Here is a 56,273-nt window from a genome sequence, read left to right as displayed (position 1 = left end):
CACCAGCACCACCGCCACCACCGGAACCGCCATTCGCACCGCCACTGCCGGCACCGGTGTGGCCGCTGCCCGTTCCCTTGCCAATGCGGCTGGCATGCTGGCCGGCGATCTGCCGGGGGGAGGCGAATCGGATCTGCTTGGCCATCTGAATGCGCAGTTGCATCATCTCACGATAGGTATAACGGTTCCGCAAGGCTGTCTCCACGGTTTCGGCGACCTCTGCGGATGGAATTCCCAGTTGCGCCATGGTCCTGACCGTCTGCATCGTCTGAAGGGCCATATCCGTGGACTGATTGCGTGTCTGCTGGCGGGTATGCTCCCGCAACTGGGCCATGACGGCGTTCATGTCCGCGGTCTGCATGCCTGCGGCCAAACTGTCCGCCACCTCCTGGGTAACACTTTTAAGGCGGGCTCTGTCCACAGGCAACGCGGCTGCCATACGATGAGCGGCGGCGTACCGGGTGCGCACCATCTCCATTGCCTGGAGGACCCGGGCTTCACCAACCTGTTTGGCCATCCCCTCCATGGCTTTGCTCATCACCGGCTCCGTGGGCAACCCTGCCTTGGCGGCTTCCATGACCATCTGCTGGGCACGGACCTGGTTCCGCTGCTGAAATCGATTCTGCGCCATGCGAGTCAGCATTTCACGGGCCGGTACCTCGGGGATACCCAAGGCGGCCATCTCACGGGTCTGCTGAGCAATGTGCGCCGCGGCCTGCGGGGTCAGGTCCTGCGGCTCGTCAGCCAGGCTCAGCGTAGCAAAACATACCAGCATCAATGTCACCAAAATAATTCTTTTCATCTCTTCCTCCCTTTCGATCCTCGACGCTCTTTTTCCATGCACGTGCTTCTGCAATTAAAACGGACAAGCAGGGATAAAGGTTACAAGAAGTGAAATAAATTTTTAAAGGAAAAAGACTTCCATCGGATGATGCGCGAAAACATCGTGCAGCGTCAGGCTGGGGGGTTGAGAATCGCCTTCGGTTTGCGTCTTGCCCGGTGGACCCGGACCTTGCCATTGGTCTTGCTCCGGATTGGCACCCGGATAGGTTGTTGGCCTGCCGCAGCCCGGTAGAACTGCGGCAGGCGGTTAGGATGAATGGATTGGGTGGTGGCTATTCAATCGATGGGCACACCAGGTCGAATCCGTCACAATCCTGATCGATACCGTCACCACACGTTTCTATGGATCCAACGTAAATGTTAGCATCCGAATCGTTGCAATCGCCCTGGGACTCGGACAATCCGTCACCATCATTGTCCGTCAGGTTTTCAGGTGTATTGTTGGCCTCAAAAGAACTGGGCATGATCCGCCGAAACATGATGTCGCTGCCTTCGGCGCCCTCTTCCAGCCAGACGCCGTAGAAACGCTCGGCATTGGGCGTCATGCGGATCTGCACCTCGCCCTGCTCCGGATCACCCTTGGCGAGACGGTACCAACCGGTGACCGTTTCACCGGCATGGTTGCCCTCACTGTCGGGGTTCACCACCCAGGTTTCCTCGGCCAGATTGTTGCCGCGGTCGAGGGAGTAGCTGAGGAAGAGATCCTCGGGAAGCTTCTCCACATCGGGCAGGTTGGTGGAGGTGCCGTAGGCCAGGTAGAAGCAGTTGGGGTTCTGTTTGTCTTCGTCGTACGCAGGCAACCCAGTGGTTGGATCTTTTATGGTGCCGGGAACGGCCACGATGCGCGGCTCGATGACGCTGACTTTGTTGTTCTTGATCAGGGACACGTTGCGGGCCGCTCGTAGACGCCAGGCTTATAGGTCGTTTCAACGGTGTAGTGCTTGGTCGGTTCGGTGACATCGTTGCCCTCTTCGTCCAGCTCCGCACCGGATATACCCTCGGGATCGAAGAAGTAGTCGATGTGGGTGATCTCACCGTCGTAATCCGGATCGGTAGTCCAGCTGCGCCCCCGTCGAAGGAGCGCCGGATGTAGAAGTCATACTTGTCGTGGGCCTTGCGTGATGCGGCCCAGTTGGGACAGTAAGAATAGCCCAGGATGACGAAGTCGCCGCGAATGGCGCCGCGATGGGCGCGGGCGTCCTCGTAAGGGTTGACCCCCGACTTCCAGGTCAGACACTCTTCCGGTTGGGTCCAGTCGCAGACCTTGGTTCCGTCTCCTTTGGCATCCTCGGAACGGTCCGGGTTGATCCAGGTCGTTCCTGGCATCACCGTGCTCACATTCTGGGCACCAGGCAGGAAATTATCCGGATGCCAGGGATTCCCCTTCTGATCAGAACCCACCACGCAGCGGCGCATCATGATGTCCGACGGCCGGCCGGCACCTTCCTCGCCTTCTTTGTATAAGACGATCAATACGGTGCCTGAATTGTTGGGCTGTTTGAAGGCTGTCGTTCCGTCTGACAGCGTCTTTGTACCGCCGAAGGCCGACGCCTTGGACTGAATTATAAATCTGGGCCGGCGGGCATTCTCGTAGGCCAGTTGTTTATCCCCCTTCCAATCAAGAATGGCATTGTCGCCGTCTACTACGTAATCCGGATTATTAATCGGGTCATAACCAATGATGTTACCGTCATCATCGTAGACTGGATCGGAACCTAAATATTGCGGTTCCTCGACATAGACTGAATTTCCGTTGTCATCCGTTTCCGGTAGGTTGAGAATGGTGCCACCGCTGACCAGATCCGGTTGGGTAAAATCGAAGCTGTGGTAGATGGCGTTCTTGCCTTCATCGGGTACCGTTTCATAAGGATCATACCCGCTGCCGTCCTGGGGCTGCTCTCCGGTTCCGGTCGTTTCGGAAGGCCCTGATCCCATGCCCTTGGTCTCTTCGTAGGCCATGATCGCCCAGGCACTCTTGGTACCGTCTGACTTGGTATAGGTCTGCATGAAGAGGTTGGGACGGGTAGCCGCAGTGTTGCCGTCCAGCAGGCGGCCGTCGGTAGTAACCGCCACCGTGCGTTCCTGGCCCTGGTAATTGGTCTTGGTGTAGAGCCCGATCCTATCCGGGGAGAACGCGTTCTCATAGGTCCACAAACCCGGAACCTCGGTGATATAGCGGTGGGAGCCGTCCCGGGTATCGTCCGGATCGGGCGCGATGTAGGGATAAGGGGCGTAGGGGTAATAAGCCTCGATGATCTCGCCGCCTTCCTGGGTACCGTCCTTCCAGATGCCGCCCTTGGCCTCGCATTCGTCGCACTTGCCTTCATCAGTCAGCCCCGGCGTCACGGCGATGACCCGGTCCCGCGGAACCACATGACCATAATGGCAACTCACGCAATCGCTGTTGGTAAAGCCGCCCAGGTAGGAATCCGTCTCCGCGTCGAGGACCACCAGCGGGATCGGCGCACCCTGGGTGGGCGCATCGTTCACCGACGTCATGCCGAAAGGCACATGACATTGAGTACAGTTCATCGTCGCCTGATGGGTCGATGGCACGGCGCGCAGCACCGCATAATCGGCGGTTGAGGCAGCGGGATCGTCCGGGGTAACGATGGTCGCGCCGCCTACAAATTTTACGCAACGTGTGAGGTTTGCGGCGTTGTAGACGATGGCGCCCGCGCTCACTGCCGCGATCGGATTGCCGTCAGCATCCAGCAGGGTGGTATTGTTGGTGTTCACCGAATCGTTGTCCGAAATCCTCACCGGCAGGGACATGGGAACCAGGGCCTTGGGTCGATTGGTCCAGGCGATTTCCTCACCGGTCTCTTCATCGTACTGTACCGGATGTTCCGGATCGCCGCCAGCCACGAAGTTCTCGTCGACAGTGGCATGATCTTTCCAGGTAATATAGCTGTACCAGATATCGGTTTTGTGGTTGGCCGTGGCACCGCCCCAGCCGGGACCGGGCCCCTTGGCCTCGCCCGGCCGCAGGCCCTTGGGATCCTCCTGCCAGGTGATGGCGAACCCGGCACCGTCGGCCGCCCCCATGAACACCTGGTTGGCGTCACGGCGACCGCTGGTCATCCGCTCGGGTTTGTACCACACGATATCGCCAACCTGCCTGTCGGCCCACCAGCCCCCCTTGTTGATCTCGGCCTGGGTAACGATCACACCGCGGCAGGTCCAGATGGCGCTGTAAGGCACCTCGCCCACTTCGGGATAGCCCTGTTCTGTGTAGTCCACCGACCGCTGTGGGCCGGAAACGCCCCAGATGTCGTCCACCTCGTAGGGATCGTCGTAAGGGTAGTCGGGTCCGCATTTCTCGTTCTCACCCGACCCGGTACAGGTCTCGCATTCATCGGCGACGCCGTCGCCGTCTTCGTCAGGGCAGGACCGGATCGCATAGCGCGGCTTGCCACCCTTGGCGAACTTGCTGGTCCAGGCGATGAGGATCTTGTTGCCCTTGACCTGGAACACGGGTTTCTTGCAATGGCCGTAATAGGCCTCGCCGTTGGCCAGGGTGAAGGATGACCGGTCGGCCATGCGCGAGATGTTCTTGCGTTTCCAGGTGTGGCCGTCGTCCCGGGAAACGGCCGCGAACACATCGGCGGCACCGTAGCCGTCGATCTCGTCGGTATATACCGCAACGACGGGCTTGGCCTCGGTGGCGGTGCGAATCAAATCCCCGTTTTCATCATAATACGGGATGCCGGTAACAGTGTTACCATCGCTATCCAGGTAGGCAGCCGGCTCCCCATTGGCCTTGAGCGCCGGAAACCAGACCCCCATGACATTCAGCTTGGCCTTGGCGCTGGCCATTAGCGGGGTCTTGGACACGTTCTTGCGGAACATGGTGCTGCCGATACTCTTGCCCAGATGGCCTTGGGCTTCCTCCCGGCTGACCTTGACCAGGTTCAGGTCCGCATAGCCGGACCCTTCAGCAACCGTCGCCTCGATCACCGATTCCACTTCGCTATCGTTGCTGAAATCGACATCGGCCAGTTCCTTATCGTTTATCACCGTCTCAAAAGCCTTGACCACCGATTCGGTAATGCTGATGCCGCCGCTGGGATCGCCGTCGGCATCCAGGCTCTGGAGCAGCCAGGCCAGGTTGATCACCCGGTTGTCATCCATGTCTCCGCCTTCGAAGACGTCCGCGGGCGAAATTTTATGATCCACCAGGGCGTTGCCCAGGTAGACATCGCCGATAAAGAGTTCCGCTCGTTCACCGGGGAAGTAGTCGAATCCCCCGGAGTCATCGGTCTGGCCTTCGTAGGTGGGTGTCTTGACGGTCAGACCGGCCACCGGAGAATCGATGAAGTGGGCCCGTCGGGGATGGGCCATCGCATACACCGTACTGCCCGCATGGGACAAAAGGGCCTGGTTGAGCACGCCGCGCATGATGCGCACACGGTTGCGCACCGCCTGCCCCTTTTTCACTTGGTGGGATTTTTTAAGACGGCCCTGACCGATCTCAATCAAGTCGTGTTCCCATTCGTCGGCCGCCATCGCCACCTCGAACTCGGGGTCGAACGTATACACATCCTTCTTCTCCATCAGTTGCCCGGTCTGGAAATCCAGCTTCACCAACACCGCATGCACACAGATGTTCTGGCGGCGCAAATCCTCATACGGTGCACCCCAGCGAAAGCCCAGGTCAGCCTCCAGATCCAGTACGAGGCTGTAGATATCAGACGGATCCCCGTAAGTGACAACATAAGGGAATTGTTCCACCAGGGGCGTGCCGACCGCATCCACCGGAACAGGATCGGCACCCACATAAGCATGGACCGTCTTGACTTTCCACAGTTCCATTTCGTCATCTTCGGTGAGCCCCTGGTTGGGCACCACGCGGATCTGCAGTTTCGTCCGCGTGTTCCAGACATTCACCGTTCCGGTACAGACATAATCCACATACAGCGCCGTCTCATTGACAGTCTCCTCGAATTCACCGCGGTATAGCTTGATTTCGGCCAGCCCTCCGGGCCCCTTGAATGCAAAGCCACCGCATGGCCAGACCAGTAAGATCCCCACCAACAAACAGAATAGGCCTCTTCTCATTCCCCCTCCTTTTCTCGTTTTAACTGAGTCCACACTCGGGTCAGGACGATCCGGTTTCATGGGGGATGCAAAATTGTTACCGTTTTTAACAAATGCCCATAACCAGTATTATTAAGCGGTTACCGGTGCCTTTAGATTATAACGGCCAGGATAACACATTGTTTTCCCATAATTTTGCGAAATCTATTTCACACATATACCCAAAAGTGATGATTTTCCGACCAAACAGAGGATGTATTTTTTACATAACGACTGTTTCCGGCCTGATTCAGAATTTCCAAACCAGCGTTTATGCCTCCGGCAGATTCGCCTCTCTGAGACAGAAAAGAAACATCGTTTAAACGCGCATGCAGGTTGATGAAAGCGCTGCCGGGCCGCGCTGTGGATTGCACGGGCCCGGCAGCTGAGGATATAGGCAATTTCTATTTGGACGCCCAGCGATTACGCTTCTGACTGAGTTTCAACTTGTTGAATTCCGTTTTCCAAAGACTGTAGTCCTTACCGGTAATGCGGTGGTCAGCCAGGAAATCTCCCCGCCACAGAAAATCCGCATCGTAGGCCGTCGATCCGATATGGCTCAGGATCTCTCGCCCATCGAGTGAATCCACCTCACCGTCCTGATTGACGTCCAAGTCAGCCTCAGGTTCCTCGTAGAACACCTTGCGGAACCAGACATCGGAGCCCTGAAAATGCTTCTGGCCGTCCTCGTCGGTAATGGGCAGTTCTTGCTCCCAGATGGTGTACAGGCGGCTGCCGAAGGGGTTACAGGTCATCTGAATGTCCCCTTGATTGGCGTCGCCCTTGGCCAGCCAGTTGAACTCGTCAACCAGTTCGGGATAGGCCGGGTTGGTTTCGTTGGGCACGCAGGTGCCGTCGGACAGCACTTCGGCACACGCCTCGTCAGTCGGCGTGCCGTCGATCTCGAGGAACGGCAAGGCACCCTCCTCGTACTTGGGGTTCTCCTTGGCGTAGGTTTCGAACTCGATCCCCCCGTTCGCGATTTTCGCCTGAGAATAAAATGTATCCAGGAAGACCTCGCTCTCCTCCAATTCGGTTTCGTTGGGGCTGGGCTGGGGAATGTTCTCTTTGGTGCCCACACCCACAAAGAAAGTGTTGCGTACGTTGAAGTCGCCCGTGGATGCCACCGCGGGAGCGCCGGTCATGGAGAAGGGAATCCGTCGACCATAAGGAGGACTATAAATACCCCATTCGTCCAGGGTCGGCGGGGTCAGGATCACCCGGCAGTCGGCCACCGACGCCTCGTGGTTCTTGAGCTGGGAGACGTTGACCGGCAGGGTCCAGTCTTCACCGGCATTCTCGGACACCCGAATGTAGAAGTCGTAGTGGTCCTTGGCCTTCTTGCCCGCCGACCAGTTGACGCAGTAAGCGTAGCCGGCCAGAACCAAGTCGCCGTGGATGGCCAGGCGGGTGGAGAAAACGTTCTCGAAGGGGTTGCCGCTGATGTCCGGCGTATAGTTGTCATCGCCGAACAGGTTGTCACCGGTCTCCGACTTGTACCAGTAGCCGGTGGGATCGTGCAGGTTGGCATCGGTCCAGTAGAAGTGTTCGATCTTGGGCGTGTTACGGTTGGGCAGGAGATCGCCGGTGCCGTCACCTGCCGCGTTGTCGCCGGTGCCGTCCTCGTTGCCGGCATCATCCGGATTCTGGAACAGGTAGGGCGTGGAGGAACTCAGATTCAACGGATCGCCCATGTTCGCGATGTCAAACCCGCCCTTGAACAATCGGAGGATGGCATCGGCCGGAGCGCCCTGGCCGTCTTTGCCTTCCTTGTAAAGCAGGCCCAGGGTGATCGCCTCAGTATTCGACGCGTCCAGTTCCTCATTTGGCACCACCCGCACACGCCGGGCGTTTTCATAGGGTCGTAGGTGTCAGGCGCCGTCCAGAGAATGTCGTTGCCCGCATCGTCCTGACCGAGCACATCCCGGCTAAAGCCGTTGATCTGGTCGCCGTGGCCGATGGCGGCCGTGTCCGGCGCGTTGAAAGCGAAGTGATGGTAGTAGATGTTCTTGCCGTGCCGGAAACGGTCCGGCTCGTCCTTGTTATTGTCCGGATCATCTGGATTCTGCGTGGCAGCGCAGCCGTATGTTGGGCTCGACGCATCCAAGTCCACGGTGGTGTCGCCAAGGGGCGTCCCTGGGCACATGTCGGCACGATCCTTGACCGTGTCACCGTCGGAATCCTTGGTGTTGTATGGCACGTGGCAGCCGGTACAGTTCAGCGCCTCCTGGTGCCAGCCGGGCATGTGGTCGGGCAGGTTGTAGTAATTGTTGCCCTCGTAAATCTGGGCGTAATCGCGGGGGTACATGCCCCAGCCACCCTGGAACTTGACACAATTGACCGCGTTGCCGGTGTCATAAGAGACGCCGGCGGCGGCCAGTTGCTCGCTCGTCACCGATCCATCTGTGATGTAGGGATACCCCGTGTAGGGATAGTAGGCCTCGAGAGTATCCTTCCATACCCCGCCTTTCACCTCTTCGCAGATCGTTTTGTCACTGACCGGAATCACGCGATCCCGGGGCACGACGTTCTCATAATGGCAACTGCGGCAGTCGCTGTTGGTGAAGCCGGCTTCCCAGGTGCCGTCAGCCATTTTCACCAGGGGGATGGGTGCCGCCTGTTCCATGGCGGCCGCTTCCTTGTCGCTGCCGGCGCCGACGCCCTTGGTCTCCTCGTAGGCCATCAGGGCCAGGGTCTCGCCATTCCAGTTCACCAGGGAAAGGTTGGCCCGCGAGGCCCCGGTGTTACCGTCCAGCGGTTCGTAGACGGTGTTTCCGGCCGCATCCACCCGCTCTTGGGTGTAGTAGGCCACGGTATAGCCTTCGTCATCCGGCAAGACCTCGTTGCCGTCGCCATCCACCCGCGGGTTTTCGGAGAACCACTCGCAGTAAGGCGCGCCTTCGTTGCGATATTTGATGAGGGTAGCCTCTGCTTCGAAGGTATCTTTTTTTCCGCCACACTTGGGACAGACCCAGTCGTCGGGCAGATCACTCCAGGCCAGCGGCTGGTTGGTGGTACCGCCCTCGTAGTAGTAGTCGCAGCCGGTGGTGGCGATATGTTCGGCGGTGTGGACATGCCCCTTAATCTCGGTGGGGTTGCGCTCACGGCACACCGCGTTGTCGGTCACCCGCACCGGCGGATGAAAGTGCACCAGGCGTGGGGCTTGGCATCCTTTTCGAAGTCCGCTTTGGCGGCACCGCACACCGGGCAGACCCATGTGTCGGGCAGAGCTTCGAAAGCCGTACCCGGGGCGATGCCGTGCTCCGTGTCGCCGACCTCCGGGTCGTACACGTAAGGGCAGGCGGTACAGAAGTACTCGGACATGGGATCGCCGTCACCGTCCTGGATGGCATCGCCGTCGCTGTTGGAAACGAAGTTTCATCGATGGCGGCAAAATCGCTCCAACCGATGTAGCTGTACCAGATATCGGTCTTGTGGTTGACACAGGCACCGGACATGCCGGCACCGGGGCCACGCCCCTTGCCGGTTTTAAGCCCCTTGGGGTCCTCCTGCCAGGAAACGGCGAAGCCGCCCGTACCCTCGACCGGCTGATGGACGGTGGGATCGAGGACCGGTTCGATACCTGCATTGAAATTACGTTTGGCGTCGCGCCGACCGGTGGAGAGCTGCTCGGCCTTGTACCAGACAATAGTGCCGTAATTGGGATTGGGCTCGCCGTCGACGGTTTCCGGTGCCATGTCCAGGACGCCACGGGCCCCCCATAGGCAGGAGAAGGGCCGCACACCCAGGTCCGGCCGGGGATCCTCGTCGCCGGTCACATCCAGATAGTCCACCGACTTCTGGGAACCGGTCACCTGATAGATATCCTCGATGCTCTGGGCTTCCATATCCCAGGGATCCCCGCTACGGCAGTATTTGTCAACCCAGGTGACGAAGGCATAAGGCCCCACGACGGTAAGGTCGGCATCTTCAGAATCGCCCGGATAGGCCACACCGTTGGAAAGGGTAAAGGAAGACTTGAGCGAAGTACGTGAAATGTTGCGCCGCTTCCAGGTCAATCCGTCGTCCAGGGAAACGGCAGCATAGACGTCGTGGGCGTATCGGTTGCCCTCCTCTTTAACGCCATCCCCATTGGGATCGTAGTCAGGCACGCTGTTGAAAGGCACCGCCTCCTCTTCCTGAATGTAGGTGACGACCAGGGGCTTGACCTTGGCGTAAGGGTGCTCTGCTTTTTCATCATTGCTGCAGATAATGGTTTCACAATTTCCATCGTCATCGCAGGTCTCGCCGCACAACACCAGTTCGCCCGTCTCCCCCTGCGTATACTTCTGCCCGCTGGTATTCTGGGCGGTTACGTAGATAGGCATCACCGAGATGCCGCCCTCTCCGCTGTATAACTCCGGAGTTTTGGAAATCTTCTTGCGAAAAATCTGATTGTCGATGGAAGCGTCATTGACTTCCACCACCGTAGAAAAAAGCAAGTTGCAATCAAAGACCGCTTCAAACGCGATGCTGATCGTAACGAACTCGCCGGACAAAAGGGAGCCTTCCGTTTTGCCGACAATCGGGAAATAGAACGTGGGATTAGAGCCATCTTCGCCGACGGTCAGCGCGTTAATCGGATTGGGGGTTCCATCCGCGGGAATATACAGCAAACGCAATTCCCCCGTTATTTCTTCCTCTGTAATGTTCGTGACTTGCACCCTGACAAGGTTGGTGCCATCGCATGTCTGTTCAACCAAAAAATTATCCGACACGTCCACCCAGTCCGCCAGTGCCGTCGGGCAGGGCCCTACGATCGCCAGTAGCGCAAGCAAGGCTATCATCCATCGCCAAGTTTTCATGCCTTTCTCCTTTCGCCCCCCTGACGACTCCGGCCAGCGGGAAAAATGGGGTTATTAGAATTTCAGTAAACCTTGCAACCGTCGTTATTGTGCATGGGTTGCCCCCACGACTGAACCAATCAGCACCATTTCAGTGTACGACCTTCATCAATAATTCGAATCAGCGGGAAGCGGGGGCAATCAACACGTTACAATTGACATGCCAATCGGCCGGCAGACTTGAGAACCGTGGGTTTCTGCTATAACCGCCTGCCACGCCAGAAGATATTCAGTTCTTCAATCGCACCGGGTGAAAATCAGCGGTGCCCCACCATCCATCGGATGACACACAATTGGGTCACCTTAGTGTGTCATCCGAAGAAATTCCGCCGAAAAACCGAATGGCGCAGCTCCCGGGAGCCATGAGGGAAAGCAATTAGAAAGGAATCCGTGAGTCGCCGCACGAGGGTCCGCCACGCGGCGGACCCTCGTGCGGCTGAACAATCTATGGGGGGGAAAGGATAGGTACTTCTCAGGAAAAAATTTCAAAATGAGATATTGTACTTGTCCATCTTGCGGTAGATGGTCTTACGACTCATGCTGAGCAGGCGGGCGGCCTTGGCCTTGTTACCGCCGGCTTTTTCAAGTGCCTGTTCGATCGCCTCGGCCTCGCTCATTTTTCCGTGGCCGTTGAGAACGGTGATGCTGCCCGTTTGGGATTGCATTTCGATCGGCAGGTGGTCGGTGGTGATCACATGTTGGTTGCAGAGGATAAAGGCATGCTCGAGGGTATTGACCAGTTCGCGGACGTTCCCGGACCACACATGGCGGCGGAACAGTTTTTCGACATCCGACGATACCGTCTTGATCGCTTTGTCGAACTTGCGGTTGAATTTTTCTATCATGTGACAGACCAGCAAGGGAATGTCCTCCCGTCGCTCTCTCAGCGGCGGCAGATGAACAGTCATGACCTTCAGACGGAAGTAGAGATCCTCGCGGAATTCACCTGCGGCCACTTTCTCGGCCAGATCCCGGTTGGTCGCTGTTACCACGCGCACATCCACCCGATGCGGCTTGGCACTACCCAAGCGCTCGAAGGTCATGGTCTCGATGACCCGCAACAATTGTAGCTGCATCTTGGGGGATATATCACCGATCTCATCCAGGAAAATGGTGCCTCCATCGGCCAGTTCAAAGCGCCCGACCTTGTCGCTGACCGCACCGGTGAATGCCCCTTTCACGTGGCCGAACAGTTCACTTTCCAGAATGCTGTCACTCAAGGCACCGCAATTCACCTTGACCAAGGGTTTGTCCGAACGCTCCCCGGCGCGGTGCAGGGCATCGGCAATCAGTTCCTTGCCCGTACCGCTTTCACCGGTTATCAGGACGGTGGTTTGCACATCCGCCAGGACCTTGACCAGCCCCTTGATACGCTGCATGGCCGAACTGGTGCCAATGATTTTGTCGAAGGCACGACTCCCCGCCGCGTTTTGCTCCAGCTGGTGAAGGCGGGTCTCGTCCCGAAGAACCATCACGCATCCGTTGATATGATTCGTCTGATCGATCAGTGGGGAGGCACTTACGCTGACGATCTGTTTCTGCGAATCGCGACGATGGCATTCGACATGACGCAGGGCGAGCGCCTTGCGGGTGGCCAGGGCTTCCTTGAGCACCTCCACGCAGCCGCCGCCGCACCCATGGGTCACCGTCCGAATAAAAGCACCAGGGGATTGATCTTGCGTAAACCCGCAAAGTTCGACGGCGGCCCGGTTCACATCGACCACGCGCATTTTTTCGTCAACGGTCACGATGCCGTCCTTTACGCTTTTGAAAATTGCTTCTTTATTGGATTGGCACCGGTCGTTTTCATCGGAAAGGCGTTTATGCCGCAGGGCGATATCGGTCATTTTCAACAAATCCTGCTGGCGAACGGGCTTGAGAATATAGTCGAAGGCACCCAGGCGAACCGCCTCCGCGGCAGTTTCAACACTGGGCGCACCGGTGATGAGAATCACCTGGGCATTGGAATCGTTTCGCTTCACTTCGCGCAACAACTCCATCCCGGTCTTGCCTTCCATGATGATATCGAAAAAAAGCAAATCAAAATCGTCATCCGCCAGGCAGCCCATCGCCTGTTCATAATCGGATGCCGTCGTAACCTGATAGCCGGCCTCGCTCAAAAAAGCCTCAAAAGTGAAACGGATGCTCTCTTCGTCATCAACAATCAGAATCTTTTGGGTCATAAGCGTGTACCATTTTGTTGGTGCATTGTACGGGAAGCTCCACAATCACCGTCGTATACTTTCCCAAGTCACTTTGGATCCGCAGTTTACCGCCATGGTTCTCGATAATTTGGTGGCTGATACTCAACCCCAACCCGGTTCCCTTTCCTTTGGGTTTGGTGGAGTAAAATGGGCGCATGACCTGATCCATCGATTCCGGCGAGATCCCCGCCCCCCAATCGGTAAAAGAAGCCTGAATAGCCGATCGGCCACTGTCGGCAACCGTTGCGGCTTTGATGAGCAATCGCTTGGATTCATGCGTTTGTTTGTATTTCTCATTCAAAGCGTAGCGGCTGTTGCCGATAATATTGACAAACACCTGTTGGAGCTCCTGGGCCTTGGCTGGAAACGGGACCAGGTTATCATCCAGCTCCAGGACGAGTTCGATCCCGTCTTTACGCAATTGAGCACGGGTAAGGGTCAGCGAATCGTCGATGACCTCCTTCATGTGGACCAGTTTTTTTCCCTCATTGTCTTGCCTGGCAAAAGAGAGAAGGCTCTTCACGATGGCGGCAATGCGGTCGCCTTCTTTGATGATCCGGTGGGAGATATTGTTCAGCGGGTCGCCTTCGTTGGTTTTATTGACGATCAGTTGACCGTAATTGATGATGCCAGTGATAGGGTTGTTGATTTCATGGGCCACGCCGGCAGCCAGTTCCCCGATGGCCGCTAAATGTTCCGAACGGAGAGCCGCCGCTATGGAAGCCTTGCGCTGGGTGATATCCCGCTGGGAAACGACCGCTTTCTTACCTCCATCCTGGCCCAGGAATGGCGTGTATGTGTGCTCAAAACTTTTTCCGTCACGGGTGTCAAACTCAAAACGCTGAATCGTTCCGGTAACCAACGCCTTGCGCATCAAGCAATCGGCACAGGGAGCGTCCATATTCCTGAACACCCGGTAGCAATAGCAGGTCTGCAATCCATCCGTTTGTCGTTTAAGCAGGTCATTCTGATACTCAAGTTCAAAATCGACATTAATAATGCCAACACTTTCAAACTGGTGGAAAAGAATACGGTGAAGTCTGTCTCTCTCGGACTCCAGCACCTGCTGGACGCTCTTCAATTCGGTAACATCCTTAAAAGACTCGACAATCCCGGCAACATGACCGTTGGACTCTTCGTAACGCGTGGCTGTCAGAATACACTCCAGAGGTGACCCGTCGGCTCTTTTTTTGCTAACCGCATATTCCGCAAGGGTGTCCCCGCCCAGAATTTTTCGCAGTGGGCAATCGCTCGTATGGCACATATCGCCTGCGAACACGTTGTAACATTTCTGGCCGACAATATCCCCAGCATCAATTCCGGTGAGTTCCGAAAATGCCCGGTTGACTTTAAGAATGTTGCATTCCCGGTCGATGACCCGCATACCCACCGAAGCCGTCTGGAAAATCTGATTCATTTCAATGTGGGCCTGCTTGACCGCCTGCTGCATCCTGCGTTGCTCGGTAATGTCCAAAAACGCTTCCAGAAGATGTTCCCGCCCTTGATACTGCACCCGGGTCACGCTTTTAAGTACCGGTATGGTGTCACCGGAGCAATTGAGCAGGGGACGTTCGGAGATATCGATGGACTGGCCCAGGTCCAGCACCGGGCATTTGCCTTTTTCCGATGGGCATAAAAATTTATGACAGGAATTTCCTATGATCCCTTTAACGGGCAGCCCGACCATTTTCTGGGCGTTCGTGTTGACGTAGGCGATTTCACGGCTCTCGGTATCGATCAAGACGATGGCGACCGGATTGTTTTCAAGGATCAGTGAAGACTCCTTTTCGCGTTCAATCACGGCCATCTCGGCACGTCTGCGCTGATTGATGAGACTTTGCCCATAGAAGCCAAATAGGACCAGCAAAATCGCCACGAGCGCCCGCATCCAGGTTTCATGGACATCCGGACGAAACGCATGCTCCCAGAAAGGCCCTTCATCGAAACAGTAATAATGAACGCTGGCTTCGACGAACCAGTAGATGACACCCAAAAAAATGCCGGTGAGTAGAAGACGATCTCGGAATCCTTGGAACGTATGCTCCCGGTGAAAAAACATGGGAAAATCTTCTCTGCTACAGTTTCAATCCGCTATCGGATATGGCTGGATCCGAATTCCACGTCTGAGCGATATGAGCGTCGGGCCGTCCGTGTTTTTCACGATTTCCATCATCTTGCAGCATTCATGGCGACGGTACAGGCCGGAACAATCCTGACCATCGTCCCCAGAGGTTACCCCATGGTCTGATATGGGATATTTCTTTGGCGCTTTCGGACAGGTCAACGCAAAAATGAACCGGAAGCAGATCAGCGGAGAAAGCACGTTCACAGAACTCAGCAAGATCCATGCTAATTTCCATAAAATATTATTCGCTTTTTTTTCCTGTAGTTAATAACGATGCTGAAAATGCCTTGTTACAACCAAGCTACAATTATTATGTAATAAATTACCACTTTTCACGGATGGAAACGGTACTACGCGTTTTCTGGATCGCTGAGAAGGTCGATACTGTTTTCCTCCCAAATGCCGTCGTCTTCACCATTTTAATTGAGCGTAGATAGAGCCGGAACAGAAAGAGAGAAAAACCCGGTACAGAAACCAATAGAAAAATCTTGCCGGCACGGCCATACAAATCTGATACCAGATCCGTCGACTTTGTTTTCATATTTATCCAGGATGGTTATGCATTACAGCAATCGTCTTGAAAGTGAAAATCGGAACTTAATTACATATTTTCTATGGAATAGCTGCCACAATTTCACCACAATCATGCCGTGGATGTGCACAACCATTTTTTAAGCAAGCGCCTAAAAATACCGCATTTACTAGATTTTCTTGACAAATGAGCCAACACCTGACATCAAGTTATCTATCGAGGTTGAAAATTATTATTTACAATTTAGATGGTTAGCTTAAATCGAAGACAATCTGCCGGCTGCCAAGGGATACCCGATGCCAAAGGGTTCGGCCAATATCGGATGGAGTGGCAGATCTGTGGGGAAAGGACCCAAATGAGTCTGACAAAAGCGCAAATTGTTGAGAATATCCAGGAGCAAACCGGACTCACCAAAATCAAGGCGACCGAGACCGTTGAGACCCTGCTCGAAATCATCAAGGCATCTCTGGCAGTCGGTGAGAATGTGCTGGTCAGCGGTTTCGGGAAATTCTGTGTCAAAGAAAAGAAACAGCGCAAGGGCCGCAATCCGGCGACGGGAGATGAAATGATGCTGGACGAACGTCGGGTGGTGACATTCAAGTGTTCGGGTAAATTACGGGACAAAATCAACTGATGGCTGAGAACAAGACCAAACCCGTGACCCGCCTGCGAGAAATGCGATGAAAGGAATTATCGTCAGGTGGTTTTTCTTGACCGTTGCCATCCTCGTAGCGGCGTACATGGTCGACGGCATCCATGTCGCCGGCCTGCCCGCGGCTATTTTGGCAGCCGGTGTACTGGGTTTCCTTAACGCCTTTTTCCGCCCCATCCTGCTGATCCTGACATTACCCCTGAACATCCTGACCCTCGGTCTGTTTACCTTTGCCATCAACGCGATCCTGTTGATGATGGCATCCGGTGTGATCCACGGGTTCGTGGTCAACGGTTTCGGTTCCGCGCTGTTGGGGTCGCTGCTCATCAGTGTTGTCAGCTGGCTGCTGACTTCGTTCATCAATGAACGGGGAACCGTCCAGTACATCGATCTGACCCGCAGGAACGGACGCAACTAAAAGCAGGATTTTCGCCTTCCCCTTTCGAGAATCATCCCATGCAACCGCCGGCCCCGGGCAAGCGACCTATTCCGAGATCTCAGTGGCGCCGCTACGCAGCATCAGGATATGTTCCTTGATCTCGTTCAAAACGAAATAGCGTTTCAGGGCATCGGCAAGTTCCGCTGGCGTCGGTTCGGTACCGGTAACCTGGCCGACGAAATCCGCGGCATCGGCCAAGGCGCTGGCCAAAAGGGGATCAATGGTCGTTTGGGATGTCATCGCCGCCTCTCCCGGGATAGGGTTTTCCACATTCGCTGCAACGCCCGTCCGGCCCAACCACACCGATGCAACTTTCGTCAATGCAAAGGATCCGATCCTCCCAATCGTCTTCCGCAGTGGACGGTTCCGAGGCGGAAGTGGCGTCATCGGCCTGATGGATCTCAGCCTCTGCCGCCGGCAACTCGGTGGATGGGGCGACGTCATCGTCATCAGCATTGTCGGAATCGAATGTTGGCAGGGGCAGATCGCCCGCGTAGGGGGCGCCGCATTCCTTACAACGGCCATCGGCGCCAATGACGCCAATGCAATTGCCATCGCTGCACAAAACACGTTGGTCCCATTCCTGATCCGATAGGGTCATCTCTGTTCTCCATGCTAAAAAGGGAGCGGTATTACGGTCAATGCATGACAGCGGCGTCACGCATCCGATATCGGCGATTGGCTACATACCACAAGCCTTTCCCGTTCTCAAACAACAAACGGACCAAACGCCCCGGGTCGCCAAGACATTGTCCCCACGCATAAAAATCGCGAGGTATTTAAAATTCATGTGAATACTTGTCCCCGATGGATTTTATCATTATCGTTTGACAGTCTCGGATGGTTTCGGTTACATATGCGAAAGTCGTTCCATCCAATTGCAGTAAAGGAAACATCGCGTGAAAGACAAAACCGATATCGGCAAAATTAGCCGGAATGCTCTCTGTCCTTGCGGCAGCGGAAAAAAATACAAAAAATGCTGCCTGGGGAAGCCAATATCAAGCCAGGCGACCGACCTTCAGTATGCCAAGCGCCATCGCATCCAACTTAAAACACCCGATCAAATTGAAGGTATCCGCAAAGCCGGTCAATTGGTAATCGAAACCCTGGATTTGGTGGAATCGGAAATCAAGCCGGGAATTAAGACCGATGCCATCAATACCCTGGTGCATGAATTTACCATTCAGCACGGTGCACGGCCGGCGCCGTTGAATTACCGGGGCTTTCCGAAAAGCGTGTGCGTGAGCATCAATGAGGTAATCTGCCATGGCATCCCCGGCGATCGGATCATCCGGGACGGCGATATCGTCAATGTGGATGTCACCTCGATTTTAGACGGCTATTACGCAGACGCCAATAAAACCTTTTTGGTCGGAAGCCCTAGCGCGGAAGCCCGCAAGCTGGTCAACGTGACCCGCCAATGCCTGGCCGAGGGCATGGCCATGGTCAAACCCGGCCATACGGTGGGTGACATCGGTCATGCCATCCAAATCTACGCAGAAGCGCAAGGCTGTTCGGTAGTTCGCGAGTTCGTGGGGCACGGTGTGGGGATCGATTTTCATGAAGCGCCGCAAATTCCCCACTATGGCGCACCAGGCACAGGAATCCGGCTGATTCCCGGCATGACCTTCACTATCGAGCCGATGATCAACCTGGGTCGCAAGGAATTGGTCATTCTTGATGACGGGTGGACGGCAGTCACCCGGGACGGCTCCCTCTCGGCCCAGTTTGAACAGACCCTGGTGGTCACCGAAACCGGAATGGAAAGCCTGACCCCCTACGCGCTTTGATTCACCCTTGACGTTCGATCAGCCGGTCATTCCCCGAAACCAGGCCAACAGCAGCAGGGCGGCGGCCAAAAAACCGCTGGCCGCCTGCCCGCGTGGTCCCAGCCGGCGAACCGAGCTCCGCCATAGACGAGCCCGGCGAAGCCCCCGGCCAGCAAACCAAACAAATGGGCACTCAGATCGCTCTGTGCACCGCTGCCCAGAAAAGCAAGCAGGCCGGCTCCGACACCCAGGAAGATACCCACCGATTTCCAGCCCCGTCCGGTACGTACGGCATCGACGGCACGAATGGCGCATAAAAAGCCTACCGCGCTGAAAACCGCTGTGGACGCGCCCACCGACAGGTGCCCTGCACTGGCAACCATGGCATTGACAGCGTTACCGATCATGCCGCAAACCAAAATCAGCAGCCACGCGACCCCGCTACCGATCATCGCGGACACGGCCCCGCCGAAAAGGGCCATGCCGGCCATATTCCCGGCCAAATGGGCGGCATCGGCGTGCAGGAGCAGTGCCGTGGCACAGCGATACCACTGACCTTCGGTGATCAGCCCGGCCTGGGCACCAAAGGCGGCCACATAATCCCGGGGAGCGGCACTGGTTGCCACGGCCGCATGGACGGCCAATAGCATCAGTGCCACCCCAACACCGGAAACATCGATCGCATCGGCAACAGAGCCGACGGTCTTGGGAGCTTCTTGCATCCGGCCCGCATTCTCGGCGAGGTATTGTTCGACGGTATCCCGTGCCTGGGCAACCTGCGCGTCGGGCACATCGATGCAAAAAGTCGCTTCGGTACGGATAACGCGGCAACCGATGCCGGTCGCGCTAAGAACCAGATGGTAGGCCTCGGCCGTCTGCTGATCAAGGTCTTCAAACAGGGTTGTCATGGTTGCCTGAAAACGGGTGTCGGGTAATCGCGGCGGCGGGCCATCGGCTCACAACTTGCGCGGGCGCGATTGCCGGAAAAGCGGATGGGGTGGGCCGACGGGACCCATGCTTGCGTGGCGCCGTCAACCCGGCAGGGAGCACACGGATGAAAGGCTTTGGATTCGCCCCCTGCCGTGACCGGTGTTCTCAATAATCCTTCATGTCATCGTCGGCACCAGCATCGACGTCAGTATCTTCAAAGTCATCATCATCATCATCATCGTCGTCTTCCCTGGCTTCACCGCCTTCGGACGCTGCCTGCCGCGCTTCCGCGGCGCGGATCAGCGCCTCCTCCCGGGCCTTTTTCTTGCGCTGGGCAACCTCCAGTGCCAGCGTCTGCTTGGCCGCTTCAACCGCCTGGCGGGCCAGACGCTCTCCGCCCAGCTGCAGGTAGGACACGATGGTCCTGACCAGTTCCTCGTCCTTCTTCAGGTCCACCGGAATCCGCCGGGCAATGCGCTTGAAAGAACCCGACAGTTCGCTGGGAACGTTGAATTTATCGATCATCAATCTCTCCTTGTTCAAATATGGTGGCCGCATTATAAAGCGGTTGATAAAAATGTAAAGTGTCTGCCCATCGGGTTTCATTTTCGGCATTGGTTGTCCAAGACCTAAACCGTTGACAATCCCTGTCGGCTCGCCTAATTGTCCCTCTATACGCGCACAATCATCTTCGCTTCAACGGGCGAAGCCATCCGCCAAGGAAAATTGCCATGCCACTGAACATGCATGCGCTCGGACGGCCCATCGGGCCCTTCAAGCGTGACTACACCTGGAAAGACGCGGTCCTTTACGCGTTGGGCGTGGGGGCCGGGTTCTCCGAACTGGACTATTGCTACGAAAAAAACCTGAAAATCATTCCCAGTTTCGCCATGGCCATGATTTTTGACGTCCTCTCCCAGGCAACCATCAACGCGGGTGTCGATCTGGCAGGGGTGCTGCATGGCGAACAGGAATTGATTTTTCACAATTCCATCCCTTCCGAAGGCACCCTGATCACCACCGGCAAAGTCGTGGACTATTACGACAAGGGCAAGGCAAAAGGCGCCCTGGTGGTCATCGAAAGTGAAACCCACCATGGCAACGGGCAGAAGTTGTTCACCAGCATCGCCACCGTTTTCAGCCGCTTGGACGGCGGATTCGGTGGCAAGGACCGCAAATCCGTACCCGTCGAATTTCCTTCACGCATACCGGATTTCGTCGTCGATGCCACGCCTTCGCCGGACCAGCCCCTGATTTACCGGCTTTCCGGCGACGTTTTTCACCTGCATGTGGATCCACAATTTGCGGCCATGGCCGGATTTGAACGGCCGATCATGCACGGCCTGTGCACGCATGGATTTGCCTGTCGTGCACTGCTTTCCGCATTGACGCCCGGGCACCCCGAAAAGGTTCGCCGGCTGACCTGCCGCTTCTCCAAGGCGCTTTATCCGGGCATTCCCATTCAGACCCAAATCTGGAAAATTGGCGAAGGCAAGGCGCTATGGCGGACGGTGGCGACGGACACCGACCAGGTGATTATCGACAAGGGTGAATTTGAGTACGGAAATACGCCGCAAGATGAGATCCGTTTTGACGATCGGGTAGCGATCGTCACCGGTGCCGCGCCGGGTTGGGACGCATTTACGCCCTTGAACTGGCCCGTCGGGGTGCCCGGGTGGTGGTAAACGACCTGGGTGGCGCAAGAGACGGGGCCGGCAAGGGGTCTGCCTCGCCAGCAGACGCGGTGGTGGCCGAGATCCGTACCCATGGTGGACAGGCCGTGGCCAGCTACGCTAGCGTGGCCACCGCCGAAGGTGGTGAGTCCATTGTCAAGACCGCCCTGGATGCCTTCGGCACGGTGGATATTTTGATCAACAACGCCGGCATCCTGCGCGACAAGAGTTTCATCAAGCTGGACCCGCAGGATTGGCAGGCGGTCGTGGACGTTCACCTCAATGGGGCCTACAACGTCAGCCGGCCGGCTTTTGCCGTCATGAAGCCAAACGCTACGGCCGGATCATCATGACCACCTCAGCTGCCGGTCTGTATGGCAACTTCGGTCAGACCCATTACGCAGCGGCAAAAATGGGTTTGGTGGGATTGATGAATACATTGAAACTGGAGGGCGAACGATACGGCATCAAAGTGAACGCGGTGGCACCTGTGGCAGCCTCCCGCTTCACCGCGGATGTGATGCCACCCGAGGTCCTTGAACGCTCACGACCCGAGTTTGTCGCCCCCTTGGTGCTTTACCTCTGTTCGGATCGCTGCTCTCCCAATGGGGATATCTTCAATGCCGCCATGGGCTATTATAGCCGCGTGGCTGTCGTCACCGCACCGGTCAGGATGCTGGCCCGACCGGGAGAGGTCCCCACACCTGAGGCCATCATGGCCAACATCACCGCCATCTCCGATCTTGCCGATGGAAAGACCTACCCCGGCGCCGATGCGTTCATCGGCGACTTGCTCGTCCCCCCATCCGCCCTTGATCAACCGGCCAGGCCGGCCGACAGCAAGGTACAGACATCGGTCGAAGCCGTCTTCCTCGCCATGCCAGGCACATTCGTGGCCGAAGCGGCTGCCGGCGTGGACGTGGTTTTTCAGTACCGCATCGATGGTGCCGGCGAGTGGTTTTGCACCATCAAGGATGCCACCTGCACCGTGTCGGCCGGACAACACCCACAACCGACCTGTACCTTCAACATCGCCGCTGGCGATTTTCTGAAACTGGTTTCCGGCGAATTGCCGGCCATGCAAGCCTTTTCTTTTGGAAAGCTGAAAATTGAGGGTGACCTGATGAAATCGCAGCTTGTCGAACGATTGTTCCGACGGGCTTGAATCGTGTGCGCCGCCACAAAAATCACCTTGCCGGCTTCCAGCGGCGCGTAACCCCGGCAAGCCCGAGCAAACCACCGCCCAACAAAAAAAGAGTAGCCGGTTCGGGGACTGGTGCCGCACCTTCCGGGTTATCGGTGTAATCCCCAAAAACGGTCATCCAAGAAACACCAAAATCCCCATAGGTTCGGTTGAATGTGACCTCCAGAAGATGATCATCGACCACTGCGCTGATCACGCTACCGGCCCACCAGTAGCCTGGGTCGACTTCCCATCCCTGGATGAGCGGCGTCAGATCCAGATAGATATTCGTGTATTCGGGGTGGTTAAATCGCACACCGTCAAAATTGTCAAACGTTTCAAAGATCAGATAGGCGGAATGAATCGTATCCGCGGGGTTGATATCTCCCCAATCCAACACATCCGCATCAAGGTCAAAGGTCCACGTATACGCCGGCATCGTCCGGTCAAACCAGACATAGTGGCTCTGCGTATCGGAAAAATAGAGCGCGGACGCGGTTCCCGCAGGCATCCATAACAACATTAACATCATGAACACGAATAATCTGGTTTTCATGGCGCCACCTCGTTTCAACATTAATGGAGACAGGCCGCGCAGACGCCGTCTCCGAGTTGATCATTTGCTCCATTTTAAACACGCCGATCGTTTGTACTACAATGTAGCACATTGCATGCCGGACGCATGACGCAACGCTACATTCATGGCATCACATTTGAATTATTAGATTTATATCCTGGTGGGATTCGCCGGAGGAGTCTTCGGGGTGTTGAATTGAGTAATTTTTTACCATAGAAAACTTATCACATTGTGGTATACATGCCACAATGTGATATAAACACAAAACACACAACAGCGACCTTCCTCCTTTCACCATCGGAGCAAAAACAAATAGGCCGCAAAAACAGACAAAAGCGAATGATGAGAGGTCAGGGGATCCGATAAACCATGGCGTTGATGTTCATCCCCGCGCCAACGGAAGCGAAAACAAGATTGTCGCCCGAAGAAACCCGGTGACCGTCCAAATGCCCGTTGAACAACCGGTCGAGCAGCGTGGGAATGGTGGCGACAGAGCTGTTGCCGGCCCAGTGGATAATCATCGGCATGATTTCGGTGGCAACGGTTTTTTCACCGTAAAGACGGAAAAGGCGGGTCAGGATGGCGTGATCCATTTTAGCGTTCGCCTGGTGCATGAGAATTTTACTGACATCCCCAAGCCCCAAACCCGCCTTGTCCAACGCCTGCTTGACCACCAGGGGAACCGTCTTCAGGGCATACTTGTAGATGTCGTGGCCGTCCATCTTGATGAACAGTTCGTCTTGATTCCGCCGGGTGTTGTAGGAAGGCCCCAGCTTCAGCAGCCATACGTTTTTATAGGTATCGCTACGGGTCACATGGGATAGGATGCCGGCGGCCCCATCACCCGCCTCAACCAGCGTGGCGCCGGCACCGTCGGCAAAAATCATGCAATCCACATCGTGGGGGTCCGAGACGCGTGATAGGGTCTCAGCGCCAATCACCAGGATGCGCTTGGCATCGCCGGAACGAATGTAGTAATCGGCCATGATCATGCCTTGAAGCCATCCGGGGCAGCCAAAGGGAATATCATAGGCAACGGTGTAAGGGTTTTTGATCTCCAGCCGGTGTTTGACTCGCGCGGCAAGGGTCGGCACGATGTCCGTACGAATATTTCCCTTGTGAACATCACCGAAATTCTGGGCCACGATAATATAGTCCAACGTCTCCCGATCGATCCCTTCCAGCGCCTGGACCGCCGCCGCGTAGGCAATATCACTTGTGGTAACTGTGTCTTCAACGTACCGCCGCGCCTGGATCCCCGTAATATTATACAATTTTTCGATAATTTCCGGGTTTGGCTTCTCCAGGCGTTGGCCCGTTTGGTCATAAAAACGGTTTTCCAGAAAATGGTCATTCGGAACAATCGTTGACGGGATACAGCACCCGGTCGAGACAATGATCGATTTCGGCATTCCACCCCTCTTTTAGGCATTTATCAAACTGAAAAAATTAATCCAATGTTGGCGATTATACAAGGATTGATCTCATGCTCGATCGTAAAAATTTTGTAAAGGCCTGCCAACAGGCGTCCGTGTTCAAAGCGGCCACTTAAAAACAGCACGTCATAAAAGCTACTTATTTATGCAAATTCAGTATATTATATATGCAATCGATACCATATCGGGATTGACCGGCAGGATAAACGGAAAAAGTGGATTGACCGTTGCAACGAAGAAGAAAGATGCTATGGTGAAGCATCATTCAAAAGCGGAATCACACGCCGACATGAACATGCGGGTAGGCCTGCCGGCAGTGACGATCTGACAGGCACCAAAAGAAAGATGACGATGAAACGGTTAAACAGGGCCTGGATGGCGCTTGCCGCAATGGTGCTGGTTACGACCGTTGCGTTGCCGGGACAAGCCAAGGAGGGCTACCTGGGCGCCATTAAAGCGCGCGGCAAGCTGATCGTCGGCACCTGCGCCGATTATCCGCCCTTTGAGTCGGTGGACGATAACGGTCTGTTTGTCGGTTTTGACATGGCTCTGGTTCGTGAAATCGCCAAACGCCTGGGGCTCGGCGTGGAGATAAGGGACATGCTTTTCGACGCCCTGATCGCCGCCGTGCAAAACAGGCAAATCGACATCGCCGCCGCCGCCATGCAGGGAACCGCGGAACGAGACAAGGCCGTCGATTTCAGCGTCCCCTATAATTTCGTTAAAGACGCCTTTGTCATCTCCGACAAGGTGGATGTACAGATGGCGCTCCCCGAGGACGCCGCCGGCGTGAATATTGGTGTCCGCGAAGGATCCCCACAGGAAATCTGGATCCGCAAAAACCTCATCGGTACCGGCCTTACCAAAGACGGCCAGCTCTCCACGTATTCGCGCGCGGACACCGCGGGAGAAGACCTGTCCGCCGGGCGCATCGATCTCCTGCTGATCCCGGAAAGGCAGGCCAAGGATCTAACCGGTCGCATGAAAAATCTCAAAATCGCCCTGGTAACCACAAAAACCGTTACCATCGGTCAGTGTCTGGCCCTGCCCAAAGGCGAGACCTCGCTCAAAACCGAACTGGACCGGGTCATCGGCGATCTCGATAAAGAAGGCTGGCTCGAAGGGCAGAAAACGGCCTTTGGCCTCGATTGATCCGAATCCCCGCCCTCCATGAACGTCCAAGCGCCGGTCCCTGCTGTGGGGGGCCGGGCGCTTAGACATGATCATCTTCATCTGATCCGGTCATACCGGCCGGCGTCGAATCGCCAACATGCCCGACAGGGCAAGGAGGATTGCCACGGTAAGCGCCGTCCAGGCATTTATCGCCGGTACCGAAGCGACGTTGGCGGCCGCGGTAGTGAAAGACCAGATCGGCGAATCGGTGGTATTCAGCCCGTCATCGACCGTCGCATACCACGCGTAAGTGGTATCCGAGGCAAGCCCCTCCCAAACGACACTGGCGGTGGTGCCGGAAGCCACATCCTCCTGGACGCCGATCAGGTTGCCGTCAGCGTCGTAGAAATAGACATCCATAACCGCACCGTCCGCATCGGACACCACTACGCTGAGGGTAGGCGACAAGGATATCCCTGTCGCCCCATCAGGGGTTGCCGAACCCGTATCCGCCGTCACGCTGGCGGAATTGTTGAACAGACACCGCACGTCCGCACGCACTGGTGTGTTCTCGATGTTACCGTCAAGATCGGTGGCTACGGAATAAAACGCGTAATGCCCCTGTCCGTGGGGATAGGTGAAGATCTGGTGCCACCCGTCAGTCGAATCCGTATCCGTGCCGATGGGTGTCCAGTCGCCCCATGCCAACCCATCCGCCGCGTAACGGTAGAAAAATTGAACCTGGGTCGGGGCCGGGTCGCTGCTGCCATCGCCCCACTGGATTTCCAAGACCGGCGCCAGGGAACCGCTGGAGTACTCCTTGCTGTCAAAGGTGTAGGTGAGATAGGTGCTGCTGCCTTCGGTGACCGGTCGCACGACAAGGGATACAACCGCGTCGCCGGCAGCCTCGGCGGTAACGAAATCGGTCACGTCCCACTCGTACCAGACGCCCGCCTGGTCTTTGGCCAGGGTCACCGTATTCAGCGTAGACCCTAAGGTGGGCTGAAGATCCCAGGTAATGCTGCTTTCGCCCCATGAATCGTCACTGATGCTGTATACAGCGGCATCCATGTCTTCGCTGCCCGCTTTCCAGCAGTAGAGCTTCAGTTTCGCCGAGGTGATGGTCGCACCGGTCGGCACCACCCCGCCCAGATCGAATTTCACCCAGGCGCGCTCGTCCAGGTAGCCGCCGCTGGCGCTCTGAACGTAGAGCGAGGCCGAACTGCCGTAATTGGCGGTGGGATATCCCTCCACCACCTGGGCGTCGTCCGTTGGCATGAGCGTTGCGCCGGTGCCCGTGCCGGAAACATCGCTGGCCGTGGCCGACAGGGTGATGGATGTACCGGACTGCGCGTATGGGTCGATGGCACCGACCGTGGATGTGGCCGGATACCCCGTCACCGGCACCGTCGAGGCCACCACAGCCGTGTGGCAACGAAAACGGCGATCGGCGCCATAACTCTCCTGGGTATTGACCCCGGTGAGTTGAAGGATATCCCCCGCATTGCCCGGCAGGCTCATGGTGTAGTAACCGCCCGGCTGGTAGACCGTGATCGACTGACCGCTGGAATCATAAACCAGACTGGTTCCGGCCTTCGTGGCGTAGAACTTCACATAATGGTTTTCATGTTCCTCATCCCAGAAAGAGGCGATGGTGGGATGGTACTCCGGCCGCGCCAGCTCTTCGTCGTGGCCGTGAAACATGAACTCCGTGTTTTTGTCATAGATGCCTTCCTGGTCGATAAACTCGGGTGTGCCGTCAAAGGAACTGCCCTCCCCCCACACCTCGATGATGTCACCGGGCTGGAGGCCGCCATTGGGAAATCCCAGATGGCTGCGGTAGAGCATGATTTCCGAGAACCGGTTTTCCAGGTTGATGGAACCGTCGGTGTTGACTAAGTCGGCGAGTCCGTAACCCTCGCGTCGCGTCAGGGTTTCGGGCATGGCTTCCACAAAACGGATGAACGCCTCCTCGAAATAAGGCTGGCTCTCGTCATCGGCAATCATGGTGACCACGGCCTTGAACCCACCGGCAAACTCGGTGTTCAGATCATAGCGCGGGGTAATGCCGGAAGGATACATGGGGTTGCTCGGTGTGCTGTATTGGCCAGTATAATCCACCACGCCCTCGCGGATGGAATAGCCCACATCCTCGGGCGATGTATCGGACAGTGAAATTTCCGGGTGGGCGTGCATGTACTCGCTGATGGCCACATTGTAGGTGCCGGACAGATCGATGGAATTGCCCTGGTAGGTAATGCCGGTGATTCGACCGTCATGGGCCGTCACCAACCAGCCGCCGGAGATGGAGGTGCCCACGTAGTCCGTCTGGATCCAGTTCCAGATCTCCTGACCGGTCATCTCCACCCGCACCATGTTGTCGTCCGACCAGGGATAGGCCTCGTAGATCTCCACGTAGGTAATCTCGCCGGCGGCAATGTCCCGGCGGATGCCGCCGCCCGACTGCAATGCCAGTTCCACGGGATACCCGAGCTGGCCGGCCTTCCACACCATGGCGTCGCAAATCCAGGCGCCGGCGGCGTTGGTGGCGTTCCAGGGGTACTCGCTCACCGTCCACCATTTGTCCTTGTCCAGGGTAAGATCGATGGCCGAATAGCCGATGACTTCATCGAGGGCATGAGGCGGGCTGGTGGCGTTATACTCACTGGTCAAGGTGGCGATGAGCGCGTTCACCTGCGTATCCGGCGTAATCTGGGTGTTGCGGATCACATGTTTCTGGGCATCGACGTAGTCGCCCACGTTGTCCAGGTCCAACTCACCGATGTACTGCAGGTAAGAGGCGGCCTCGGCCACCAGGGTCTTGCCGTTCATGTTGCTGGGCTGCCAGACCCGTTCGGTCCAGGTATGCCAGTGGCCGGAAACCACCACTTCGGGCGGCTCCACACCGCCGCTATCGGCGATGAGGGCATCATCACCCGAAGTCACCCGGCTCTGGCCCATGTGAGAAAGCAGAATCACCACGTCGCAGTTTTCCGTGGTACGCAGGGTATTCACCCACGCCTTGATGCTGATTTCGCCGCTGCCTCCTTCCCAGGTGCATTTGACCACCTCGATGACGCCCTCCAGGTCGTCGCCCAGGTAGGAAGACTCGTCGTTGGTGTAGCCCAGAATACCCACTCGGGTACCGTTGACCTGGACGATCACGTAGGGATCGAAAACCGGAGTGGTAGTGCCAGCCTCGCAGACGTTGACCGAGATGGTCGGAAACTGCGCCAGTCCACCGGCGGCAACTGGTTTGAGGTTGGTGAGCATTTGAGATGAGCGTACATCGTGGTTGCCCACCACCACGGCATCGATACCACGGCCACCCAAGGCCTTGAGCTTGGTGTCCAGCAGGTTGTAGAAATCGATTATGCCGCCATTACCGCGCAGATCCCCCAGGGGGTTACCCTCGGAGATGTCGCCGGCATCGAGAATCAGGGAGTTGGGTTCGGCCGCCTTGAGTTCCAGCATCTTGGTGGTGAAATAGGCCGCACCCCCCACCTGCTCCATCACCGGCACGTCGTCCATTTCGGGCACGTCGAAGTCATGGGGCAGGATCCGCGAATGGGCGTCGTTCATGTGAAAAATGGTGAATGGACCGCCACTGCTGGATGCATCTCCGAAGGTCTGGCCGCTGTTGACGTTGCCAAAAGAGTTGGCCGCCGTACTCTGCCAGGCGAAGTCCTCGTATTCGCTGCCGGTACCGATGAGCTGCAGGGAATCGCCCTCAGGCGTTGCGCCGTCTTCGGCGACACCGATATCGACACTTGTCATTCCGTCAGCCGCGCCACCCACGGCGGTAAAGCTCCCCTCGTAGCTGAGAAACTGGACCGCCGTATCGGTATCATCGACAAGGGCGATGCCGTCCGGCGCACCATTTTGAATGCCGTTGGCGGCGTATGTCAGGGAAACAACACCGAAGCCATTTCCCGCATCGGGGATTGTCCCGCTCAAGGCATCCGTATCGTAGACAGCCCCCCCATTGCCATTGTAAAGAACGATATGCCAACCGGTCAGATCGGTGCCGGCCGGACCGGCGATCTCAATGGCTTCGCCCGTATCCGTGCTCGTGTTGTCATAATGAATCTCGTTGATGAACACGGGCGTGGCGCCCATCGCCGTGTTGGCGAATAGTAAAAGCAGCGGAAAAAATAAAAAAGAACGAAGCAGCCGTCGGCATCGCATCATGAACGTCCTTTAAAAGATTGAGAAGTTATGAACCGGTAGGCATTCAGACCAATGGTATCGGGTCGGCGGGCCATTGAAGGGATCCGCGACCCGTAAAGCGGTTAAAAAGCAACCGCGGGCGAATCAGGCCTTCCGGCGGTGAATGGCGAGAAGACCGAGCAAGCCGGAGCCAAACAGCCAGGCGGCTGCGGGGACGGGGGCCGGAGCTGTCGTGCTCCCCGCTGTATAAATGGTGGCATAGTCCGGAGCGATGATGGTCAGGTCGTCGACCCAGATGGTGTCATTGAGTCCAGAATAAGTGCGAGCTTCGATAACCCAACCGTTGTTGTCAGTACCGGAATTGAAGGTCCAAGAGTATTCAAGGTAGCTCCATCCAGTACCATCTGAGTAGTCACTGCCAACACCCGGGCTGCCAACATAGCTGTTGATATCGGTAACATCTCTGGTGTAGTGGCCCCAAAGACGACCAGAAGGTGAAGTGCCAAGCGTGGTATCATAAACCCAGAAACTGGCGGTTACCGTGTCACCGTCTAAAAGACCGGTGACCCAGCCCACATAAGCCTGAGGTGTACCAGACGCACCACCGTCAACCAATTCAAGGGAAGAATTGCCCGAGTGAGCAATAGTGGTGTCATTGGTAGCAGTAATGGCTGAGTAGCTTCCTAAAATTGTTTCCCCATCTTCCCAACTGTAAGTTACTGTTGCGGCACTCACCGGTCCAGCCAGCAACAGCAGCCCGACCACAAGAATCATTATCTGTTTCATCATCATCCCCTTTTTTTCATTCTGATAATCGTGAGATTGTACACAACTCGCTCCCATGCCATGCTCTGGGTGGGAGTTTTAATGGCTTTCATCTAACTGATTATAGGGGTCCCACGTGGAAACGTGGGAACCAGGCAACAACAAAGTCTCGTTAAAAATGAGCAAGCCTATCGTTGACGCCGACGAATCCCGATGAGACCGGTCAGACCGGCACCCAGCAACCAGGCGGTTGCGGGAACGGGTACCGGACTAGCCTCCATGGTGATGCTAAAAAGAGATAGATGCGGCAAAGCTGTATTGTCCGTGTAGATATAGAACATCGCACTTTCACCAGTTTCGATCGGATCCTCATAGAAATAAAAATCAAGCGCGTAGTCACTAAAATCCAGAGCGTACCCCAAAACACCGGACATGGAAGAAGTTTCTCCAAAAACCACCGAGCCGCTTTCCGGCAGATAAAAATGAAAATCGCCCCACGCTTCGTCACCGGTGTTGGTGACGGTCAGGGTCAACGTCCCTTTCCAGTCATATTGATCCGAATGCTCAATCGTCACCGGTTGACCCAATTCCATTAAGTAGGGATCATCGATGGTAACGCTGTGCGCCCAAGCCGACGCCGAACCCAATACCAAACTGATTAAAAGTGCTAAAAACAAGCTCCATATCCGCGGCCGATGCATGTGTGTTCCTCCTTATTCGTTGAGAAATTGTTGATTGTTCACCAAACAAAAAAAAGCCCGAACCGGGAGCAATTGCTCGTGGTTCGGGCTTCCTGATGCCGTAACGGTCAGCGAAGTTCCGCTCATCCACCGTTTCGGCAACCCGGCGATCTCATGGAGACCCGTGGTTTTCCGTCCCCCGGTCACCCGGGGTTTGGCTTTATCGACAACCTTGCTCTTACCCCCACTTTGTTAGAAATTGGTAACGCCCCAGTTAGAAGTTTGTTTTTTCAAAGGGGGCATTCGGGATTGTCGCCGCTTTCTTCTCGCTTGAGAAAAGAGGCGACCACCACCAGTGAAAAAATCGCCAGCATAAGAAATGGCGGTCGCACGGCTGTCACCGAAATCGGATAGGATGCGGCGGACAGCGGGTCGGTACCGGCAGCCACTTCATCGCCGTCCCCGGCGCCATCATCGTCCGTATCGGTGTCATCGGGAAGGGTCCCGGCCTGGTACTCCTCCAGGTCGCTCAGCCCATCGCCGTCAAAGTCACCGCTGCCATCACGCTCGATGCCGGAAAAGTAAGCGACCTCCCACCCGGCCGGCATGCCGTCGGCATCGATATCGGTTGTGTACAGGTTGGGCCGCGGTTTTGAAATGCCGGCCACAGCATAAGTGATGGTGTCTCCGCCGGAAACCAAACGTGCCTTGAGGACGTCCGGGGTGAGAAACTCCCCCGTGGCGGCATATGTGGCGCTTTGCATCAGGGCCGCCAGACCGGCGGCATAGGGGCAGGCCGCGAGGTGCCACCGAAGTCGTCCACGAAATCATCCCCGATGTCGGTGGTGGTGGCCATGTGGGAGGGGGCGAACAGGTCGAGCGATTCAGAAACATTGGAATATGGGGCCACCCGGTCTGCCGCTGTCGTATATGCCCACGAAATATATCCTGTGGAACAGGCCGTATACGCCTGTTTGTTACTTGCACAGGATTCTTCTTCAACGCAAAAGCCATACCCGCCGATATTGTCGTCAAATACGGCACCAACCGAAATCACGTGAGAGATACAGGCCGGCGAGGCAATCTTGCCACAATATCCGTCGTTGCCGGATGATGCAAAAATGGAAATACCGGCGTTGGCGACATCGGCCGCCGACTCGGTCAATACTGAAGATACAGCATCGCAATTGCCGCTATACCCGCCCACACCAAAACTGGTGCTGATCACAAGAATGGGATTGTCTGGATCATCGTATTGATGGGAGACACACCATTCCCAAGCGGCGACCATGTCCGACGCATAGGCGCCTCCGGTGAAGCCAGTGGTGATTTTCAAGGCATATAATTTCACTCCCGGCGCCACGCCGCCGGCATAATCGCCGCTTGACGACGCGTCACCGGCGGCAATGCCGGCACAGTGAGTACCGTGGCCGTTCGTGTCCATGGGATCGCTGTCGTCATCGCCGAAATCGTACCCGCCGATGACCTTGGCGTTGGGGAAACTGTCGCCCCCAAGCCGCGAATGGATATAGTCGATCCCGGTATCGCAAATGGCAATCGCCACCCCCTCCCCCGCATAGGCATCGCCCAGGGCCGATGCCTGCATCAAGGCGATACCCTGGGTGGTGTGGGCCGTCAGAATGCGATCGGGTTCGATCGTGGCGATATCCCCATCGTCCACCAGCTGTTCGAGCCCCTGGGCGCTCACGCTGACTGCCATGGCCGGGATGTAGTTGAATTCGCGATTCACGGTTACATCATCGGATTCAATCCGCTGCACGACCGGCTCACGGATGGCGCGGATCGCGCGGCGGGTTTGCTTACGTCGGGAAACCGTCTTCAAATCGGGGGTTTTCATCGTCGACGGCGCCTCAAGGTGCACGATGACGCGGACGGGGGTACGCCCGGAAGCAAACGATTCCTCAATGGCGTCCGGATAATGGATTTTCGGCTGGGCATAAAGCCATGTACGATCCGGCACATTGGCTTCTTCTCCAAAAACGATGCCGGTCGTCACGGACCATGCCACCAGCAGCACAGCCGACAGCATTGTCAAAACCCGGCGGTTCGGCAACCATGAATGCATCGTATTCGTCTCCTTTTGATAATTAAAGATGGATGAATCGTAAAAAAATCCCGGACGCGAACGATGACCGACAGCGCAGGCGTCATGGATAGGCAAATAAAAAAGCCCGAATCCAATGCACACGCCATTGGATTCGGGCTCTCTGTTTCCGTTTCCGGACAGCAAAGTTCCCGGCAGATTGGGATTTAACGATTCAGGAAGGCAACGACTGGATTTGCGTTCGCACCCTACTCACGCAACGCGCGTTTGAGTAAACGATTATTATGTTAGCCGAATGTTTGAGAAATGTGTTGTTTTTGTGGTGCGGATGGATTCGGCATCACCGATCATGTTTGACACCCATCCATTATTCCCGGCCAACCATCGCCTCATCAGCAGGCGTTGATGGCGTCCACCAGCTGGCGCAGCCGTCCGAAATCGCGGTTGTTGAAATCCACCACCAGTCGGGGAAGATCAATCAGATCGGTTTCCGTCACTTCCTCATCCAGGGCGCCGGAGAGCCGCATCCCGCCGCCGGGCACGAGAATCCCGGCGAACGTCTCCTCCAGCCGCTGGCGATCGGCATCGGTCAGGGGCGTGGCCAATCGGATGACCAGTTGCTCACCAACGTACCGCAAACTGTGGTAGCGGGAATAGAAATGGCGGATCCGCGAAACGGCGTCCTCGGGCCGGGTGACCCGCTCGATGAGGCCGAAATCATCGGGAGAAATGTATCCATGGGCGGAAAGTTCATGCTCCAGAAATCCCAATAACCGCTCCCAATAGGTACCGTCGGGTGTGTCGATGAGAATCAGGGGCATGGGGTAGCGCTTGCCGGTTTGTAACAGGGTGATGGATTCCATGGCCTCGTCGAGGGTCCCGAAGCCGCCGGGAAAGAGCACCACGGCGTGGGCCTCCTTCAGGAACGCCACCTTGCGGTTGAAAAAGTACTTGTAGGTAATGTGACGGGGATTGCCGATCAGCACCGGGTTGGGTTTCTGCTCGAAGGGCAGGCGGATGTTGACCCCGAAGGAGTGTTCCGGGCCGGCACCTTCGTTGGTGGCCTGCATGATCCCGGGGCCGCCGCCGGTGATCACCATGAATCCGGCCTCGGCCAGTTTGCGTCCCAGCGCCTTCGCCATCTGGTAAAGCGGCGCTTCCGGACGAACACGGGCCGAACCGAAAACGGTAACCTTGCGAACCTGTCGGTAAGGGCCGAACACCTTGGCGGTAAACCGCATCTCCTTCATGGAGACGTTCATCAGCTTGAGGTCCATGCGCCCGGCATTCTCCTGGCCGGCCTTCAGGCTGGCCAGAATGATCTCCCGCACGATGTCGGGATGGACGATGCCACCCACCCGGGCCATGAGCCGGTCAATGGCATCGTCCACCGGACCGTTGGTGCGGGTAAAATGCAGTTCTACGGGTTTCTGGGGCTGGGGCGTTTTTTCACCTCTGTCGAACATGACCACCGTTCCTTTTCAAACAGCTTCTAAAAATGGAAACGGATCCGCTCGCCCTGATCGGCAACGGGTGGCGAATCCGTTTGGACATAGATGATGGGTGCGTTTGCCGCATGCATGAACGCAATAATAGTAAGCGTTCTTCTCCGTTTGGCAAGCGCGCCCGACGGTGGTCGGCAAGATGATGCTAACGTCGCCAGCGCCATGGGTGAGTAGGCACATGGCACGCCTCGACCGTCTGCAGGCGCAAAGCGGCATTCAGCAGTAGGAAACGGCCGCTCACGCCCGCAGGCGATAGTCGAACACTTCATACTGGGTCTTACCGCCCAGCAGGGCATCGATCTTTTCCTGAATGGCCTGCCGTTCCTTGCTGAGCAGCCAGGCCTCCCAGTCGGCCGCCGACTCCCAGGTGCTGATCACCAGAAAGACATCCGGCCGGTCGTGGCTCTTGAGTGTCTCTCCGGAAATGTATCCGGACTGGGATGTGGCCAGCGAACGCATCTCCCTGAAAAGTTGCAGCATATCCCGGCCTTTGTCGGCGGGAACCGTACGGGTGATGAGAACTTTTACGCTCATGGGGCCTCCTTTGGGTTACGGTTAGGGGACGATGCCGGGCCCGACCGGCGCCATCGCCGGAAAACCATCGGTCGCGGGGTGCAACCGCCGGAGGAGGAGGAGAACGCAAAAACAAGGTGAGCACAACCGGCAAGCGCGCGGACGGTGGCGCAAAACAGCTATGCTTCAATTAAAGGACGAACCCGGCCGATTGTCAAATGGATATCGTTGCCCTGCATCAGGACCGGGGGGTGTAGTGGCGCTTGAGCCATGAGGCGAGACCGTCCAGTCCCGGGAACAGGGTGCGTTCGGTGATGTTGGCCTGGTCCAGTTTGTCCCGGACCTCCCACTTGAGCGCCTTGGGGATGATGATGCGGCCAAAAAGATCGGGATGTTGTTGCAGCCACTGGTCCAACCGGGCCGTCGGACTGGACATGACCGAAAAGAAAGCGAACTGGTTGACAATGCGGCCGTCAATGGAAGGCGGTTCGAAAAAAAGCACCAGGTCCTGGCCCAGGGCATCGAACCCCTTAATCTCACCCAGGGCGTGCTCGAGCATCTCCAGGGTAAAGGCGTTGGCGCCCTGGCGGACCAGCTCTTCGTCCAGGGGGGCGGGCAGGAGTTTGTTGATCTTCACGTAATCGGCAAACCAGATGACCCCGTCGCAATCGAAGCGATCCGTGTCCGCCGTGGCGAAGTGGGCGGCCACAAACGGCGAGTAGGTCCAGTCCAGAAGGCGCGTGGGCAGGCCATGGTGCTGGGCGACGGTAACCCAGCGCCAGGTGGAGGCATTGTCTCCGGTCCAGGGTACTTCGGCGTATTTGCTGAAATTGCGCAAGAGGTGATACTCCAGGTGCGCATGGGCGCCGCAACGCCGGCTGAAGCTGTTTTTCAAATCGTAGCTGCTGTCCGACAATCCGCGATAGGCGTAATTGGAGCGGAAACGCCGCAGCACATCCTGCCAGGAATTGTCGTACAGGCGATCGCACAACTCGCACCAACTGCCCACCCGGACATCGTTACAGTGTTTTTCGATCTGGACCATTTTTCTCCATCCGTTTTTGGGGTTGCGCCATGGGGCCTGGCAATCATGGAGGGATGGGCATCGACCGCATCGCGGCCCAATGGGCCAGCATGGGGTCAAGGGCTGAAGCCAGGTATGAGGCCAGCGCCGGGTCGGCCGTCAGATCGTCGACGGCCTTTTGGATGCGGGAAATGACAGACGGTTCCAAGTGAAGGAGAATCATCAGCCGGGCCGTTCACGATCCCTGTTCTACAGGCAGCGGCGCGGTCCGCAATACATTCTCGTCAACGGCCAGCATAATGGAAGCGACAGCAGGCGTCAAATGGCGACTGCCATCGGGTAATATTTCTTCGGAACTGAAAACGGCGCCGGGTCGGCTTTTCGGCTGGCAGGCCGTCGAAAATGGCAAACACGAAGTCGACCCGACGCGTGGCAGGGATATGGGAAAACGCCGGCACGGCAGGGATGAAGGGAGGTGCGGTCCGATCAGGGGTGGCCGACCGCCGGGTTTTCCGATATCCACAAGAAATTGGTTTCAGCCGCGTTCAGGTCTTTCCTGACTGGCCATCGGAACTGTCTCTGCCCGTTCCGCCGGCGCCTTGTCCCTGGCCACCGCCGCAGCCTTTTCCGTCGCCACGGCCGCCGCCTTTGGATCCCTTGCCGGCCCCGCAGCCGCCCTGGCCTTTACCCGGCCGGTTACCGCAGGGACCGGTTCCGTCTCTATTCGGCATGGGATCGCCTCCTTTGCATGGGCAGCAGCCGCCGATTCCGTATGAACGGCGGATGCTGCCGATGGTTTATGGAAAATCGCCCGCCTACCAGTGCCCTTCGGCATTGGGGGCGGAAAGAAAGGTCAACTGGTCGGCCGCCGCTGCAGCAACGGCCTCGCGGACCGTCCCCTGAACATCACTGGCCACGCGGATGTGGGCCGCTTCCAGTACTTTGAAAGCGTTGGGACCGCAGTATCCAGTTAGCAGCATATCGGCGTGTTTGTCGCTGACCATGGTGGCCGCCTGAATGCCAGCCCCTTTGAAGGCATTGACATTCGCCGCGTTGTCCAACACATCGACAGCGAGGGTATCGCTGTCGACAATCAGAATATAGGCCGCCCGTCCGAAACGGGGATCCACCGGTGCATCCAGATCCGTTCCGGTGGATGTTACGGCGATCTTCATGGGCACTCCTTTCCTGTCGGTCATTAATCAGTGGGCGCCACCGCCCCCACCGCAAACCTGGTCGTTGGCAATCATGGCCAATTTACCGGCGATCAGATCTTCCACCACCGGACGGATCTGCGGACGCTGGTCGTCATGGTAGACATCGATGCCCACCTGGCGAAAGCCCATCAACGGCCGCATGCCGATGCCGCCGACGATCAGGGCATTGACGTTATTCGATGCCAAAAGATTCACCGGCACCATGCAACCTCCCTGCACATGGGTCTCGTTGGCGATCGTGGAAACTTTCTCGATGGCGCCGTCCTTCACATCGATCAGGGTAAACGTGTCGCAATGGCCAAAATGGCCGGCCCGCATTCCGTCAAGTCCCCCCAGGTCCATCGAAGGGACGGCAATTCTTCCGTTTTGCATAACGTGTGGTGCTCCTTTTCAAATCGGTTGTCGATTAAGCGGCCGTCATGGCCGGTACCTGCAGAATAGCTTGCCAAATCGTTTTCAGCTGCTTGGCGGCGTCTCCCTTGGCATCGAACTCCACCAGGGTGCGCCCCTGGACCATGGCCCGCGTGAACGCCGGATCAAAGGGAACCCGGCCCACCACGGGCAGTTCGCCCTCGCGGGCCATCGTTTCGATCTTCGCGCTGTTTTGCGGGTTGAGGTCGTATTTGTTGATACAGACCATCACCGGCACCTTGAAATGCCGGCACAGCTCGATGGCCCGGGCCATATCGTGAATCCCCGATACCGTTGGCTCGGCGACGATCAACACACTGGTGGCGCCACCCACCGAGGCGATCACCGGGCATCCCACCCCTGGCGGGCCATCGGTGATGATCAGATCGATGCCGCGTGCCTCGGCCAGCTGGCGGGCCTCCTTGCGCACCAGGGTCACCAGTTTGCCTGAATTTTCCTCGGCGATGCCCAGACGGGCGTGAACCATGGGTCCGAAGCGGGTGTCGGAAATAAACCACTGCCCGCAGGTCTTGGTGGGAAAATCGATGGCCGCCGCCGGACAGAAATCGACACATACCCCGCAGCCCTCGCAGGCGATCTCGTCGACCACGAAATCCGGCTGATGGCCGACCATCGGCAAAGATCGACACACGTTCCGCAGGCCGTGCAGCGGGACGGGTCGATCACCGCCACGCCGCCCCCCTGGAAGTCGGTGGTCTGCCGAATCTGCGGCTGCATGAGTAGATGCAGGTCCGCCGCATCCACATCGGCATCGCACATGAGGCACCCCCCGGCCAGGGCGGCAAAGGATGCCGTCAGGCTGGTCTTGCCGGTGCCGCCTTTTCCACTCAGGATAACCAGTTCCTTCATTGCTCAACGGCCCCCTTTCCGGTCAGTGTTTGAATGTGGTTGAACAGTTCACGGAAGCGGGCCTTCCATTGGGGAAGAACCTGGGCAAACAATTCACCGCGCGAATAGCATTCGGCGATCTGTCGGTCATACGGGATTTCCATGAGAATCGGCAGCCCCTGTTCCTGGGCGTAGGTCCGGACCCGGTCGTCCCCCAGATCGGACCGGTTGATCACCAGTCCCATGGGAATCTTGAGCAGTTTCACCGCCCCCACGGCCAATTGAAGATCATGGAGGCCAAAAGGGGTCGGCTCGGTGACCAGAAGAACGAAATCGGTATCCTTCATGGCGGCGATCACCGGGCAAGAGGTGCCGGGGGGTGCGTCGATGAGCACGAGCTTGTCTTTTTCACGCGCCGCCCGCACGGCACGGATCAGTGGCGGCGCCATGGCCTCGCCGACCCGAATGCGGCCGTGCACGAAGGCCACGCCGTTGCGATGACCCGATTCGAGGACCCCCAGTTCGCGCCCCGTCTCGCGGATGGCGTCCTGGGGGCAGACAGCCATGCATCCGCCGCAGCTGTGGCACAACTCGGGAAAGGTCAGGACCATCTCACCGATCACGGTAATGGCTCTGAAGCGGCAAATCTGCATGCATTTCCGGCAGCCGTCGCATTTTTCCAGGTCGATTTCGGGTACGGGCGTGGTAATGGTGCGGCTCGCGTCGATGGTCGGTTGCAGAAACAGATGGGCATTGGGTTCTTCCACGTCACAGTCCAGCAGTTGGACCGGGCCGTCCACGCAAACCGCCAGATTGGTGGCGACGGTGGTCTTTCCGGTTCCGCCTTTTCCGCTGGCAATGCTGATAATCATGCGCTGTTATCTCCTCGCGCCGGCAACGTGCCGGGATGGGTGTCAAGCAAACCGCCGATCCTTCGGCGTAGCTGGAAAATAAGCATAAGCTCAAAATTGGTCAAGCCTTTTTTTGACGATCATTCAAAAAATCGACGGATTTGATTTTGGCTGAATGGGGTGGGATGAACCTGTGCTCAAGCGCGAAATTTGATGAGCTTTACCGCTTCGTCGACCCATTCGGAAATCATGCGCGACTGATCCCGGTGGGCCTTGGTTTTCTTGAGACGTTGGAACACCTCCTCGCGCGTCTTGACCGCCTCCAGGGAGGGGATGCACTCCATCTTGCCGATATTGGCCAACCCGCGGATGGCGATGCGCAGGTTCTGCATCAGCTGGGACATGCAGCGGTCGCTCTCCTTGTAGAAATAGATGTCCGACTCCGGGCTGCCATACTCGTTGACCGCACTGCGCAAGACCGAGCGTCCCACGGTGGTCTCGATCATGGCCAGAAAGATATACAGCTCACGTTCCAGGCCCGTCAGATCCTTGACCGGAATCCGCTGTTTGCGGGTCATGCCGAGATCCAGGGCCTCGCACAAGCCGTGGTGAACCGTGCGCACCTTGTTAAAAAAAACTTCCTGATCCCGATCCAGCCGCCAGGCGGCATAGTGGGCCACCTCCTGATCCAGGCCGCGCTGGCTGAACAGAATGTCCTCGGGGGTGATCTCCATCTCGGCCAGGGATTTGTCATATTCGTGGAGGATCAGGTTGGCCAGCATCAGCGCCTTGGCATCCGAATACTGCAGGTCCTTCGGATCCTTGAGGAAATCCTCGAGCAGAATTTTGAAGGCCCGTTTGGGCTGGCGCATCCGGGCGGTCAGCAGCTGCAATGAATTGAGAAAGGCGGTACGATCCTCGGCGGAAATCACATCCTTGAGGTGGCGCCAGAGAAATTCGAAAATTTTCTTTTCGTAGCGTGCAAAGTGCTGCAGCCCCTCGACAAACGCCGACTTGATGAAATGGCCCTTGTCGTCGAAGCATTTCTTCAGGGCCTCGACCAGCTGGTGCGCTTCTTCCATGGAGATACCGAAATCCTTGGCCAGGATCTCGAAATCGGATGTTTCGAAATGGGTGGCCGCATGCACCATGCCATCAATTTTTTACGGGTCGTGGAGCGCCCCTGGAAAAAAGAGACCATTTTGAACAGCTGGCGATGCACCGCCCCCACCAGGGCCCCGGTGGATTCAGTCCCGCCATCGGCCGAACGCGTGACGTAAAGGTTGTCAAAGACGTCGTCGCGTACCGTGTCCAGCCGTTTTTGTAAATTGGTGAGGACCTCCTGCCGGGCATCCTCGCTTTTGGGTTTGGCGTCGATGGCCTGGAGCAGGTGGGATGAAAGCCCCAGCCGTTCCGCCAGATGACGGGCGTTGATTTTCGGGTAATCGTCCCCGTAAACGCTTTTGATGACCTTGGCCACTTTTTCGGGATTGCCCTCCACGCTGGCGATGATCCGGGCAACCTTGGCCTTTTCCCGTGAGAAATCCGTTTCACTCTCCTCGCGCATCAGCCAATCCAGGTTGTTGATCTCCAAGGGGGGGGGAATCAGCTGGGCGCTGATCTTGGGAAGACCGAAAATCGCGTTGTAGACACTGGTGAATCGGCAGCCCTCGTCAGTCTGTTCCTTTTTCTGGATCCAGGCATCGACCTTGGTCACAAGGCCGCGCATGGTATTGGCATTCAGGCGATTGACGCCCGCCACCAGGGTCAGGTTGACACTGGTTTTGCCCTTTTCGTCGGCCACGATGGGCACCACCTGTGTTTTCCCCGTCCCCAGGGTCAATTCCGTCTGATGGGTCTCGGCATGGTAGAGCCCCGCAAGCAGGTGCAGGCTCAGGCGCAGGCGTTTCAGGGATTCGGGATCCCCCTTGGGCAAGTGCAGGTACAGGTTGTTGATGCCGCAACTTGCGAAAACGCCATAAGCCTCCAGCAGCTGGCGCATCAGGTTGATCAGCAAACTGCCATGACGCTTGACCATTGCCGGCACCAGGTCGAGATCAACAAGCATGTTGCCGAGAAGGATTTCGTAATCCAGCCGTTCGGGGATATCGCCATCGCTGGAAAGCCCCCGGTAGCGGATCAGGATGCGTCCGGCGGGCCCGGTAAACTGGGCGACCTTGCCCAGGCTTTCGGCCAGCCGATCGAAGACCTGGCGTTCCTCAAAAGGATTGCCATCCCGGTTCACACGCTGCAGGTAGGCCGCAATGTCCTGAACGATCTCACACAACAGGATTCGCCAGACGTCCTGCTGTTTTTGTTCGGCAGCCAGGCTGTCGGCCATCAACTCACTAGCGGAGCGCCCTTTCTGGTGCGTTTCAAGCCCCTCCAACTGGGCGAAAAGCTGCTGAGCGGCATCATCAAGGTAAATTTCTTTATCATTCATAACAGCGACCCAATACGTGAAGCACCGTCGGAAATGCGACTTTTTACGCGGCCATCATGGGTTGGCGTCCGGTCCGGTTGCGACCGGTTGGCAAGACGGGTTGAAAAATCAGCCGACCTCATTGATTCCAGATTATTTTCGATAGATAGCACAGTTTAGCGCAAACGAAAATCGAAAACGGGCTCTCGGGCAAGGTATCCCATGCCGGCGCATGGGCCTGCGGCAACGGTGCTGCCGCCCATGGTTCCGACAAGTTATCTCTTGACAGCCCGTCGCGTGTCCCTTAATTCTGCGGAAAGCAAGGTTCATTATATGGAACAAAAAAAACACAACCATGGCTCCATCTATCGTGTCCAGGCCTTGGATCGGGCCTTGGATATTATCGATCTGTTCTCCTTTCACCAGCGCAGGTTGAACCTGTCCGAGGTGGTCGCCCAGACCGGTTTGAAAAAAACCACGGCCAAACGGCTGCTGGCCAATCTGACCGACCGCGGTTATCTGCGGCAGGACCCGCACAACAAGCAATATGAACTCGGCTTGCGCCTTTTTGAATTGGGCGCCGTGGTCCACGCCGGTTTTTCCGTGCGCAAGGCAGCCATCCACCACATCGAATGGCTGAGGGACAAGACCGGCCTGAACGTGCTTTTGGGCCAATGTCTGGAGGGTCGCCTGGTGTATGTGGACAAGCGCGAGGGGACCGGCTGGATCAAAATCTCTTCGTCCATCGGCGAGCAGCGGCCACTGCACTTCGGTATGCTTGGTCAGGTGCTGATGGCCGACATGCCCCTGGTCAAGGTTCAGGAGCTGCTGGCCCGCGATCCCCTGCAAGCGTTCACCCCGCAAAGCATCACCGACCCGGAAACCTTTTACCGCCGTCTGGCCGATATCCGGGAAAAGGGATATGCCGCCGAAACCGGCGAAGCCCACCCGGGGATCAAAGGTGTGGCCGCCCCGATTCGGGATGTCTCCGGCAAGGTCATCGCCGCCATCGGCGTGGCGCTGCCCTTCCCCGACTATACCGACGAGGAACAGGTCAAACGCACATTGGCATTGGTGCTCAAGGCAGCGGAAAGTATTTCCATCGAATTGGGCCACCATGCCAGTTGATGAAGGCGTCGAAAATCCCAGTTAAAATCAGACAACCCGCGCACCTTATCTTTTTTGAAGCGTGAAAACCATGATCAAGTCCAAAGCCCTTGAAGTCAACCTGGCCAGCACCCATGTCAATGTCACCATCGATGCACGCTATGAATGCATTCAGGCGGTCATGGCCCGCTACTACGGTCTGATGGAGGGCGTAAACGCCTTCCTGCGCGAACTCAGCCATCCCTATCGCAACTGGCAGTTCATCGTGGATGAGGCGCGCACCTACGCCCTGGACTATTTTCATCTGTTTCAATCCCATGCACGGGGCGTGGAAGCCACAGGGGTCATGATCGACATTTTTGCCGAAGCCATCGATGCGGAGAGTCCTGAGAGCGTTCGGGTGGAAGCGGTGGATAACCTTTTACGCTACCTCCAGGAAATCATCGGCAATTCGCGGGATCGGCTGGCCGATTTCCTACCGGTCCTCCAAGCGGCCTTCGAACGGATCCATGCCTATCCGGACGACCGTTTCTTTCTTTTTGTCAAGAGTTTCTATCCACTGAAACGCATCATCCAATTGCTCGGCGAGCGCGCCAACGGCATGATCACGGAATATGCGGTTTTCAATCGTCTGATGACCCGCATGTACCAGGCCACCTACACCTTCTGGGGCACGCTGAAGGATCCCTGGGAAAGCTTTTGCACGGCCGCCGGCGAGCTGTCGGACAGCGACCCTGTCAAAGCGTGCTTCGGGGCCATCTCCCATTCCGTCCTGCACGACCTTCAGCACCGGCTGGCGGAAATCGTGGGCCAGGCCGACACCGATGGGCACGCCACCTTCGAACAGCTGCTGACCCTGACCGATTTCAGCGCCATTGTCGAACACTACCGCCGCATGCCGCAGATCCTGCTGGAAGCCGGGGCCAACAAGAACCAGGGCAATGGATGGAAGGTGATCTTTCTTTTCCACATCATGGGCATTTCCGGCCTGAACCAAATCCACGAGGAGGCCTTGCGGGACATCAACCGCACCGTGGGTTGGTTGATCGAGAACGAGAACTACCGAAATATCGGCGAGCTGATCGAGAAGACCTTCAATATTCTCAAGACCCAGGCCGAACAGTTTCCCACCACCACCCTGACCTGCGTGCTCAACATGGGCCAGGCCGTCTACCAGACCGACGAGATCGACCTGGTGAATTTCTTCATCGACCAGATGGTCGACCTGGGCTTTCAGACGCCCATGCTGGGCGGGGTGGGCAACGACTGGCAGATTCAGGTCAACCCCGCCCATCTGCAGAATGTCCGCACCTGGTTGGAATTGATCGAATGCAAGCCCATCTGGTCGTCACGACTGCTCTCCAGCCTGATCATCGAAATCGCCCTGACCGGTATTTTCATCAAGGACACGGACCTGTTCCCCCGGGACATCACCCGCCTGCTCAACAGCCGCATCGGCCCGGTCTTCAACCTGACCAAGCAGCTGGCGCGCCTCTTCCCCGCCTATTTCAACGACATCGGGGCCGAGGGGCATCTACGCGACATTTCCACCCGGCTGGACGAAGTCACCCACCGGCGGGACGTTCTGATTCATTTCCTGCGCAAGCAGAGCCATGTGGAAAGCTCCAACCGCATCATCCGTTTCATGGAAGCCGTGCTGCACTTCTGGCAAACCCGCGACAAGGAGCCGCTGCAACCCTTTGTGCCGCCCAACATCTATTCCCAGATCGACGTCTCCGGGCGCTACATCGATGGGGTCCACCGGCTGGTCGGCTTGCTCATGGAAAAGGGTCTGGCCCTGCCCGCCGAGCTGCTCGATGAGGATGAGGAGCGCATCCGCGGGATGCTCGCCGGCACGCCGGATGCCGATCCCATCGACATCGAACGGGTGGTCCTGATCAGCAGCTTCTACAAACTGCTCTACCACAAGTACCATCTGGACCATAAATCCCTGCGCCAGTATATCGATCAACTGGATCGGGAATCCTTTCCCGAACTGCACCTGCTCCAGGCCGCCCTGGACCAGCCGGATCTCAAGACGCGGCTGTTCGCCCTGATGGATTACCTCGATCGCCTCAAGGAGGCGATCCTCTCGGAGGAGACCTTCGAAATCCGGGCCGACATCTACAAGAAACGGCACATCACCATCGACATCCCGTCCATGTACGGCAGTTACCACGAGCGCAAATTCGATGCCCTGGGGCTGACCTTCCGCATCGAATCCCTGATCAACGTGCTTTTCGAGGAGCTGGTCGACCAGATCAACCTCGGCTTGATCACCCGGGCCACCTTCAACGACATCTACGAACGGCTCACCCTGTTCGACAAGGCCCTGCGCCTGGACGGCATCTCTTCGGTGGAACTGGAACGTCAGCTCGATCTGTTGGCCCATGCCCTGGAGGTCCGCGGCTTCACCTTCACCCAGTACCTGGACATCTTCAAGGGCTTTGCCGTGGCCGTTAAGAATATCATCAACGATTATTTCAACAACATCCATGGTCAGAATCTCACGCGCATCCTCGGCCAGATGCCCATGGACCGCATTCTCGAGAAGTACCTGTCACGGGAATCGGGCGTGGACGGCGAAAAACTCAAGCACCGCATCTCGGAGATCTTTTTCCGCGACCGCATCGCCACCTCCCTGGGGCTCCAGCAACTGGACCTTTTCCTCACCCGTATCCTCAACACCCTTTTCCATCAGTCCAACATGCTACCCAAGGACAAGCTTCACCGGCTGCTCAATTTCGACCCCCAGCGGGTCATCACCGCCCTGGACGAAGTCAACAACAAGGCCGTGGGCATCATCTACATGGGCAACAAGGGACTCAACCTGCTCAAACTGAAAAACCTGGGCCTGCCGGTGCCGCCGGGATTCATCATCACCACCGAGGCCTTCCGCTGCCGGGAGCTGATCGACGGCTTCGCGCCGGTGACCAAAAACTTCCGTCAGCAGATCGGCCGCCATGTGGCCCACATGCAGAAAATCACCGGCAAACGTTTCGGCGACCCGTCCAACCCCCTGCTCTTCTCGGTGCGTAGCGGGGCCTCCATTTCCCAGCCCGGCATGATGGAGACCTTCCTGGACGTGGGCATCAACGAGGAGATCGCCGCCGGACTGGCCCAGCGCATGGACAACCCCTGGTTCGCCTGGGACAACTACCGTCGCTTCCTGCAGTGCTACGGCATGGCCGTTGGCCTGGAGCGGGACGATTTCGACGCCATCATCGCCGAATTCAAGACCAAGCTGGGCATCCCCCTGAAAAAGGGATTCACCGGGGAGCAGATGAAGATGGTCGCCCTGGCCTACAAGCAACGCATTCAGGACGAAGGCGCGGAGGTCCCCGAGGATCCCCTGGATCAGCTCTTCATGACCATCAACGCGGTTTTCGCCTCCTGGGAGTCCCATCGCGCCCAGACCTACCGCAAAATCATGGGCATCTCCGATGATTGGGGCACCGCCGTCACCGTCCAGGAAATGGTTTTTGGCAACATCTCGCACCAGGCCGGCTCGGGGGTCTTTTTTACCCACAACCCTCGCTGGTCCGGCGACACCCTGAGTCCGTGGGGTGATTTCACCCTGGAAAACCAGGGCGAGGACGTGGTTGCCGGGCTGGTGCGTACCCTGCCCATATCGGTCAAGCAGCAGGAAATCGAGATGCGCGACACCGACATCACCCTGGAAACGCACTTTCCGGCCATCTACGCGGCAATCCGCAAATGGGCCGCCACGTTGATCTACAAGAAAGGCTGGAGCCCCCAGGAGATGGAGTTCACCTTCGAGGGTCCTGCCAGCGACAATATCTACCTCTTGCAGACCCGCGACATGGCCATTCGCGAACGTAAAACCGTCTTGGCCTTCGATCCCAACATCGATGCCGAACGCTACCTGGGGCATGGTATCGGGGTGGCCGGCGGTGCCATGAGCGGGCGGGCGGTCTTCTCCGTAAGCGAGATCGACCGCTGGCGCGAAACCGAACCGGGGACGGCCCTGATTCTGATCCGCGGTGACACGGTACCCGACGACATCAAGGAGATTCATGCCGCCGACGGCCTGCTCACCGCCCGCGGTGGGCTCACCTCCCACGCGTCGGTGGTCGCCCACCGCCTGGGCAAGACCTGCGTGGTCGGATGCGGCAGCCTGGTGTGCAACGAGAAAGAGAAAACCGCCCGATTCGACAAGGTGGTGATCCGCTCCGGCGACCACATTAGCATTGACGGTCGGGAGGGTTCGGTTTATCAAGGGAACATAAAAATAAGGGAAGCCTGATCTCGACAAAATGGACCTTCAACGACCCCTGCCGGCACCGGTTCCGACAGGCTGCGGAGATAGACACCATGAACGAAGGTAAAATGAAAATTGGCGTCAACGGTTTGGGCCGTATCGGCAAACTGACTGTCTGGAACCATGTCGGTCGGCGCTATTTCAACGAAATCGTGGTCAATATCGGTCGTCAGGCCGGAACCGGAATGAAGGACGTTGCCCACTACCTGGAACGCGATTCGACCTACGGCGCACTGCACACCTTCCTGCACGGCTACCGGGCCGAACCGGCGATTCACGACATCGACGAAGCCGCCGGCAGCATGGTGGTCGACGGGGTGACGGTACGATTTCTGCGCGAGGCCCGCACGCCCCAGGATATCGACTGGAAAGCCCATGACGTGCGCCTGGTGGTGGACACCACCGGCCAATTCCTGGACCCCACCCTACCCGTCGACACGCCCAAGGGCTCCGTGCGCGGCCACCTGGAAGCCGGCGCCGAAAAAGTGGTGGTTTCCGCCCCCTTCAAAACGAAGCATGAGGGCGCGCCCATGCCCGAGGATACGATCACCACGGTCATGGGGGTCAACGCCAATGATTACGATCCCAAGCGTCACCGCATCATTTCCAACGCCTCATGCACCACCACCTGCCTGGCCCACATGATGAAGCCGTTGCTCAACGCCTTTGGGGCCAAACGCATCCTCTCGGCCTCCATGGCCACGGTGCACGCCGCCACCGGTTCCCAGCAGGTGCTCGACCGGCTGCCCAAGGCCGGAAAAACCGATTTAAGAAAAAACCGCTCGATTCTCAACAACATCATTCTCACCTCCACGGGGGCGGCCAAGGCCCTGCGCTGGTGATCCCCGAAATGGAGAACATCGGCTTCATCGCCGAGTCGGTGCGGGTGCCGGTCAGTTCCGGCTCGCTGATCATCCTGGTTCTCAGCATCCAGGAAAGTCCGTCCGAGGAACCGATCCGCCGGGGCGTGATCAACAGCGTCTATGAACAGGCGGCGCAGCTCGACCCCAACCGCTACCTGCAGTTCACCGAAAAACAGAACGTCTCCGGCGATATCCTCGGCGCGCCCAAGGCGGCGGCGGTGATCGAAGGCAACGAAACCCACACGCGCACGGCCGATCTCAGTCTTGACCTGGCCAATATTCCCGGTTTCTCCAAGGATATCCTGAAGAGCCTGCCGGACACGGTGGTGCGCGCGCCGGTGACCCAGGCCGTGATCTACGGCTGGTACGACAACGAAATGGGCAGCTACGTCAACATGCTCGGCGACCGGATCGTCTCCATCGCCGAGAACATGTAACCCCAACTATAATATTCAAGATAATGTTTTTGGGCTGCGTTATCGGTCGTCACGGTATGTTTTATACAGTTTCCTCCCTCTGGCCTTGCCAAAAACATTATCTTAAAAACTATACCGGAATCTTGAGAAGAGACAATGAACAGCGACATCCCCGACCCAACCGAAAATGCATGCATCTGCGCGGAAATTCCCAAGGCCCTGTACGCACGCGTCGAGGATTATTGCCGGTCCAAGGGCATTCAACCCAGCGAGTTCATTTTCGATGCCATCAGCGAAAAGCTGCTCTCCATCCATCGTGAACGGCGCCGCAAGCCGCGTCTTTGAGGAGCCATGCGGCGCCGTCGGCAGACCCTGCCACATCGGTCCCCATGGCGATGGGCGGCTCGCTTCGCCGGCCCCCTGTTGATCGCTGTCGGGGCCGGTTGTTCCCTTTTCCAAATTTCTCCATTCGAACAACACCTGGCCGATGGTGACGCCGCCTGGGTAGCCCGCCAATCGGTGACCTGCGAAACCGACACGACCGGCTGCGCACGGCTTCATCTGCTCAAGGGCACGGCTTGCCTGCAACTTGCGGCCACCGGCCCCCATCCCCTGGACCACCTGACCTGCGCCGCCGAGCAGCTCCAGATCGGAATGGACCTGCATCCGGCGTGGCGCGATACCAAGGATACCAAGGATCAACGGACCTACCAGGAACGGCTCTGCGAAGCCCTGGAGCGGCTCCACACCCTGCAGCCAGATGCGCATACCCTGAAGCAATTCGAAGACGCCGCCGAGGAACTTTACCGACTGGCCCCCGAGAGCGTGGCGGCGATCTACTACCTTGCCAGCCTGCGCCTTCAGGAAGCGACCCCCTTCCTGGAAACCCTCGACGCCGGTAACCGGCTGCCGGTCTGCCGTCGGCTCAAGCGCGCCCTCAATCGCCTGCTGGCCGTGACATCCGGCGATCCGGAAAGAATGCCCGGATGGGAACCCTTCGCCGAAAAATACGAGCAGCTGGCGTTTCGCTTGGGCCTGGCTCTGCGCACTGCCGGCTGCCGGTGAAGCCGCGGGTGTGCCACCGCGATTCACTTTGACCGGAGAATTTCAAATACGATGGTATTTGATTGCCGATGCATTCCGACTCGCTTCGTTATTCGGCGCGCCAATAGCTATGGCTATTGGCCGCTTCTCGCGCCTTGCACCCCGGGCGCCTCGACAATCTCGGTACGTCACCGTATTTACGAACAGGGGTACTAAGGCAATTTGTTGCGGCTATAAGATCATGCCAGAAGGTATCACTTTCGCCATATCCAACTCGCTCAGCGAGTCAATACTCCTCCAAATAGATCAATATCTAATTGACTTAATATGTAATCCAGGGTAGCTGTAATAACAGTCTACCGTTCCATTCGCACCATTTTAGATGTATTGTTGACCGATCATTTGTATGTACTTTTGTTCATGTTGCTCCACTATTTTTACGAAATCTTAATTTGTTATTGGCCTCATGAGGCCAATAACACCGGAAATAAGGGGTATTATTGGACTGATGTGACCAATAATACGATTTCGTCTGCTAAAGAGACGCCTTATAAGGCGACAGTTCGGTCGTCTAATCCACGTTAGCGAGGAGAAGGCTACAATGAATTGGTGGGAAAAAACAGTAGAGTATATGTTCGTGTTAAATTATTTCAATTACGACGCGATTATTGCACCGATGGATGGGGTCCATGAAAGAATCGGAGATGCATTATATTCAAAAGAGAATTTATTTTCATTGATTGAATTTAAACGATATGAAGCAGATATCAGCAGAGAAGTTGATAAATATTTAAATTACGCTGAAGCTCGAAATGCATTACAGGAAAGAGATTCACATCACTTTTTTATTTATGGAAAACTCGAAAATGGTTTGCAGCTTGAATCAAAAACATATTTCTCTCACAAAAAGTACCCTGATGTCTCAAATGCCCTATTGTCTGGGATAAACATGGACATTTTTAAAGATTATGTAGAAACGCTTCTTAAATATAAAATACCACCTAAAGGCGGCGGAGGCACATCTTTGGATGATTATATGCAAGTCGCATGTGTTAGAAATGATGGCCAATTGATTTGCTGTGTGCCTTTAAATAATTACCTTGACATGTTTGAGATAGAAAGGCCTATAGAAAAGTCTGCAAATGCCACAGCTTAGATTAAAAGATATGATTTTTCGCTAACCTCTGCTTTAACAGCGACGGCAAAAAGCCGCCGCGCGTTAAGCAACCGTTCGCCAATTTATTCGGTGAAAATATTATGAGTAAGAATGATAAAGATATCTGGTTCCCTGCAATGAAATATGGAATCGGGTGGGGCCTGTTTGCTACTTGGCAAGGATGGATTGTTTTCTTGAGCTATATCGTTCTTGTGATTATTGGCGCGCTCCTTATAAAGCGATCTCCTTGGTTGGCTATTCCTTTTATTATTTATGTTTTCGTTCTTACTGGAATCTTACTTTTCATATGTTGGAAAAAGGGAGAAAAACCTGAGTTGCGGTGGGGTAAAAAACTATGACCGTCGCCTGCGGCGAACCAGTCAGTTGAGTGGGACCGGGAGAAGCCGTGCATTTTTAACCATATTTCGTCAATAGACTTTCAATGGGTTCCGTAGAGGTTTCAGGTTTAAATCTCCCGGCCCCTCACTTCACCGTTATCCATGCGGAGGACAAATGTATTTTTTATCGACAGCATTGGTTCAACATTTGAGGGAGGTCTATGGAAACTTGGAAATCAACGGCCCGGAAGATGGGGATTGGTTTTTTAGTACTTTTGGGCCTGGTAACGTTCTAAACTGGGTAGACAGACCATATGAGCGTTCCAGCGATTACGAGGAATTGCTCAGGATACTTGAAGAAGATGACACAGAAAAATATCATTCTATACATAAAGGAACACCATTTTATTTCCTTAGCTGGACAGCATTTGATCTCCGTAACTTTGAAAAAGCGCTATTTTATATTGATGCGGCTATTTCTGAAGATATACGAAAACTTCCTAATGACTGGATCAATCAACCTGGAGCAGCATTTCTCACTCTTCAAGATCCTCATACACAAGTGGCAAGTCGAACCATTGAAAATGTCAGGCAATACCTTGTTCAGGAGCTAAATAGATTCAACAATATTTCGGGAAGACCGCCTTTGGACATACAATCCTTTGTTGATAGTTTTGTTCGAGTTCTTGTCCTCGAGCAAGATGTCACAAAGCGTACAATAGTTAGTGGCTTCTATGTTTTTCTTTTGGAATTTATTGATCGATATTCAGAGCTTCGTATAAGAAGTTCTATTGGGGGTTCTATCCTCCCTTTTCTTATTCATCTTTTCAAAGGTGGCTTAATTTTCGAATCACTATTAAAACACTTATATCCCGATCCTGCACAGCCACGGCGTTCGCTCGGAAATATTCTGAATTCTCATGTATTTCAGGCTGACTTTCCAGGACAAATCCCAACCGGCTCTAGCACGCTGCAAGAAGTCGTGGATGGAATTGATGGGAACTCAATTCAGTCAGCATTTATTGCAACATCAAGATTGAGAAATACAACTGGCCATAATTTAGTGTGGGATGATGTTTTTAGCGATCCTGACATTTATAGGAATCTATTTTATCAGGAGATGAATGCGATACTTTATTTGATTTCACATAAATTTTTATAATTAGTTGTGAATTCAGGTGTTGCAAAAAAATGGATAACCTCTGCTTTCACAGCGACGGCAAAAAGCCGCCGCGCGTGAAGCTGGCGTTGGCCTTCAATGAATATGGAAGCTTTAAAAAACATACTTGAAAATCCCCTGCTACGGAACACTCATGCACGAAAACGTAGCGATATCAAGGAACACTTTCCTGAGTTGGAAAACTGTTCACACGATCACTTCCTTTCTATTCATAAATACATTAATAGATCACCACAGCGTTTTTATTCGCAATCTGTTTACAATATTTTTTATAGGTGGTTAGAGGATAGAAATCGAAAGAATCAAGGTGCATTTCAGCAATATTTGACTGATCATGATGCTGAGTTGAACCGATCATTCCTCCATCTCGAAGAGATCAACAATTTAGACTGGCACGATTTTATTGATAAACTTGATGATTTTGAACTCATAAGGTTTATTGATCAACAAATACACCCTTCTTATCTTAGGCTTACAGAAGCCGTTTTTACTCCATTTTGTCGTATCGTTGCCTGTTTTTCACGAATTGATCGTGGCAAGGGAACAGATGGCTTAGATTTATTCCCAATCGTCGAAGAGATAAAAAGAACTATATTGTCTGATGTTGTCAACCCATACAAGCACATAGTTAGAAATGCCATAGCCCATGGTGGTATTACATATCTTCAAAACGAAATTTTGTACCGCGACAAGAAAGGGAATGAAGAAAAATACAGTGATAGAGATATCGTTAGGGTATTTGATGATCTTCTTGATTCTTGCAACTCTCTGGCCCTTGCACTTTCCCTTTTCCTTTTAGTACATCAACCAAATGGATATCGATTGCCTCAACAGCTGTTGCTGGAAGAGCTTAAAGAGGAAACCAGAACCCCATGGTGGGAGATTGTAGGTTGCACACCTTCTAAATTCACGGGATTGAACCAACTTATAATATATGCAAGGCCGAAGACTGCTGATTACGGAAAGGTCCAAATATCAACATTTCAGACAGGCGTTCTTGTTGAAAGTTTTGCGCCGGGATATGATCGCTATTTCTTTTCCATACGTTCATCCTCCTCTTGGCCTGGGTGGGCAGCATTCGATGGCAAAAAGCTCCATGATCTAAGGAATAAGCAAGATGCCATTCTTGAAGATTATAAGGGCGTACTTGAAAACGATTTAGTGTTTTATGTTCCCCGAATAAAAACACCCCGATTCATTGCCCGCATTCAAAATATTGTTTTGAGTTTCAAATTAAACATGCCAATTGCAATATCAGATATAAAAAGGCAATTTGGCCATCCTGAAATTTACATCCGAGAAGCTAATATACATAGAAATGCTTGGGGTGCTGTACTTAATGGGAGTGTTTATATAGAAAGTCATAAGAGTTCAATCACACAAGATATTATTCGAAAGATCCGGAGGAAAGCGGTAAGAAAAGCTCTCTCGGAAGCACGTAAAAAATTACCACTATACAAAAGTATCCGTTATCTTCCATTGGGTTACGCTCGTATTAGCGTTTTTTGTAAAGATTATCGTCGCAGACGTCTCTCAGGGTTTGGCTTAGGTTCTCATTTAGTTTGCACAATTCAAGTAAAGAGGATTAGAAGAATACAAAGCCCTGATATAATGGGCTCTACTATTGAACAATTAATGGGTTATCGTATTGCCTGGAACCGGGCTTGGCTTGAAGAGATCACAGGCCAACAACCGCATTAACTCGGACTGGCAATTACGCTGCGCTCCATTGCCATCCGGTTATGCGGAACGTTGTGCCCTAAGAGTGACAGATGAACATGAAGATAGGCTGGAATAGAAACCGTCGTATTCGCTTCCATGGAGACCATGGTCCCTTGGTAATCACCCTGCACGGAGGGCCGGGTACGACGGGTAGCGCAGTGCGGTTGGCACAAGGGCTATCCCGCAATTTCCGGGTGATCGAGCCGTGGCAACGCCCAAGCGGCGAAATACCGCTGACCGTCGCGGTTCACATTCAGGATCTACACAACCTAATTCTTTCGCGCTGCAAAGGCGAGAAACCCGCCCTTGTCGGTTCGTCGTGGGGTGCCATGCTGGCCTTGGCCTACGCGGCAGAATACTCGGAAACGATCAACAGCATGGCCCTTGTTGGCTGCGGGACATTTGACAAGGAATCCCGTAAGGTCATCGCCCAGAAACGAAGGCTGAAGATCGCCGACTACATATCCAAGCACCCCGAGCATAAGGCTGACCTGCAACTGGACATAGGTGCGCAGATAATGAAGTGGCATGGGATGACAGACACTTATGAGCCATTGCCAATTGACGATGCCTCCCTGGCACCTGAACCGTTTGACATGCAAGGCCATAAAGAAACTTGGCAGGACATGCTGCGATCCCAAGAAAAGGGCATCTACCCACAGTCATTCACTTCCGTGAAGGTTCCGACAATCATGCTACACGGTGCCGACGATCCCCACCCGGGATCTATGATCTGGGATACCCTGAAGCGGTACATACCTCACTTGCAGTACCACGAATTTCCTCGATGCGGTCATGATCCCGAGATCGAAAAACACGCAAAGGATGATTTCTTCGCTGTACTGAGCAGTTGGCTGAAGGAGCATTCGTTAGGCACAAATGGAGCACAACCAGAAAATGCACCGGACCCCAAAAGCTGGTCCGGTGATTAAACCGTTGGCATTTAAATCAGAGATTGAACATGGCAAAACAAAAACGAAAACATACACTCGCTGAAAAGGCAGAGAAAAAACGACGCCGTGAGCAGTACAAGACCATTTTTATAAATGGTAAGCAAAAACGTGTTAAGCGGCCTCCCACTATTGACGGGATGGACGTGGATGAGTTCATTCGTAGGAATGCTGATCCCATTTGGCTACATCAGAACGAGATGTGGGAATACATAGAAAATGAAATAGAAGATAATGGTGTAAAAAAACATGTTGACAGGGATTTTGATATCCCATTTTGAATTTAAAATGAAGACGAATGCCAACCAGTAGCTTAAGCGGACCGGGAAAGGCGGCGGCATTTTGGCCATTGTCATTTATTGAAAGTCCTAATTGTTCTGAACACTTAGCAGTGTTTATTCCCGGCCCGCTTAGCATGGCGTTGGGCATAAATAAATGGGGCAAAAAAAATTAGAAATGGAAGATACGAGACCCAAAACCTTTGTGTTTGTATTGATGCCTTTTACATCGGAGTTTGATGACGTTTACGAACTTGGGATTAAGGCTGCATGTCGAAACGCTGGGGCATACTGCGAACGGGTGGATGAGCAGATTTTCGAGGAGTCTATACTCGAACGGATATACAACCAGATCGGAAAGGCAGACGTAATAGTCGCAGACATGACCGGCAGGAACCCGAATGTTTTTTATGAAACTGGCTACGCTCACGCCCTTAATAAGAGGGTCATCCTTCTTACACAAAGGACTGAAGACATCCCTTTTGACCTGAAGCATTATCCCCATATCATTTACGGCGGCAAGATCAGAGAGATGGTTGATGAGCTTGAACGTCGTGTTCGGTGGTGCCTTGAGAACCCTAAAGGCCAATTGCCAGATAGCTTAATAAAATCTCTTCTCTTTTTTGTTAACGGGGAACTCTTGAGCGAGGGGGGTGAGGTTGTCTCGAAAGCGAAAGGCGAGCCCCATTGGGATATAGAGATTAATATCAAAAACTCTGGTACCAGCGTTGTCCCACGCGGTGCCTTCAGGTTATCCCTTGTTCTTCCGAACTCTCTCATACTTCGGACGAATAGAGGGAGATATTATACGTACTTAGCACGCGGTGAGTTCGTTGAATTCAGACATGGCGAGAAATTAACCATTTCCTTCAAAGGAGAATTTGAGAATATTTTTCCTAATGATTTTTCGAAGTGCGTCTTTCCATTGCAGAGCGTGAATCCTTCTTCCATGGAGATTGCAGAGTTGTTGCTGAGAGTTACTACGCCACTTGGTAGCTATGATTACCCCTTTAGCCTCATGATGTCATTGAGCAATTACCAACTGGGGCTGTGGGATAGAGAGCCC

47 protein-coding genes, 5 pseudogenes and 1 riboswitch are annotated in these 56,273 nt (G+C 55.6%); of the genes and pseudogenes, 20 read left to right on the top strand and 32 right to left on the bottom strand.

The features are described from left to right. From JCM12296_RS06700 to JCM12296_RS06665, 9 genes and pseudogenes are all read right to left on the bottom strand, one after another. Nucleotides 1-802, bottom strand: an 802-nt coding sequence (locus JCM12296_RS06700; RefSeq protein ID WP_054691205.1) for a hypothetical protein, incomplete at its 3' end; no start/stop codon positions are given. A 313-nt stretch (nucleotides 803-1,115) separates the two neighbouring features. Further along, nucleotides 1,116-1,487, bottom strand: a complete 372-nt coding sequence (locus JCM12296_RS06695) for a putative metal-binding motif-containing protein (protein ID WP_054691204.1) — start codon at nucleotides 1,485-1,487, stop codon at nucleotides 1,116-1,118. Further along, nucleotides 1,471-5,904 (bottom strand): choice-of-anchor O protein, encoded by a 4,434-nt coding sequence (locus JCM12296_RS06690; protein ID WP_157067420.1) that lies wholly within the window; start codon nucleotides 5,902-5,904, stop codon nucleotides 1,471-1,473. Before JCM12296_RS06690 ends, JCM12296_RS06695 begins: the two co-directional genes overlap by 17 nt. A gap of 422 nt (nucleotides 5,905-6,326) precedes the next feature. After that, entirely contained in the window at nucleotides 6,327-7,604 is a 1,278-nt protein-coding gene (locus tag JCM12296_RS06685; protein ID WP_157067419.1) for a hypothetical protein, read from the bottom strand. Beyond that, a complete protein-coding gene (locus JCM12296_RS06680; RefSeq protein ID WP_246804037.1) occupies nucleotides 7,601-9,073 on the bottom strand; it encodes a rubredoxin in 1,473 nt (490 codons plus the stop codon). The genes JCM12296_RS06685 and JCM12296_RS06680 overlap by 4 nt, the downstream gene beginning before the upstream one ends. Further along, on the bottom strand, nucleotides 9,046-9,246 hold the full coding sequence (locus JCM12296_RS36045) for a rubredoxin (protein ID WP_083455911.1): 201 nt from the start codon (nucleotides 9,244-9,246) through the stop codon (nucleotides 9,046-9,048). The genes JCM12296_RS06680 and JCM12296_RS36045 overlap by 28 nt, the downstream gene beginning before the upstream one ends. 38 nt (nucleotides 9,247-9,284) lie before the next feature. Then, nucleotides 9,285-10,250: pseudogene (locus tag JCM12296_RS43675) on the bottom strand (choice-of-anchor O protein); the annotation flags it as partial. A 1,001-nt stretch (nucleotides 10,251-11,251) separates the two neighbouring features. Beyond that, nucleotides 11,252-12,949 (bottom strand): sigma-54 dependent transcriptional regulator, encoded by a 1,698-nt coding sequence (locus JCM12296_RS06670; RefSeq protein WP_054691199.1) that lies wholly within the window; start codon nucleotides 12,947-12,949, stop codon nucleotides 11,252-11,254. Next, the gene (locus JCM12296_RS06665; RefSeq protein ID WP_054691198.1) at nucleotides 12,924-15,029 is read right to left on the bottom strand and encodes a PAS domain S-box protein; all 2,106 of its coding nucleotides are present in this window, start codon (nucleotides 15,027-15,029) and stop codon (nucleotides 12,924-12,926) included. Before JCM12296_RS06665 ends, JCM12296_RS06670 begins: the two co-directional genes overlap by 26 nt. Before the next feature lie 953 nt (nucleotides 15,030-15,982). Between JCM12296_RS06665 and JCM12296_RS06660 the strand changes: the two genes are divergently transcribed. Together JCM12296_RS06660 and JCM12296_RS06655 are read left to right on the top strand one after the other, a co-directional pair. After that, complete coding sequence (locus JCM12296_RS06660; protein ID WP_054691197.1) at nucleotides 15,983-16,261, top strand: integration host factor subunit alpha; 279 nt, start codon at nucleotides 15,983-15,985, stop codon at nucleotides 16,259-16,261. A gap of 46 nt (nucleotides 16,262-16,307) precedes the next feature. Next, entirely contained in the window at nucleotides 16,308-16,697 is a 390-nt protein-coding gene (locus JCM12296_RS06655) for a phage holin family protein (protein WP_054691196.1), read from the top strand. A 66-nt stretch (nucleotides 16,698-16,763) separates the two neighbouring features. On the opposite strand, the gene JCM12296_RS06650 is transcribed toward JCM12296_RS06655, so the two are convergent. Together JCM12296_RS06650 and JCM12296_RS06645 are read right to left on the bottom strand one after the other, a co-directional pair. Continuing rightward, nucleotides 16,764-16,958, bottom strand: a complete 195-nt coding sequence (locus JCM12296_RS06650; protein WP_054691195.1) for a hypothetical protein — start codon at nucleotides 16,956-16,958, stop codon at nucleotides 16,764-16,766. Next, nucleotides 16,936-17,319: a hypothetical protein gene (locus JCM12296_RS06645; RefSeq protein ID WP_054691194.1), complete on the bottom strand. Its 384-nt coding sequence runs from the start codon at nucleotides 17,317-17,319 to the stop codon at nucleotides 16,936-16,938. Before JCM12296_RS06645 ends, JCM12296_RS06650 begins: the two co-directional genes overlap by 23 nt. A 298-nt stretch (nucleotides 17,320-17,617) precedes the next feature. Here JCM12296_RS06645 and map point away from each other — a divergent pair, with 298 nt between their 5' ends. Continuing rightward, entirely contained in the window at nucleotides 17,618-18,508 is an 891-nt protein-coding gene (gene map, locus JCM12296_RS06640; protein ID WP_246804036.1) for a type I methionyl aminopeptidase, read from the top strand. Nucleotides 18,509-18,534: 26 nt separating this feature from the next. Here the strand turns inward: map and JCM12296_RS06635 are convergent, their stop codons facing one another. Together JCM12296_RS06635 and JCM12296_RS06630 are read right to left on the bottom strand one after the other, a co-directional pair. Beyond that, nucleotides 18,535-19,395: a rhomboid family intramembrane serine protease gene (locus JCM12296_RS06635; RefSeq protein ID WP_054691193.1), complete on the bottom strand. Its 861-nt coding sequence runs from the start codon at nucleotides 19,393-19,395 to the stop codon at nucleotides 18,535-18,537. Nucleotides 19,396-19,582: 187 nt separating this feature from the next. Next, nucleotides 19,583-19,942, bottom strand: coding sequence for a hypothetical protein (locus JCM12296_RS06630; protein WP_054691192.1), 360 nt, complete (start codon nucleotides 19,940-19,942; stop codon nucleotides 19,583-19,585). A gap of 206 nt (nucleotides 19,943-20,148) precedes the next feature. Here JCM12296_RS06630 and JCM12296_RS43670 point away from each other — a divergent pair, with 206 nt between their 5' ends. The 3 genes and pseudogenes from JCM12296_RS43670 (at nucleotide 20,149) to JCM12296_RS43660 (ending at nucleotide 22,255) form a co-directional block, all read left to right on the top strand. After that, nucleotides 20,149-21,102 (top strand): MaoC/PaaZ C-terminal domain-containing protein, encoded by a 954-nt coding sequence (locus tag JCM12296_RS43670; RefSeq protein ID WP_246804035.1) that lies wholly within the window; start codon nucleotides 20,149-20,151, stop codon nucleotides 21,100-21,102. Continuing rightward, nucleotides 21,093-21,625: pseudogene (locus JCM12296_RS43665) on the top strand (SDR family NAD(P)-dependent oxidoreductase); the annotation flags it as partial. The gene JCM12296_RS43670 and the pseudogene JCM12296_RS43665, both read left to right, overlap by 10 nt. Further along, the gene (locus tag JCM12296_RS43660) at nucleotides 21,611-22,255 is read left to right on the top strand and encodes an SCP2 sterol-binding domain-containing protein (protein ID WP_422698584.1); all 645 of its coding nucleotides are present in this window, start codon (nucleotides 21,611-21,613) and stop codon (nucleotides 22,253-22,255) included. The pseudogene JCM12296_RS43665 and the gene JCM12296_RS43660, both read left to right, overlap by 15 nt. A gap of 22 nt (nucleotides 22,256-22,277) precedes the next feature. Here JCM12296_RS43660 and JCM12296_RS06620 read toward each other — a convergent pair whose 3' ends face one another. Together JCM12296_RS06620 and JCM12296_RS06615 are read right to left on the bottom strand one after the other, a co-directional pair. Continuing rightward, nucleotides 22,278-22,829 (bottom strand): PEP-CTERM sorting domain-containing protein, encoded by a 552-nt coding sequence (locus JCM12296_RS06620; RefSeq protein ID WP_054691190.1) that lies wholly within the window; start codon nucleotides 22,827-22,829, stop codon nucleotides 22,278-22,280. A 371-nt stretch (nucleotides 22,830-23,200) separates the two neighbouring features. Next, nucleotides 23,201-24,262: a 3-oxoacyl-ACP synthase III family protein gene (locus JCM12296_RS06615; protein ID WP_054691188.1), complete on the bottom strand. Its 1,062-nt coding sequence runs from the start codon at nucleotides 24,260-24,262 to the stop codon at nucleotides 23,201-23,203. 375 nt (nucleotides 24,263-24,637) lie between these two features. Between JCM12296_RS06615 and JCM12296_RS06605 the strand changes: the two genes are divergently transcribed. Then, nucleotides 24,638-25,438: an ABC transporter substrate-binding protein gene (locus tag JCM12296_RS06605; protein ID WP_054691183.1), complete on the top strand. Its 801-nt coding sequence runs from the start codon at nucleotides 24,638-24,640 to the stop codon at nucleotides 25,436-25,438. Nucleotides 25,439-25,528: 90 nt separating this feature from the next. Here the strand turns inward: JCM12296_RS06605 and JCM12296_RS06600 are convergent, their stop codons facing one another. The 8 genes from JCM12296_RS06600 to JCM12296_RS06565 form a co-directional block, all read right to left on the bottom strand. After that, on the bottom strand, nucleotides 25,529-29,590 hold the full coding sequence (locus tag JCM12296_RS06600) for a CBM96 family carbohydrate-binding protein (protein ID WP_157067418.1): 4,062 nt from the start codon (nucleotides 29,588-29,590) through the stop codon (nucleotides 25,529-25,531). 123 nt (nucleotides 29,591-29,713) lie between these two features. Beyond that, entirely contained in the window at nucleotides 29,714-30,361 is a 648-nt protein-coding gene (locus tag JCM12296_RS41465) for a hypothetical protein (protein ID WP_054691179.1), read from the bottom strand. 161 nt (nucleotides 30,362-30,522) lie between these two features. After that, nucleotides 30,523-31,035 (bottom strand): VPLPA-CTERM sorting domain-containing protein, encoded by a 513-nt coding sequence (locus tag JCM12296_RS06590; protein ID WP_054691177.1) that lies wholly within the window; start codon nucleotides 31,033-31,035, stop codon nucleotides 30,523-30,525. A 133-nt stretch (nucleotides 31,036-31,168) separates the two neighbouring features. Beyond that, nucleotides 31,169-31,243: riboswitch (cyclic di-GMP riboswitch) on the bottom strand. 61 nt (nucleotides 31,244-31,304) lie between these two features. Further along, the gene (locus tag JCM12296_RS06585; protein ID WP_054691175.1) at nucleotides 31,305-31,778 is read right to left on the bottom strand and encodes a hypothetical protein; all 474 of its coding nucleotides are present in this window, start codon (nucleotides 31,776-31,778) and stop codon (nucleotides 31,305-31,307) included. Then, nucleotides 31,778-33,100: a S8 family peptidase gene (locus JCM12296_RS06580; RefSeq protein ID WP_157067417.1), complete on the bottom strand. Its 1,323-nt coding sequence runs from the start codon at nucleotides 33,098-33,100 to the stop codon at nucleotides 31,778-31,780. The genes JCM12296_RS06585 and JCM12296_RS06580 overlap by 1 nt, the downstream gene beginning before the upstream one ends. Before the next feature lie 371 nt (nucleotides 33,101-33,471). Next, the gene (locus tag JCM12296_RS06575; RefSeq protein WP_054691171.1) at nucleotides 33,472-34,545 is read right to left on the bottom strand and encodes an LOG family protein; all 1,074 of its coding nucleotides are present in this window, start codon (nucleotides 34,543-34,545) and stop codon (nucleotides 33,472-33,474) included. Between the two features lie 276 nt (nucleotides 34,546-34,821). After that, nucleotides 34,822-35,118 (bottom strand): antibiotic biosynthesis monooxygenase family protein, encoded by a 297-nt coding sequence (locus JCM12296_RS06570; RefSeq protein ID WP_054691169.1) that lies wholly within the window; start codon nucleotides 35,116-35,118, stop codon nucleotides 34,822-34,824. Between the two features lie 217 nt (nucleotides 35,119-35,335). Then, complete coding sequence (locus tag JCM12296_RS06565; RefSeq protein ID WP_054691168.1) at nucleotides 35,336-36,142, bottom strand: FRG domain-containing protein; 807 nt, start codon at nucleotides 36,140-36,142, stop codon at nucleotides 35,336-35,338. 29 nt (nucleotides 36,143-36,171) lie between these two features. On the opposite strand from JCM12296_RS06565, the gene JCM12296_RS37905 reads away from it, so the two are divergent. After that, entirely contained in the window at nucleotides 36,172-36,333 is a 162-nt protein-coding gene (locus JCM12296_RS37905) for a hypothetical protein (protein ID WP_157067416.1), read from the top strand. A 333-nt stretch (nucleotides 36,334-36,666) separates the two neighbouring features. Here JCM12296_RS37905 and JCM12296_RS37900 read toward each other — a convergent pair whose 3' ends face one another. From JCM12296_RS37900 to JCM12296_RS06530, 9 genes and pseudogenes are all read right to left on the bottom strand, one after another. Beyond that, entirely contained in the window at nucleotides 36,667-36,852 is a 186-nt protein-coding gene (locus JCM12296_RS37900) for a hypothetical protein (protein WP_054691167.1), read from the bottom strand. A gap of 84 nt (nucleotides 36,853-36,936) precedes the next feature. Then, nucleotides 36,937-37,296 (bottom strand): NifB/NifX family molybdenum-iron cluster-binding protein, encoded by a 360-nt coding sequence (locus JCM12296_RS06555; RefSeq protein WP_054691165.1) that lies wholly within the window; start codon nucleotides 37,294-37,296, stop codon nucleotides 36,937-36,939. 27 nt (nucleotides 37,297-37,323) lie between these two features. After that, nucleotides 37,324-37,710: a NifB/NifX family molybdenum-iron cluster-binding protein gene (locus JCM12296_RS06550; RefSeq protein WP_054691164.1), complete on the bottom strand. Its 387-nt coding sequence runs from the start codon at nucleotides 37,708-37,710 to the stop codon at nucleotides 37,324-37,326. 34 nt (nucleotides 37,711-37,744) lie between these two features. Next, entirely contained in the window at nucleotides 37,745-38,236 is a 492-nt protein-coding gene (locus JCM12296_RS47135; protein WP_281491941.1) for a P-loop NTPase, read from the bottom strand. Between the two features lie 87 nt (nucleotides 38,237-38,323). Beyond that, a pseudogene (locus JCM12296_RS47130) lies at nucleotides 38,324-38,383 on the bottom strand (hypothetical protein); the annotation flags it as partial. 14 nt (nucleotides 38,384-38,397) lie between these two features. After that, nucleotides 38,398-38,619: pseudogene (locus JCM12296_RS47125) on the bottom strand (nucleotide-binding protein); the annotation flags it as partial. Next, nucleotides 38,616-39,470, bottom strand: coding sequence for an ATP-binding protein (locus JCM12296_RS06540; RefSeq protein ID WP_054691162.1), 855 nt, complete (start codon nucleotides 39,468-39,470; stop codon nucleotides 38,616-38,618). The gene JCM12296_RS06540 and the pseudogene JCM12296_RS47125, both read right to left, overlap by 4 nt. Before the next feature lie 176 nt (nucleotides 39,471-39,646). Beyond that, on the bottom strand, nucleotides 39,647-40,531 hold the full coding sequence (locus JCM12296_RS06535; protein WP_054691160.1) for a hypothetical protein: 885 nt from the start codon (nucleotides 40,529-40,531) through the stop codon (nucleotides 39,647-39,649). Next, nucleotides 40,498-41,892: a hypothetical protein gene (locus tag JCM12296_RS06530; protein WP_054691159.1), complete on the bottom strand. Its 1,395-nt coding sequence runs from the start codon at nucleotides 41,890-41,892 to the stop codon at nucleotides 40,498-40,500. The genes JCM12296_RS06535 and JCM12296_RS06530 overlap by 34 nt, the downstream gene beginning before the upstream one ends. Before the next feature lie 312 nt (nucleotides 41,893-42,204). Between JCM12296_RS06530 and JCM12296_RS06525 the strand changes: the two genes are divergently transcribed. The 12 genes and pseudogenes from JCM12296_RS06525 to JCM12296_RS06475 all read left to right on the top strand — a co-directional run. Beyond that, the gene (locus JCM12296_RS06525; protein WP_172683788.1) at nucleotides 42,205-42,999 is read left to right on the top strand and encodes an IclR family transcriptional regulator; all 795 of its coding nucleotides are present in this window, start codon (nucleotides 42,205-42,207) and stop codon (nucleotides 42,997-42,999) included. Between the two features lie 70 nt (nucleotides 43,000-43,069). Continuing rightward, on the top strand, nucleotides 43,070-47,245 hold the full coding sequence (locus tag JCM12296_RS06520) for a PEP/pyruvate-binding domain-containing protein (protein WP_054691155.1): 4,176 nt from the start codon (nucleotides 43,070-43,072) through the stop codon (nucleotides 47,243-47,245). A 68-nt stretch (nucleotides 47,246-47,313) separates the two neighbouring features. Continuing rightward, nucleotides 47,314-48,560, top strand: a pseudogene (locus JCM12296_RS06515) (type I glyceraldehyde-3-phosphate dehydrogenase). 135 nt (nucleotides 48,561-48,695) lie between these two features. Beyond that, nucleotides 48,696-48,884 carry a hypothetical protein gene (locus JCM12296_RS06510; protein WP_054691153.1) on the top strand — a complete coding sequence of 63 codons (189 nt, stop codon included), beginning with the start codon at nucleotides 48,696-48,698 and terminating at the stop codon, nucleotides 48,882-48,884. Nucleotides 48,885-48,890: 6 nt separating this feature from the next. After that, on the top strand, nucleotides 48,891-49,604 hold the full coding sequence (locus JCM12296_RS06505; protein WP_054691151.1) for a hypothetical protein: 714 nt from the start codon (nucleotides 48,891-48,893) through the stop codon (nucleotides 49,602-49,604). A gap of 580 nt (nucleotides 49,605-50,184) precedes the next feature. Next, nucleotides 50,185-50,739 carry a hypothetical protein gene (locus JCM12296_RS06500; RefSeq protein ID WP_054691150.1) on the top strand — a complete coding sequence of 185 codons (555 nt, stop codon included), beginning with the start codon at nucleotides 50,185-50,187 and terminating at the stop codon, nucleotides 50,737-50,739. 101 nt (nucleotides 50,740-50,840) lie between these two features. Further along, the gene (locus JCM12296_RS06495) at nucleotides 50,841-51,098 is read left to right on the top strand and encodes a hypothetical protein (protein WP_054691148.1); all 258 of its coding nucleotides are present in this window, start codon (nucleotides 50,841-50,843) and stop codon (nucleotides 51,096-51,098) included. A 208-nt stretch (nucleotides 51,099-51,306) separates the two neighbouring features. Next, complete coding sequence (locus JCM12296_RS37895) at nucleotides 51,307-52,239, top strand: hypothetical protein (protein ID WP_157067415.1); 933 nt, start codon at nucleotides 51,307-51,309, stop codon at nucleotides 52,237-52,239. A gap of 96 nt (nucleotides 52,240-52,335) precedes the next feature. After that, nucleotides 52,336-53,958: a hypothetical protein gene (locus tag JCM12296_RS06485; protein WP_213182769.1), complete on the top strand. Its 1,623-nt coding sequence runs from the start codon at nucleotides 52,336-52,338 to the stop codon at nucleotides 53,956-53,958. Between the two features lie 134 nt (nucleotides 53,959-54,092). Beyond that, nucleotides 54,093-54,911, top strand: coding sequence for an alpha/beta fold hydrolase (locus JCM12296_RS06480; protein WP_054691144.1), 819 nt, complete (start codon nucleotides 54,093-54,095; stop codon nucleotides 54,909-54,911). 29 nt (nucleotides 54,912-54,940) lie between these two features. Then, entirely contained in the window at nucleotides 54,941-55,210 is a 270-nt protein-coding gene (locus tag JCM12296_RS36025; protein WP_083455905.1) for a hypothetical protein, read from the top strand. 154 nt (nucleotides 55,211-55,364) lie between these two features. Then, nucleotides 55,365-56,273: nucleoside 2-deoxyribosyltransferase (locus JCM12296_RS06475; protein WP_218187994.1), on the top strand; the 909-nt coding region annotated here is incomplete at its 3' end.

It is taken from the genome of Desulfosarcina cetonica JCM 12296, from assembly GCF_001311845.1.
Taxonomy (GTDB): domain Bacteria; phylum Desulfobacterota; class Desulfobacteria; order Desulfobacterales; family Desulfosarcinaceae; genus Desulfosarcina; species Desulfosarcina cetonica.
This window is presented reverse-complemented; position numbering and strand designations above follow the sequence as displayed.

Excerpts from the sequence above, each read along its gene's own strand:
- JCM12296_RS06485 (WP_213182769.1), top strand. The coding sequence starts at position 52,336 with ATGAATATGGAAGCTTTAAAAAACATACTTGAAAATCCCCTGCTACGG.
- JCM12296_RS06650 (WP_054691195.1), bottom strand. The coding sequence starts at position 16,958 with ATGACATCCCAAACGACCATTGATCCCCTTTTGGCCAGCGCCTTGGCC.
- JCM12296_RS06615 (WP_054691188.1), bottom strand. The coding sequence starts at position 24,262 with ATGCCGAAATCGATCATTGTCTCGACCGGGTGCTGTATCCCGTCAACG.
- JCM12296_RS06525 (WP_172683788.1), top strand. The coding sequence starts at position 42,205 with ATGGAACAAAAAAAACACAACCATGGCTCCATCTATCGTGTCCAGGCC.
- JCM12296_RS06530 (WP_054691159.1), bottom strand. The coding sequence starts at position 41,892 with ATGAATGATAAAGAAATTTACCTTGATGATGCCGCTCAGCAGCTTTTC.
- JCM12296_RS06505 (WP_054691151.1), top strand. The coding sequence starts at position 48,891 with ATGCGGCGCCGTCGGCAGACCCTGCCACATCGGTCCCCATGGCGATGG.
- JCM12296_RS06600 (WP_157067418.1), bottom strand. The coding sequence starts at position 29,590 with ATGATGCGATGCCGACGGCTGCTTCGTTCTTTTTTATTTTTTCCGCTG.
- JCM12296_RS06500 (WP_054691150.1), top strand. The coding sequence starts at position 50,185 with ATGAATTGGTGGGAAAAAACAGTAGAGTATATGTTCGTGTTAAATTAT.
- JCM12296_RS36045 (WP_083455911.1), bottom strand. The coding sequence starts at position 9,246 with ATGTCCGAGTACTTCTGTACCGCCTGCCCTTACGTGTACGACCCGGAG.
- JCM12296_RS06670 (WP_054691199.1), bottom strand. The coding sequence starts at position 12,949 with ATGACCCAAAAGATTCTGATTGTTGATGACGAAGAGAGCATCCGTTTC.
- JCM12296_RS06510 (WP_054691153.1), top strand. The coding sequence starts at position 48,696 with ATGAACAGCGACATCCCCGACCCAACCGAAAATGCATGCATCTGCGCG.
- JCM12296_RS43660 (WP_422698584.1), top strand. The coding sequence starts at position 21,611 with ATGCCACCCGAGGTCCTTGAACGCTCACGACCCGAGTTTGTCGCCCCC.
- JCM12296_RS43670 (WP_246804035.1), top strand. The coding sequence starts at position 20,149 with ATGCCACTGAACATGCATGCGCTCGGACGGCCCATCGGGCCCTTCAAG.
- JCM12296_RS37900 (WP_054691167.1), bottom strand. The coding sequence starts at position 36,852 with ATGCCGAATAGAGACGGAACCGGTCCCTGCGGTAACCGGCCGGGTAAA.
- JCM12296_RS06665 (WP_054691198.1), bottom strand. The coding sequence starts at position 15,029 with ATGTTTTTTCACCGGGAGCATACGTTCCAAGGATTCCGAGATCGTCTT.
- JCM12296_RS36025 (WP_083455905.1), top strand. The coding sequence starts at position 54,941 with ATGGCAAAACAAAAACGAAAACATACACTCGCTGAAAAGGCAGAGAAA.
- JCM12296_RS06540 (WP_054691162.1), bottom strand. The coding sequence starts at position 39,470 with ATGATTATCAGCATTGCCAGCGGAAAAGGCGGAACCGGAAAGACCACC.
- JCM12296_RS06555 (WP_054691165.1), bottom strand. The coding sequence starts at position 37,296 with ATGAAGATCGCCGTAACATCCACCGGAACGGATCTGGATGCACCGGTG.
- JCM12296_RS06580 (WP_157067417.1), bottom strand. The coding sequence starts at position 33,100 with ATGCATTCATGGTTGCCGAACCGCCGGGTTTTGACAATGCTGTCGGCT.
- JCM12296_RS06690 (WP_157067420.1), bottom strand. The coding sequence starts at position 5,904 with ATGAGAAGAGGCCTATTCTGTTTGTTGGTGGGGATCTTACTGGTCTGG.
- JCM12296_RS06570 (WP_054691169.1), bottom strand. The coding sequence starts at position 35,118 with ATGAGCGTAAAAGTTCTCATCACCCGTACGGTTCCCGCCGACAAAGGC.
- JCM12296_RS06655 (WP_054691196.1), top strand. The coding sequence starts at position 16,308 with ATGAAAGGAATTATCGTCAGGTGGTTTTTCTTGACCGTTGCCATCCTC.
- JCM12296_RS06645 (WP_054691194.1), bottom strand. The coding sequence starts at position 17,319 with ATGACCCTATCGGATCAGGAATGGGACCAACGTGTTTTGTGCAGCGAT.
- JCM12296_RS06620 (WP_054691190.1), bottom strand. The coding sequence starts at position 22,829 with ATGAAAACCAGATTATTCGTGTTCATGATGTTAATGTTGTTATGGATG.
- JCM12296_RS06565 (WP_054691168.1), bottom strand. The coding sequence starts at position 36,142 with ATGGTCCAGATCGAAAAACACTGTAACGATGTCCGGGTGGGCAGTTGG.
- JCM12296_RS06660 (WP_054691197.1), top strand. The coding sequence starts at position 15,983 with ATGAGTCTGACAAAAGCGCAAATTGTTGAGAATATCCAGGAGCAAACC.
- JCM12296_RS06495 (WP_054691148.1), top strand. The coding sequence starts at position 50,841 with ATGAGTAAGAATGATAAAGATATCTGGTTCCCTGCAATGAAATATGGA.
- JCM12296_RS47135 (WP_281491941.1), bottom strand. The coding sequence starts at position 38,236 with ATGGTTCACGCCCGTCTGGGCATCGCCGAGGAAAATTCAGGCAAACTG.
- JCM12296_RS06590 (WP_054691177.1), bottom strand. The coding sequence starts at position 31,035 with ATGCATCGGCCGCGGATATGGAGCTTGTTTTTAGCACTTTTAATCAGT.
- JCM12296_RS06630 (WP_054691192.1), bottom strand. The coding sequence starts at position 19,942 with ATGATCGATAAATTCAACGTTCCCAGCGAACTGTCGGGTTCTTTCAAG.
- JCM12296_RS41465 (WP_054691179.1), bottom strand. The coding sequence starts at position 30,361 with ATGATGATGAAACAGATAATGATTCTTGTGGTCGGGCTGCTGTTGCTG.
- JCM12296_RS06605 (WP_054691183.1), top strand. The coding sequence starts at position 24,638 with ATGAAACGGTTAAACAGGGCCTGGATGGCGCTTGCCGCAATGGTGCTG.
- JCM12296_RS06635 (WP_054691193.1), bottom strand. The coding sequence starts at position 19,395 with ATGACAACCCTGTTTGAAGACCTTGATCAGCAGACGGCCGAGGCCTAC.
- JCM12296_RS06520 (WP_054691155.1), top strand. The coding sequence starts at position 43,070 with ATGATCAAGTCCAAAGCCCTTGAAGTCAACCTGGCCAGCACCCATGTC.
- JCM12296_RS06550 (WP_054691164.1), bottom strand. The coding sequence starts at position 37,710 with ATGCAAAACGGAAGAATTGCCGTCCCTTCGATGGACCTGGGGGGACTT.
- JCM12296_RS37905 (WP_157067416.1), top strand. The coding sequence starts at position 36,172 with ATGGGGCCTGGCAATCATGGAGGGATGGGCATCGACCGCATCGCGGCC.
- JCM12296_RS06585 (WP_054691175.1), bottom strand. The coding sequence starts at position 31,778 with ATGCAAAGCGCCACATATGCCGCCACGGGGGAGTTTCTCACCCCGGAC.
- JCM12296_RS06535 (WP_054691160.1), bottom strand. The coding sequence starts at position 40,531 with ATGGAAGAAGCGCACCAGCTGGTCGAGGCCCTGAAGAAATGCTTCGAC.
- JCM12296_RS06575 (WP_054691171.1), bottom strand. The coding sequence starts at position 34,545 with ATGTTCGACAGAGGTGAAAAAACGCCCCAGCCCCAGAAACCCGTAGAA.